Genomic DNA, 55950 nt, shown 5'->3' with positions numbered 1-55950 from the left:
ACGGTCGCGTTGGCCCAGCGGGCGGAGCAACTAGGCTACCGGCGTTTCTGGGTGGCGGAGCATCACGGCTCGCCCAGCCTGGCGAGTTCGGCGCCGGAGATCGTGGTCTCGCATATCCTCGCCAAGACCTCCAGGATCCGAGTCGGATCGGGCGGCGTGATGCTGCAGCACTACAGCCCGTTCAAGGTGGCCGAGACCTTCAAGGTGCTGGCGGCGCTGGCGCCGGGGCGCGTGGACCTGGGCATCGGCAAGGCGCCCGGCGGACTGCCGTTGACCACCAAGGCACTGCAGTGGTTCCACGACAAGGCCCGCAAACCTGGCTTCGCCGGGCAGCTTGCCGAAGTGGACGCCTTCCTGAAGTGGGGCGTAGCCGAGGACCATCCTCTGGCGGGCGCCATCGCCACGCCCGTCCCCCCTGAATTGCCACAGCGCATCCTTCTTGGCGGAAGCCCGGAAAGCGCCGCGCTGGCCGCGCAGCACGGATGGGACTATTGCTACGCGGGACACTTCAACGGCGATCCGACCAATATCGAGCGTTCGATCGAGACGTACGAGAGCGCGACCGGCCGCGTGCCATCGCTGGCACTCTATGCCTTCGCCGCCGAGACCCAGGAGAAGGCCGAGCAACTGGTGGGCGCGCTGCGTATCTTCAAGCTGCGCCTGGCCTCGGGCCAGAGCTTCAACCTGCCGAGCCAGCAGGCAGCCGCAGAGTTCGCCCGTCAGACGGGCGAGGCGGATTACCGTATCGACGAGCAACGTCCGCATGTCGTCGCCGGAACACCCGAGGTGGTTCGCGGTGAACTCGACAGACTCAGCCGGCGCTACGGCATCCGCGAGTTCGTCATCGATATTCCGGTAGCCAGCTACCCCGAGCGTTTCTACTCGGTCGATCTTCTGGCCGGGGCTTACCAGCCCGCCAGGGTCTGACCCCGACGTCCCGCCTTTTCCGCGCATCTCCGCGCATCTGAAGAGAGCACATTGCCATGAGCAAGCGAAACATCCCGTTCGGCGTCATGCTGCAGGGGGCCGGTGGCCACATGAATTCGTGGAAGCACCCCAGCGGCCCGGCCGATGCGAGCGTCAATCTCGATTTTTTCATCCGGACCGCACAGAAAGCCGAGGCCAATGGCATTGCCTTCGCCTTCGTTGCCGATGGCCTGTATATCAACGAGAAGTCGATTCCGCATTTTCTCAACCGTTTCGAGCCGATTTCGATCCTGTCCGCCCTGGCGACGGTGACCTCCAGGATCGGGCTGGCCGGCACGGTGTCGACCTCCTATAGCGACCCCTTCACCGTCGCCCGCCAGTTCGCCTCGCTGGATCTGATCAGCGCAGGGCGCGCCGGCTGGAACGTGGTGACGTCGCCGCTCGAAGGCTCGGCAAGGAATTACAGCCGCGCCCATCCGGAGCACGCGTTGCGGTATGAGATCGCCGATGAGTACCTGAGCGTCACGCAAGGCCTGTGGGATAGCTGGGATGACGATGCCTTTGTACGCGACCGGGCGACCGGACAGTTCTTTGACCGGGACAAGCTGCATACGCTGGATCACAAAGGCCGTTTTTTCGAGGTCGCCGGGCCGCTCAATATCGGCCGCTCGCCGCAAGGCCAGCCGGTGATCTTCCAGGCGGGATCGTCGGAATCCGGGGTCGGGCTGGCCGGCAAATATGCCGACGCGGTGTTTACGCATTCCCCATCGCTGGAGCGCGCGCGCGCATTCCTGGAGCAGGTGAAGTCCAGCGCCGTCGCCCATGGCCGCCAGGCGGCGGACGTGAAGATATTTCCCGGTATCGGCCCCATCGTCGGGGCCACCGCGCAGGAGGCCGAGGCCAAGTACCGCGCGATCCGCGAACTGGTCACCATCGAGGAAGCGCTGGCCTATCTGGGCCGCTATTTCGACCATCACGACTTCAGCCTGTATCCGCTCGACGAGCCCTTCCCGGAACTGGGCGAGATCGGCAGGAACAGCTTTCGCTCCACCACTGACGGCATCAAGGCCGACGCACGCGCCAGGGGCCTGACGCTGCGTCAGGTCGCGCTGGAAGCCGTCACGCCGAGAACGCAGTTCGTCGGCACCGGCGAGCAGGTCGCGGACGAGATCATCCGCTGGGTCGACGAGGGCGCGGCGGACGGTTTCATCCTCGGCTTCCCGGTGATTGCGCAGGGGTTGGACGATTTCATCACGCATGTGGTTCCGGCGCTGGAAGCGCGCGGCAGGTACCAGCGCACGTTGCCGCAGCAGACGCTGCGTGCCCACCTTGGCCTGCCGCGCAAGGAAAGCCGTTACGCAACCGCGGGCGTGGACACCGTCGCGCCGCGACGAAAGCTAGCCTGACCGGCACGCACCGGTCACCGCAACAGGAGAGATAGCCATGCATGCCTCCACCGAGATCGAGAGCCTGGCGTTGCCGCCAGCCGCCAGGACAGCGAAGGGCGACTATGCCCGCTATCGGATCGTACCCGCCCGCTATCCGGCAAGAGCCGCCGGCACCGTGCTTGCCGGCATACTGATCGTCGCCATCTTCAATTCGGTGCTCGGCAATCCCCGCTGGGGCTGGCATGTCTTCGCGGCGTGGTTCTTGGCGGAGCCGGTGCTGCAGGGACTGGGCCGCACCTTGCTGCTGACGGCGCTGGGCGGTTTCCTTGGATTTGCGCTGGGCACGGTGATCGCCCTGGGCCGCGTGTCGCGCTCGCCGCTGCTGGCCGGCAGCGCATGGGCCTTTATCTGGCTCTTCCGCTCCATCCCGCTGATTGTGCTGCTGCTGATCCTGAACAACCTCGGCTATCTCTACGAGACGGTGTGGCTGGGCGTGCCGTTCACGGACATCACTTTTTTCAGCGCGCCGACCACCCAGCTCATCAGTCCCCTCCTGGCCGCCGTGCTCGGGCTGACCCTGAACCAGGCGGCATTCTCTGCGGAAACCATACGCGGCGGCATTCTCTCGGTGGACCAGGGGCAGCTCGAGGCCGCCGCGGCGCTCGGCCTGCCGCGCCGCCGGCAGGCGTTCCGCATCGTACTGCCACAGGCGATGCGCTCGATCCTGCCTGCGGCATTCAACGAGATCATCGCCCTCGCCAAGGGTACGTCGATGGTCTACGTGCTGGCGATGCCGGAGCTGTTCTACACCATCCAGGTCATTTACCGCCGCAACCTGGAAGTCATCCCGCTGCTGATGGTGGCCACCGTCTGGTACCTGATCATCCTGACCGTGCTCTCGGCCATCCAGGTGCATATCGAGCGGTACTACTCGCGCGGCGCGCTGCGAAATCCCCGGGCATCGTGGGTGGCGTCCTTGATGTCCCGCTACGCCAGCCGGTTCCGCCCGGGATCGCGCAGGCCGGGCTTCGCGCCGGCAGATACGGCTACGCCGTCACCCGTGGCAAACCGCTGGGCATGCGACCGCCGCGCCGGGGGCGAAGTCGCGATTCATGGCATATCCAAGAGCTATGGGCAACTCAAGGTATTGGACAATGTATCGCTCACCGTTCGCGGCGGCAGCGTCACGGTCATCCTCGGCCAGTCCGGCTCGGGCAAATCCACGCTGCTGCGGACCATCAACCACCTGGAGCGGGTGGACGACGGCTTTATCGATATCGACGGCGAGCTGATCGGCTACCGGCAGGAGGGCGAAATTCTCTACGAGCTGAAAGAGAAGGAAGTACTGCGCCGCCGGGCCGACGTGGGCATGGTGTTCCAGAACTTCAACCTGTTCCCGCACCTGAGCGTCCTGGAAAACATTATCGAGGCGCCGCTGGCCGTGCAGGGGATCGCCCGGCCGGACGCCGAGCAACTCGCGCGCGAACTGCTGGCGCGCGTAGGGCTTGCCGGGAAAGCCGATGCCTACCCGCGGCAATTGTCCGGCGGACAGCAGCAGCGCGTGGCCATAGCCCGCGCCCTTGCGCTCAGGCCCAAGGTACTGCTGTTCGATGAGCCCACCTCGGCGCTGGATCCGGAACTGGTCAATGAAGTGCTGGATGTGATCAAGGAACTGGCGCAGTCCGGCACCACGCTCATCATCGTCACCCACGAAATCGGCTTTGCCCGCGAGGTCGCCGACACCATCGTGTTCATGGAGCATGGCCGCATCCTGGAAGCGGGGACGCCCGCCAAGGTGCTGAACGCACCCGAGCACCCGCGCACCCGCGAATTCCTCTCGAAGGTCCTGTGATCTTCCGGGCGGTCTGCCCGGGGGCGCTGGCTTCTTCGCTCGTTTCTTCGCTTACGCCACACAAACCAGACGCTACAAGCATGATCACTCGCCGCAAGTTGATTGCCGTTGCCCTGCTGTCCTTCGCCTCGCTTGGCTTTGCGGGTGGTACAGGCCATGCCGCGGAACGGTTCGATTTCACGCCACAGCAGACTGGCCGCGTTCGGGCCGGGAAGAATCCGGAGGCGGTCAAGGCCGTCGGAGCCAACTTCAGGTTCGTCAAGCAAGGCGTATTCACCGTCGGTATCGTGCCTTTCGCGCCGCCGATCGCCACCTATGCCACCGATGCCAGGACAGTCATCGGCTCCGATGCCGATTACGCGCAACTGGTGGCCGACGCGCTCGGCCTGCAGTTGGCACTCGTGCCAATTGCCTGGCCCGACTGGCCGCTGGGGCTGGCTTCCGGCAAATACGACGCCGTGATCTCCAATGTCGGCGTGACGGAGCAGCGCAAGGAGAAGTTCGACTTCACGTCCTATCGGCTGGGGCTGCACGGTTTCTATGCCAAGGCCGATAGCGCCATCAGGCGGATCTCCGAGCCGAAGGACATCGCGGGGCTGCGCGTCATCACGGGTTCGGGCACGATCCAGGAGAAGATCGTCCTGGAGTGGAACAGGCAGAATGTGGCCAAGGGGCTGAAACCCATCGAAATCCAGTATTACGACGACGATGCCGCCATTACCGTTGCGCTGCTGTCCGGCCGTGCCGATGTCAACTTCAACCCGAACGCGCCGCAGGCGTTCCAGGCCGCGAAAGACGGGAAGATAAGGCTGGTGGGCACCGTGAACGCGGGCTGGCCCCTGAAGGCCGACGTAGGCATTGCAACCCGCAGAGGAAGCGGCCTTGCCGAGGCGTTGACGATCGCCACCAACGGCTTGATCAAGAGTGGAAAGTACACCCAGGCGCTCGCCCGCTGGAGCCTGCAGGCGGAAGCCGTACCTCTGTCTGAAACCAACCCGCGCGGCTTGCCGAACTTCTGAGCATGGCCATTACCCACATCGGTTTTCTCACGCCAGGCAACCATCCGGAGGACGACCCCTTCCCAGGGCTGGAACAGAGCCTCCAGTTGTTCCGCTTTGGAGAAGACCTCGGCTATGACAGTGCCTGGGTGCGCCAGAGGCACCTGGAGCGTGCCGTGTCTTCCGCGGCCACGTTCCTTGCCGCCGCGAGCCAACGCACCAGCCGCATTGGCCTTGGCACGGCGGTGATCCAGATGGGCTATGAAAACCCGTTCCGGCTGGCGGAGGACCTGGCCACGGTCGACGTACTATCGCGCGGGCGCCTCCACGTGGGGCTTAGCGCGGGCGCGCCGCTCCATGGCGCGCTGCTGGGGGACCGGCTCTTCGACGGCGATCCCAAGGGCATCGATTTCTCCCATGCCCGTGTGGCGCGCCTGCGCGCCAACCTGGCGGGCGAACTGCTCGGGGACGACGACAAGTTCATCGAATCCCCCGCGGGGCGTGGCCGGCCGCGCCTGAACCCGCCTGCGCCCGGCCTGACGGATCGCCTGTGGTACGGCGGCGGCTCGCTGCGTTCCGCCGAATGGGCAGGCCGCAACGGCTTCAATCTCTTGCTCGGCAACCTCAACGCCGGCGAAAAGACGGACGACTTCTACGCTGCCCAGCTTAGCCAGTTGGATCTGTTCCTGTCGAACTGGTCCGAGGCGAGGCCACCCAGGGTGGCGCTCGGCCGCGTGATCGTGCCGACCGACGGCGCCGATGCCCGGAGCCGCCAGCGCTATCGCGATTTCGCCGCCGGCCGCATCGAGCGCACCCGCAAGCCTCAGGGGGAGCGGCGCACCTTGTTCGCGCCGGATCTGGTGGCGACATCCGACGAGATACTGGAGCGCCTGCGCAAGGATGCCGTCGTCGGGCGCGTCAATGAGCTGCGCCTGGAGTTGCCTTACGATTTCGCGCAGGAGGAGTATGAGCAGATCCTGGCGGACTTCAGCCGCCATATTGCGCCACGGCTGGGGTGGAGGCCGGCGGTGACGACGATCGCATAGTGCCCCTCGGGGTGTTACTCGCCGGGATCGGCGAGCCGATCAGGAGGTAGACGAAAGACTGGCCGCGGCGAGCCGGCGCGGCCATCCCCCTTACTGCGGCCCCAGCTTCCTGATCAGCGCATCCAGCTGCGCCAGTTCCTGCTCGTCCAGATCGGTCAGCGGCGCGCGGACCGGGCCGGCGTCGTGGCCGACCAGCCTGGCGCCGGCCTTCACAATGCTGACCGCGTAGCCTGCGCGGCGGTTGCGGATGTCGAGATAGGGCAGGAAGAAGTCGTCGATCAGCCGGTTGGTGGTTTCATGGTCGTCGGCGGCGATCGCACGGTAGAAGTCCATCGCCGTCTTGGGGATGAAATTGAACACGGCGGAGGAGTACACCGGCACGCCCAGCGCCTTGTAGGCGGCGGCATAGACTTCGGCGGTGGGCAGGCCACCCAGGTAGGACAGGCGGTCGCCCAGCTTGCGGCGGATGCGCACCATGTTCTCGATCTCGCCCACGCCGTCCTTGAAGCCGATCAGGTTGGGGCAGCGGTCGGCCAGCCGTTCGAGCATTTCGGCGTTGATGCGGGAATTGGCGCGGTTATACACGATCACGCCGATACTGACCGACTTGCAGACCTCTTCGATATGGCTGGCAATGCCTTCCTGGCAGGCTTCGGTCAGGTAGTGCGGCAGCAGCAGGATGCCCTTGGCGCCCAGGCGCTGAGCCTCCCTGGCATAGGCGATGGCCATGCGGGTCGGGCCGCCCGCGCCGGCCAGGATGGGCACCTTGCCGGCGCAGGTTTCCACCGCGGTGCGGATCACGTTGGCGTAGTCGTCCGGCGTCAACGAGAAGAACTCGCCCGTGCCGCCGGCGGCGAAGAGCGCAGTGGCGCCATAGGGCGCAAGCCATTCGAGGCGCTCTACATAGGTCTCGGGACAGAAGTTGCCTTGCACGTCGAAGTCGGTCACGGGAAAGGACAGCAGGCCTTCCGAGACGATCTGCTTGAGTTCTTGTGGTGTGGTCATGATGGCTGGTTCTGAGCGCCGCAAGGGCAGGGGTTAGGTCGGTGGCTCTGGTGCTTTCCGAAGATCTGCACGCTCTTGAGATACGTTATCGTACAACTAGGTTTTGCATTAGGCAAGCGGATTTCGTAGGCAGAGGGTGGCGCACCGGGCTAACGAGCAGGCACGCGGCTCCTGCCAGCACCGGAGCATCGCGCCATGGCTTGTCCGCGAAAAATCGAATCCACTGAAAGCAGCCTGAAAGCTTGATTTCATCGGTCGCCATCTCGCGGGTGACAGATATGGTGTGTGCGAGACAGCCCGGGGTCCGTCAGCACCACTCCCCGGGTAAACACTTAATGTTGCGCAGGAAACCGGATGCTTATAATCTTAGTCATACGACAACATATCACAAAGCAGTAGAGGGCCGAATGACCGGCAGCCGGAGAAAGGGCACCGTTCCAAGTCGCGCCAGCCAGTGCCGGAGACCCCAATGAACCTCAGCAACACGCTCAGCGTGCCCAGCCAGGCCACCCGCCGCAGCCATGTGCGCTACTGGATCCTCCTGATGATCTTCGTGGTGACCACGGTGAATTACGCCGACCGCGCCACGCTTTCCATCACCGGCCCCGCCATGCGGCAGGAGTTTGGCTTCGACGCCGTACAGATGGGTTTTATCTTCTCGGCCTTCAGCTGGGCCTATGTCATGGCGCAGATCCCGGGCGGCTGGCTGCTCGACCGCTTCGGCGCGCGCCGCATCTATGCCTGCAGCATCTTCCTGTGGTCGCTGTTCACACTGCTGCAGGGCTATATCGGCGTGTTCGCCACCGCTGGCGCGGCCGTCACCACCTTGTTCGTGCTGCGCTTTGCCGTGGGCCTGGCCGAGTCGCCTGCCTTCCCGGCCAATGCCAAGGTCGTGGCGAGCTGGTTTCCCACGGCCGAGCGAGGTACTGCTTCGGCCATCTTCAATTCCGCCCAGTATTTCGCCGCGGTGCTGTTTACGCCCCTGATGGCCTGGCTGACCCATGCTCTCGGCTGGCACCACGTCTATATGTGGATGGGCGCGCTGGGCATGGTGCTGGCGGGCCTGTGGCTCAAGGTGGTGCGCAGCCCGGCCACCCATCCCCAGGTCAACCGCGCCGAGCTGGAGTATATCGAGCAGGGCGGGGGCCTGATCCAGATGAGCGGCGAGGCGGGCAAGAAGGAAAAGGCGCCTGCCGGAACGCGCTGGTTCTATGTGCGCCAGCTACTGTCCAACCGCATGCTGCTCGGCGTGTACCTGGGCCAGTACTGCATCAATGTGCTGACGTATTTCTTCCTGACCTGGTTTCCGGTCTACCTGGTGCAGGCACGCGGCATGTCGATCCTGAAGGCCGGCTTCGTCGCGTCGCTGCCGGCCATCTGCGGTTTCCTGGGCGGTGTGCTGGGCGGCGTGATTTCGGACGGTTTCCTGCGCCGCGGCTATTCGCTGACGGTAGCCCGCAAGGTGCCGATCGTCGCGGGGATGCTGCTGTCGGTCAGCATGATCGCCTGCAACTATGTGGACAGCGAGTGGCTGGTGGTGGGCTTCATGGCGCTGGCCTTCTTCGGCAAGGGCATCGGCGCGCTGGGCTGGGCCGTGCTGGCGGATACGGCACCGAAGGAAGCGATCGGCCTGGCCGGCAGTATTTTCAATATGTTCGGCAATATCGCGGGCATCGTCACGCCGATCGTGATCGGTTATATCCTTGGCACCACCGGTTCCTTCAACGGCGCGCTGGTGTTCGTCGGCGTCAATGCGCTGGTGACGGTGATCAGCTACCTGGTGATCGTCAAGGATATCAAGCGCGTCGAACTCAAGCATCCTTAAGGTCCGTGACGCCGGCTGCGCTTCGCAGCCCGGGCAGTCCGCAGCAAGTGTTTCGCAAGGAAGAAAAACATGTCGGTGATCGATATCAGAGTAGAACGGCCAGCCGGTGCGCAGCCGGGCGGGCAGGTGCAGGGGATGCCGCTGTACATCCGCATTCATGAACTGGATAACGTGGCCATCGTCGCCAACGACGGTGGCCTGCCCGAGGGAACCGTGTTTCCTTGCGGCCTGACCTTGCGCGAGCGCGTCCCGCAGGGCCATAAGGTGGCGCTGGCCGACCTGGCGGCGGGCGACCCGGTGGTGCGCTACAACGTGGTGATCGGCTACGCGCTGCGCGACCTGCCCAGGGGCAGCTGGGTCAACGAGCGCGTGATCGAGATGCCGGTGGCGCCCGGGCTGGACGACCTGCCCATCGGCACTCGCGTGACGGCGCCGCCGCCGCCGCTGGAGGGCTATACCTTCGAAGGCTACCGCAATCCGGATGGCTCGGTCGGCACCCGCAATATCCTTGCCATCACCACCACCGTGCAGTGCGTATCGGGTGTGGTGGAGCATGCGGTGCGGCGCATCAAGGCCGAACTGCTGCCCCAGTACCCCAACGTGGATGATGTGGTGGGGCTGGAGCACACCTACGGCTGCGGCGTGGCCATCGATGCGCCGGACGCCATCGTGCCGATCCGCACCTTGCGCAACATTGCCCTCAACCCCAACTTCGGCGGCACCGCGATGATGGTGAGCCTGGGTTGCGAGAAGTTGCAGCCGGAGCGCCTGATGCCGCCTGGCACCATGCCCGTGCAGACCGGCGCGGGCAGCGTCGAGGTTGGCGTGGTGTGCCTGCAGGACGAACAGCATGTGGGTTTCGAGAGCATGATCGACTCCATCATGGCCATGGCGCAAACGCACCTCGCCAGGCTTGACCAGCGCCGCCGCGAGACCTGCCCGGCCTCGGAGCTGGTGGTCGGCGTGCAGTGCGGCGGCAGCGACGCTTTTTCCGGCGTGACCGCCAATCCGGCGGTGGGGTTCGCTACCGACTTGCTGGTGCGTGCCGGCGCCACCGTGATGTTCTCGGAAGTGACCGAGGTGCGCGACGGCATCGACCAGCTCACCGCGCGCGCCGCCACGCCCGAAGTGGCGCAGGCGATGATCCGCGAGATGGACTGGTACGACCGCTACCTGGAGAAGGGCCGGGTCGACCGCAGCGCCAATACCACGCCCGGCAACAAGAAGGGCGGCTTGTCCAATATCGTCGAGAAGGCCATGGGCTCGATCGTCAAGTCGGGCAGCACCGCGATCACCGGCGTGCTGTCGCCCGGCGAAAAGCTCAGGCAGAAGGGTTTGATCTACGCGGCTACGCCCGCCAGCGATTTCATCTGCGGCACCTTGCAGCTGGCCGCGGGCATGAACCTGCATGTGTTCACCACTGGCCGCGGCACGCCTTACGGTCTTGCGGAAGTGCCCGTGATCAAGGTGGCCACGCGCAGTGACCTGGCGCGCCGCTGGCACGACCTCATGGATGTGAACGCCGGCCGCATCGCCACCGGTGAGGCCACCATCGAGGAGGTGGGCTGGGAGCTGTTCCGGCTGATGCTGGAGGTGGCGAGCGGCCGCAAGAAGACCTGGGCCGAGCACCACAAGCTGCACAATTCGCTGGCGCTGTTCAATCCGGCGCCGGTGACCTGAGCCGCGGCCGGCGCAGGGCTTCCGGGATGTCCCGGAAGCTGCCCGGGGCGTTCCGCCCCGGACGCTTTACATTCCCACAGGGCCAACCTTAAATGAGGAAGGATTCGGCCCCCCTCCCTCCCAGTCCGCAAGCCGGCCCCACCGCCGTTTTCCCCACCCATGTTCGTCATGCCGCCTTCCCTTGGGACATGAGGGCGGAGACGGAGCAAGCCTGGCTTCGCGGCACCTTGCCGGCAGCGCGACCGAACCCGTATCCGGGATTTCTGTCGCGAGGTGCATCATGTCTGATCTGTCGAGTGAACTGGTCGAAGGGTTGAAGTCGAAGCTGAGAGGCCAGGTGCTGCTGCCCGGCGAAGCGGGTTATGAGCAGGCCCGCCACATCTGGAATGCCATGATCGACCGGCACCCCGCGCTGATCGTCAAAAGCGCTGGCGCGGCCGATGTGATCGATACGGTTACGTTCGCGCGGGACAATGGCTTGCTGTTGTCGGTGCGCGCGGGCGGCCACAATATCGGCGGTCTTGCGATGTGCGAGGGCGGCGTCACGCTGGACCTGTCCGCGATGAAGTCCGTGCGGGTCGATCCGGCTGCGCTGCGCGCCTATGTGGAACCGGGCGCGACACTTGCCGACTTTGACCATGAAGCGCAGGCGTTCGGCCTCGCCACGCCGCTGGGCATCAATTCGACCACCGGGGTGGCCGGCCTGACCCTGGGCGGCGGCTTTGGCTGGATCAGCCGGAAGTACGGCACGTCGGTCGACAACCTGGTCAGCGCGCAGGTGGTCACGGCCGACGGCAAGCTGTTGCGCGCCAGCGCCACCGAGCATCCCGACCTGTTCTGGGCCATCCGCGGCGGTGGCGGCAATTTTGGCGTGGTGACGATGTTCGAGTTCCAGCTCCATCCGGTCGGTCCGGAGATCTTCGGCGGGCTGATCGTCTATCCCCTGGAACAGGCAGACAAGGTGCTGCCCGCATTTCGCGACCTGTTCGAGAGCATGCCCGACGACCTGACCGTCTGGGTGGTGATGCGCCAGGCGCCGCCGTTGCCGTTCCTGCCGCCGGACGCGCATGGCAAGCCCATCATGGCGCTGGCCATCTGCTATATCGGGCCGGTAGCGAACGGCCCGCAACTGGTCGAACCCTTGCGCCACCTGGGCACGCCCTATGGCGAGCACGTCGGGCCCATGCCCTTCACCGCATGGCAGCAGGCGTTCGATCCCTTGCTCACGCCCGGTGCGCGCAACTACTGGAAATCCCACAACTTCGCCGGTCTCGACGATGGCTTGCTGGAAGCGCTCACAGGCTACGTCAGCCAGCTGCCGTCGCCGCAATGCGAGATCTTCATCGGCGCCATGGGAGGCCAGACCAACCGGGTGGCGCCGGGCGCCACCGCGTATGCCAATCGCGATGCGAAATTCATCATGAACGTGCATGGCCGCTGGAGCGAAGCGGCCGACGACGACGCCTGCGTCGCCTGGTCGCGCGCCGTGTTCAGGACGGCGGAACCCTATGCGCTGGGCTCGGTGTACGTCAACTTCATGACGCAGGAAGAGGGGGATCGCGTCGGTGCCGCCTACGGGCCGAACTATGCCCGGCTGGCCGAAGTCAAGCGCCAGTACGATCCGGGCAACCTGTTCCGGCATAACCAGAACATCAGGCCTGCGTAGCCTTCGCCTTGGCATCAGGCATCAGGCATCAGGCATCAGGTGGTGGCAAGACCGGGGGCGTTCAAATCAGCCGCGCTCCCGGCCACGCCCCCGACATCACGATATTGCGCACCGACTGCCGCACCGTCTGCATGATGTCCCATAGCTCCGGCACCGGCGTGCGGTTGCGCGCCGTGGCAAGCGCCACCTGCCGCGTGACCACCGGATCCACCAGCCGGGCCGAGTGCAGCCGGCCCTGCGCCACGCGGTCGGCCACCGCGGCAAAGGGCAGCAGGGTGGCGCCACAGCCATCCTCCACCAGCCGCATCGATACGGTGTTGGACGCGTCGCATTCCAGCGCCAGCTGCAGGCTGGTACCGGTGCGGGCCGCCAGCGACTCGGCCAGCAGGCGCAGGCCGTGCCCGGTGCTGGGCAGGATCAGCGGTACCTCGCCAAGCCGGCGCACGGGAAAGGTGGGTCCCAGGTGGCTCCACGAGGTGGGCGTGACCAGGGTCAGGTCCTCCTCCAGCAGGATGTCGACCTTCAGCGCGCCTTGCTGCTCCGGCAGGTAGAGCAGCGCGACGTCGATCTCGCCGGCAGCCAGCCAGGCCAGCACGGGGCTGGCCAGCCCTTCCACGAAACGGACCCGGGTGGCGGGAAAGCGCTGCTTGAGCGCGGTGCCGATGCTGGCGAAGGCGGTGTTGGCGATGGTCGGCTGCGCCGCGATCACAAGCTGCGCCGGCCCCTGCGCCGACGACGCGCGGATGGCCTCGCGCGCCTCCGCCAGCGTGGCGGCTACCTGCCGGGCGTAGACGATCAGCGTCTGGCCGGCTTCGGTCAGCACCACGCCGCGCCCGCTGCGGTGGAACAGGCGGGTGTCCAGCGCCGCCTCCAGCCGGGCGATCTGCCGGCTCACGGTGGACTGGTCGGCGCCCAGTTCCAGCGCCGCGCGCGAGATGCTTTGGGTGTTGGCCACGCAGACGAAGCAGGCCAGGTCCTCAGAGTTCATCGCGCTCATGTCATGGTACCTGTGCGGCGCTCACGACAAGCGACATCAGGCCTTGCCGGGAGGCTTGTCGCCGATGGCGTGGCCGGACATATGCTCGAGCGCGCGCACCAGGCCGGAGTGATCCCACCTGGCGCCGCCCAGCGCGCCGCACACGTTGAACAGCTGCTGGCACGAGGCGGTATTGGGCAGGCTTACGCCCAGCTTGTGCGCGGTCGACAGCGCCAGGTTGAGATCCTTCTGGTGCAGGTCGATGCGAAAGCCAGGGTCGAACGTGCGCTTGATCATCCGCTCGCCATGCACTTCCAGGATGCGCGAGCTGGCAAAGCCGCCCATCAGGGCCTCGCGCACGCGGGCAGGATCGGCGCCCGCCTTGGCGGCCAGCACCAGCGCCTCGCCCACCGCCTCGATGGTCAGCGCCACGATGACCTGGTTGGCCACCTTGGCCACCTGGCCGTCGCCCACGCCGCCCACCAGCGTGATGTTCTTGCCCATCAGCTGCAGCAGCGGCAGCACGCGGTCGAAGACTTCCTGCCTGCCGCCCGCCATGATCGACAGCGTGGCGGCCTTGGCGCCGACTTCGCCGCCGGAGACGGGGCCGTCCACGTAGTCGCAGCCCAGCGCCGCGATCCTTTCGGCGAAGGCGCGGGTCTCGATGGGGGAGATCGAACTCATGTCCACCACTGTCTTGCCCTGGGAAAGGCCTTCGGCGACACCGTGCTCGCCGAACAGCACACGCTCCACATCGGGCGTGTCGGGCAGCATCAGGAAGATCACCTCGCTTTGCCGCGCCACCCCGGCGGCATCGGCGCAGGCCTGCGCGCCCGCATCGAGCAGGGCCTTGGGCGGGCCGCTGCGCGAATGCACGTAGAGCGTATGGCCGCCCGCCAGCAGGTGTTGCGCCATGGGCGTGCCCATCACGCCCAGTCCGATAAACCCGATCTTGCTCATGTCAGTTCCCCTGGTCTCAATGTGATACGGCGCTCAGCTCGCGAATCTGTCGCGTAGCGCCTGCGTGGCGCTGCGCAGGACATTCTGATCCAGCCCGACCGCCACGAAGGCCGCGCCCATGTCCAGGTAGCGGCGCGCGTCGGCTTCCACCGGCGTCAGGGTGCCCACCGCCTTGCCGGCGCGATTGGCGGCCTCGAAGATACGCGCCACCCGGGCCTGCACCTCGGGATGGTTGGGGTTGCCGAGATGGCCGCAAGCGGCCGCCAGGTCGGACGGTCCGATGAAAATGCCGTCCACGCCATCCACCGCGCAGATCGCGTCGGCCGCGTCCACGCCTTTCTGGCTTTCGATCTGCACCAGCACGCAGATATTGTCGTTGATCTGGCTGAAATACTCCGGCACCGTGCCATAGCGGTTGCTGCGCTGGACCATCGACACGCCGCGCACGCCGGCCGGCGGATAGCGGGTGGCGCCGACCGCGCGCTCAGCCTGCTCGGCACTTTCGACAAAGGGAATCAGGAAGTTATAGAAGCCGATATCCAGCAGGCGCTTCATCACCACCGGGTCGTTCACGGGCGGCCGCACCACCGGTGCGCTGACGCTGCCTTGCAGCGCCATCAGTTGCGGGATAAAGCTCAGCACATCGTTGGGCGAGTGCTCGCCGTCCAGCAGCAGCCAGTCGAAGCCCGCCAGGCCGAGGATTTCGGTGGTGTTGGGATTGCCCAGCGAGCACCAGCAGCCGATCAGGCGCTTGCGTGCCAGGATGTCGGCGCGGAAACGGTTGGGCAAAGGCGAGGGCAGATACGAATTGGGCAACGACGACATGGCCAGGGTTTTCCTTTTTCATGCTGCAAGCGCGGCGCCGGGACGGCGCGCAATGGACGGGGGTGGCCGTTTCGGCCGGTAATGGCGATCTGCCGCGAACCGCATGTGCGGTCCGCGGCCTTGCTCAGCGCTGGCCGCTGACGATCTGCTTGGCGTAGCTGGCGCGCTCCATCTCCACGACCTCCACGCTGACCTGCACATTGTCCTCGGCCCCGCCGGGCCGCACGGCTTCGGCGATGACCTCGCAGATGGCCTTGCCCAGCGCCTGGCGCACCGCCAGCTCGCGGCCGTCGAGGATGCTCAGGCGCGCATGGACAAAGGCGCGTTCCCGCGCCTCGGTGCCCTGGCGGAAGGAGGTGAGCGTGATGCAACGGGACTTGATGTCCGCCTCGCCGAACTGGCCGGAGGCGAGCAGGGCGGCATTGGCTTCGTCCAGCAGTTCTTCCTGCGAGCAGGCCAGGCGGGTATTTTCGGTGATTTCGATGGTCAGGTGAGGCATGGTGATTCCGGCACTGGGCCGTTGGTTATCGGTTGGCTGCGCTGGGCAGCAGAACTCAGTCGGCCGCCAGCCGCGACAGCGGGCCGGGCGATTTGCCGCGCGCCACCTGTACGCGTGCCGCGGCATCGTCGAGCTGGGCCAGCGTGCCGCTGTCCACCGGGATCCACTCCGCGCGGGCCTTGCGCCAGGCGCGCTCGGGCTCGCCGGGCAGGCGGATGGCATCGCTGCCGGCCTGCAGCTGCGAGGAGCGGAGCCAGTCGACGAAGGCCTGCACTTCATGGCCGAAGGTGGTGCTGCTGCCCAGCCGCGCCGGATCGAACACGATGGCCAGCATATTGTTCCAGACCGCGTGCTCGTGGGTCAGGGTCTCCGGGCGGATGGTGTGGCCGCCCGTGACGGCAGCGCCCAGCAGTTCGCACATCACCGCCAGCACGTAACCCTTGTGCTCGCCGAAGGCGCGCAGCGCGCCCTGCGCCTCGCCGGCGGGCGGGAACATCACGGCGGGGTCGTCGGTGGGCTGGCCGCCGGCATCCAGCAGGCAGCCCGGGGGCACCGGCACGCCCTTGTTGTTGGCGACCCGGACCTTGCCCAGCGCAATCGCGCTGGTGGCGAAATCCATCACCAGCGGCTCGGCGCCATCCACCGGCACGGCGATGGTGAAGGGGTTGGTGCCGTAGCGCGCCTCAAAGCCGCCATGCGGCGCCACGATGGGCTTGGACAGCACGTTGACGAAGTGGATGGAGATCATGCCGGCGGCGGCGGCCTGCTCGGCCCAGTGGCCGACCCGGCCAAGATGGTGCGAGCGGCGCAGGCCCAGCACGCACACGCCGTGCTCGCGCGCCCGTTCGATCGCCAGGTCCATGGCCTCTTCGGTCACCGCCTGGCCCATGCCGCGATTGCCGTCCAGGCTCAGAATACCGCCGGCCTCATGCACCACGCTGACGCGCTGGTTGAGCTGGAGCTGCTCGCCGAGCCAGGACAGCACGTATTTCGGGATCATGCCGACGCCATGGGAATCGTGGCCGGACAGGTTGGCGCCGACCAGGTGGTCGGCGGTCAGGCGGGCTTCGCGGGCATCGGAGCCGGCGGCGAGCCAGAGATCGACCACCCATTGATGGAGGGCGGCGCTCGGGATACGGTGTTCACTCATGGAGTCGGGTACCGGGAGGAGAGTGGGGAGACTAGGCGGTCCTCATGATAAGCCGCCGGGCCCCGCTTGGGTACCCGGCAAACCACACCAGCCATGCGCTGGCGTCATTCCGGCCTGATATTCGCGGTCTTGATCAGCTGCGCCCATCTGGCCACCTCGCTTTTCTGGAAGGCGGCCAGCTCGGCCGGGCCGGCGCCGGACGGATCGATGCCCAGCGATGCAAGGCGGGCACGCATGTCCGGCTCCTGGATGATCTTGCCGATGTCGGCTGCAAGCCGGTTGACGATCGGGGCCGGCGTGCCGGCAGGGGCGAACACGGCCTGCCACGAGACGATCTCGTAGCCGGCCAGCTTCGGACCACCGGCCTCGGCCACGGTCGGCACGTCGGGCAATTCGCGCGCACGCCTGGCTGCAGTGGTGGCCAGCGCGCGGAACTTGCCGGACTGGATCATGGGCATGGCCGCCACACTGTTCTCGAACAGCACGTCCACCTGGCCGCCCATCAGGGCCTGCACGGCCGGGCTGCTGCCCTTGAACGGCACATGGAGCAGCTTGACGCCCGCCATGACGGCGAACAGCTCGCCGGCCAGGTGTTGCGAGGTCCCGTTGCCGGCCGAGCCGAAGGAGACCGCGCCGGGCCTGGCCCTGGCGGCGGCGATCACGTCCTGCACGCTCTTCCACGGGCTGTTGGCGTTGACCACCAGCAGGTTGGGCAGGGTGCCGATCAGCGCCACCGGCTGGAAGTTCTTGACCGGGTCGTACGGCATCTTGGGGTACAGGCTGACATTGATCGCGTGCGAGCTGATGGTGCCGCCGACCAGGGTGTAGCCGTCCGGCGCGGCCTTGGCCACATAGTCGGAGCCGATATTGCCGCCCGCGCCGGCGCGATTCTCCACCACCACCGGCTGGCCGATCATCTGCGACAGGCGCTGGCCGATCAGGCGGCCCAGCACGTCGGTGGTGCCTCCCGCGGCAAAAGGAACCACATAACTGACCGGCTTGGCCGGCCAGGCCTCCTGGGCATGGGCCGGCAGCAAACCGGACGCGCCCAGGCCGGCCAGTGCGCAGACCCAGAGGCCGATGGCGCGGCGACGGGGGGATGGCTGGAGGGAACGCAAGTGCATCGGCATGTCATGGTCTCCTGTGTGTTCTTGTCGTGGCCATCCTTCCTTTCCACTGCCTCGCGCCAGCGCGATGACCTGCTGGCGGCGCATGGGGCAGGGCGGGATCGCCTGGCAACAATCTACACGCGTCGCGGAGCGGTCAGCCTTGCGTTTTACGCATAGCAGAAATGCGTCCGCTGCCGGGTGCCAAGGGCCTGCGCGCCATAACAATCGCAGCATTCCGGGGGCTTCCAACCCATCCCGGGCCAATCGCACTGCACCATCCGATACTCGTCATGATCACCGCATCCACTGCCGCCACATCGTCCTCTTCACCGCTTCCCGCGCCGGCGGCCCGCTCCGGCGGCCGCGTGCTGGTGGACGCCTTGCGTATCCACGGCGCCGAGCGCATTTTTTGCGTGCCCGGCGAGAGCTTTCTCGATGTGCTGGACGCCCTGCACGACCAGCCCGCCATCGACCTGGTCGTGTGCAAGCACGAGGGCGCGGCGGCCAATATGGCCGAGGCCGACGGCAAGCTCACCGGCCGTCCGGGCATCTGCTTTGTCACCCGCGGCCCGGGCGCCACCCATGCCAGCATCGGCGTGCATATCGCGGCGCAGGACTCCACCCCGATGCTGCTCTTCGTCGGCCAGATCGCGCGTGGCCACAAAGGCCGGGAAGCCTTCCAGGAGGTTGACTATGGCGCCATGTTCGGTGCCATCGCCAAGTGGGTGGTGGAGATCGAGGATCCGGCGCGCATCCCCGAACTGGTGGCGCGCGCCTTCCAGTGCGCCACCTCCGGCCGGCCGGGTCCGGTGGTGATCTCGCTGCCGGAGGATGTGCTGGACGGCACGTGCGAGGTGGCCGACACCGCGCGCTATCACCCGGTGGTGGCCTCACCGCGCGCGGCCGACGCCGAAGCGCTGGCCGCCGCGCTGGCGGCTGCCGAGCGCCCGCTGGTGATTGCCGGCGGCGCCAACTGGGGTGTGCAGGCCGCGGCCGATTTCACGGGGTTCGTGCAGCGCTGGAACCTGCCCGTGGCATGCGCCTTCCGCCGCCAGGACGTTTTCGACAACCGCGACCCGCATTACGTAGGCCACCTCAGCCTCGGGGTCAGTCCCGCGCTGGCGGAGCAGGTGCGCAATGCCGACCTGATCCTGGCCTTCGGCACGCGCCTGGGCGACATCGCCACCGACGGCTACACCTTGCTGGAGGCGCCGTGCCCGCGCCAGCGCCTGATTCACGTACATGCCGACAGCGCCGAACTGGGCCGCGTGTACCAGCCTGAACTCGCCATCCATGCCGGCATCGAACCGGGCGCCGCCATGCTGGCGGCGCTCGCGCCCCCGGCCCGCGTGCGCTGGGGCGAGTGGACCAGCGCCGCCCGTGCGGCCCACACGGCGTTCGCCACGCCGGCAATGCCGCACCCGCGACTCAGCGGCGTGGACATGGGCGCGGCGATCGCCCACCTGGACCGTGTCTTGCCCGATGACGCCGTGCTCAGCAATGGCGCCGGCAATTACACCGTCTGGCTGCATCGCTTCTATGCCTACCGCCAGCCGCGCACCGAACTGGCGCCAACCTGCGGCGCCATGGGCTACGGCCTGCCGGCGGCGATCGCCGCCAAGCTGCGCGAGCCGCGGCGCACGGTGGTGTGCCTTGCCGGTGACGGCTGCTTCCTGATGTACCCGCAGGAACTGGCTACTGCTGCGCAATATGGCGCGAACCTGATCGTGGTGGTGGTCAACAACGGCATGTACGGCACCATCCGCATGCACCAGGAGAAGCGCTATCCCGGGCGCGTCAGCGGCACGGATATCCCGAGCCCGGATTTCGTGGCGATGGCGCAGTCGTGCGGGGCCTGGGCGGAGCGCGTGACGCGCACGGAGGACTTTGCCGCGGCCTTTGCCCGGGCCCAGGCAGCGGGCAAGCCCGCGGTGCTGGAACTGGTCACGGACCCGCGCCAGATCACCCCGACGATGCGGATCGCGGACTGAAAAACAAAAAGCAAAATACAAAACAGGAGACACCCCATGACCGATGCCACGCTGGCCGACCTGCGCAGCCGGTTTGCCGGCCGCTTGCTGAGCGCACCCGAAGATACCGCGCCGTTTCTCACCGACTGGCGCCGCAGCTGGACCGGCCGCGCGCTGGCGGTGGCCCAGCCCGATACCACGGCCGACGTGGCGGCCGTGGTGCGCTGGTGCGCGGCGCGCCAGGTGCCGCTGGTGCCGCAGGGCGGCAATACCGGCATGGTGGGCGGCGCCATCCCCGACGACGGCGGCCGCGCGCTGGTGCTGTCCACGGCGCGGCTGAACCGCATCCGCGAGATCGATCCGATCAACAACACGCTCACCGCCGAGGCGGGCTGCATCCTGGCCACCGTCCAGCAGGCGGCGCAGGAAGCGGGGCGCTTGTACCCGCTGTCGCTCGGCGCGGAGGGCAGCTGCACCATCGGCGGCAATCTCGCCAGCAATGCGGGCGGGGTGCAGGTGCTGCGCTACGGCAATACGCGCGAGCTGTGCCTGGGGCTGGAAGTGGTGACGCCGGATGGCGAGATCTGGGACGGCCTGCGCGGCCTGCGCAAGGACAACACCGGCTACGACCTCAAACAGCTCTTTATCGGCGCGGAGGGTACGCTGGGCGTGATCACCGCCGCCACCCTCAAGCTGTTTCCGCGCCCGGCCGCGCGCATGACCGCGCTGGCGGCGGTGAGCGATCCGCACGCGGCACTGCGCCTGCTGGAACTGGCCCAGCGCCGGCTGGCCGCCACGCTGACGGCGTTCGAGCTGATGAGCGGCGTGTGCGTGGCCCTGGTGGCGCGACATTTCCCGGACTGCCGCGCGCCCTTCGAACGAACGCATCCCTGGTATGTCCTGCTGGAAAGCAGCGACCCGCACAGCGAGGCGCGCGCCACGCTGGCTTTCAGCGAACTGATGGAAGAGGCGTTCGAGGCTGGCATTGTGGCGGACGCCGCCATTGCCGCCTCGCTCGCGCAGTCCGATGGCCTGTGGCGGATCCGCCATCACCTGCCTGAAGCCCAGTCGCTGGAGGGCGACAACCTCAAGCACGATATCTCGGTGCCGATCTCCGCGATCGGCGAGTTCATTGAGCACACCAGCGCCGCCATCGTGGCCGCCAACCCCGGCGCACGCGTGCTGGCCTTTGGCCATCTGGGCGACGGCAACCTCCACTACAACGTCAGCGCGCCGTACGGCGTGCCGCAGCCGGCGTTCGTGCGGGCCAACGGCGCGGCCATCAGCGCGCTGGTGTACGAGGCCGTGCACCGCGTGCGCGGCTCGATCTCGGCCGAGCATGGCATCGGCCAGTTGAAGGTCGACAAGAACGCGCACTACAAATCCGGCGTGGAAATGGCGCTGATGCAAAAGATCAAGCAGGCGCTGGACCCGCACGGCCTGATGAACCCGGGCCGGCTGCTGCCGGGCGCATCGCACCGAGCGCACTGAGTACCGCACACCACGCACCACGCACCACAACAAGAACCCCAAAGGAGACACCCATGCATCAACGCTACAAGCCGTCGCGCCGCTCGCTGCTGGCCGTCCTGGCAGCCACCGCCGCATGCGTGGCGTTGCCCGTGCAGGCGGATACCTATCCGTCCAAGCCGATCCGAGTGGTGGTGCCGTTTGCCGCCGGCGGCAATACGGATATCGTGGCGCGGCTGATCGGGCGCGACCTGCAGAAGGCGCTGGGCCAGCCGGTGGTGGTGGAAAACCGCCCGGGGGCCTCGGGCAATATCGGCGCGGACATCGTCGCCAAGTCGGCGCCGGACGGCTACACCTTCCTGATGGGCACGGTTGGCACCAATGCGATCAACGCCAGCTTCTATCGCAAGATGCCCTACGATACGACCAAGGATTTCACCGCCGTGGCGATGGTCGCCTCGGTGCCGAATATCCTGGTGGTCAATCCGGCCGTGCCGGCGAAGAACGTCAAGGAGCTCACGCAGTTCGTGAAGAGCAAAAACGGCAAGGCCACCTTTGCCTCGTCGGGCGCGGGCAGCTCGATTCACCTGTCTGGCGAGTTATACAAGGTCATGACCGGAACCCAGATGGTGCACGTGCCGTACAAGGGCAGCGCGCTGGCGGTGACGGACCTGATGGGCGGGCAGGTGCAGATCATGTTCGATAACGCGCCGACCTCGCTGCCATTCGTCAAATCCGGCAAGCTCAAGGCGCTCGCCGTGACCGGCACCCAGCGCATGAGCGCGCTGCCCAATGTGCCGACCATGGAAGAGGCCGGCCTGCCGGGCTTTGTGACCGGCTCGTGGTTCGGGCTGTTTGCCCCCGCCGGCACGCCGCGCGAGATCGTGTCCAAGGTGAGCGATGCGGTGATGGCAGCCATGCGCAGGCCCGAGTTCCGCGAGCAACTGGTCAATGCCGGCGCCGAGCCCGACCCGAAGCCCGCTGCGGAATTCCAGACCTTCGCGCTGGCCGAGAAGGCGCGCTGGGAAAAGGTCGTCAAGGCAGCCGGCGTATCGGTCAACGAGTAAAACCCTGGGCGCGCCGGTCGCGCCCGACCTGACGGAGCCACCATGCAAAGCCATACTCCCGCCACCCAGCGTTTCGACGCCGCCGCGCTGCGCGGCATGGCACAGGCCATGTTCGAACGCGCGGGCATGCCGTCCGACCGGGCCGCCGACGTGGCGGACATCCTGGTCGAAGGCGACCTGATGGGCCACGATACGCACGGCCTGCAACTGCTGCCCACCTACCTGGTCGAGATCGAGAGCGGTGGCATGGCGGTCAAGGAGGACTACGCCGTGCTGTCCAACCGCCCCGCGGTCGCTACCTGGGACGGCAAGCGCCTGCCCGGGCCATGGCTGACGCTGCGGGCAATGGAAAGCGCGATGGCGCGGGCGCGCGACTATGGCACCGGTACCGTCACCATCCGGCGCGCCCACCACATTGCCTGCCTGGCGGCCTACCTGGAGCGGGCTACCCAGGCCGGTTTCGTCATGCTGCTGTTTTCCTCGGCGCCGGCGGCGGCCACGGTGGCGCCGTTCGGCGGTACGCGCCCGATGTTCTCGCCCAGCCCGCTTGCCGTAGGATTTCCCACGCCGGAAGGGCCTGTGCTGATCGACGTCTCGACCTCGATCACCACCAACGGCCTCACGGGGCGGCTCTACAAGGAAGGCAAGCGGCTGCCGCACCCGTGGCTGATCGACGAGCACGGCAACCCCAGCGACGACCCGGCCGTCCTGTTCCCGCCGCACGCCGGCTCGATCCTGCCGCTGGGCGGGCTGGACGCCGGGCACAAGGGATTCGCGCTGGCGCTGATGGTGGAGGCGCTGACGGCCGGCCTGAGCGGCCATGGCCGGGACGACCCGGGCAGGCGCTGGGGCAATACCGTGTTCCTGCAGATACTGGACCCCGCGGCGTTTGCCGGCGAGGAAGCCTTTGCCGGCCAGATGGGCTGGGTGGCGCGCGCCTGCGCGGAGAATCCGCCGCGGCCCGGCGTGGACCGCGTGCGGCTGCCGGGGCAGGGCGCGCTGGAACGCAAGGCGCGCCAGCTGCGCGACGGCGTGGCGCTCAATCCGGCAATCCTGCCGCAATTGGCACCATGGCTGGAAAAATTCGGCATGCCGGCGCCTTCGCCATTGCCGTGAAGTGCGCCCCGGCACCGTCAATCCTGCCAGAAGCCCGCATGCGCCTGTGCCATGCCGCCTGGCCGGCACCAGCGGACGGCGGGCCGGGCCGGAACTGGTTCAGTGGTCCCGCGAGCCCAGTGCAGCCTCGATGCCGCGAATGCTTTCGAGCAGGCGCGGGCGCACCGTTTCCAGCAGCAGCCCGGCCGGCACGATGGCGGTGGGGCCGCTGCAGGACAGCGTCATCGGCGGCAGCGCCGGGCCCGGGCGGAAGGCGGCGGCTATCGAGTTGATGTCCGGCAGCCAGTCGCCGAAGGAAGTGGTGCAACCCAGCCGCCGCACTTCCGCGCGGCTGTGCTCGACAATCGCTTCCGCCGCGGCGGCGTCCACGCCGTCCTTGCTGCGGAAGGCCGACAGCGCCTGGCGCAGTTCAGCCGGTGGCAGGGCCTCAAGATAGGCGCGCCCTGCAGCCGTGGTCAGCCCGGAAATGCGCGTGCCGACGGCCACCCGCAGGGTCAGGTAAGACTCCGACTGGCAGTTCTCGTAGATCAGCATCTGCGAGCGATCGCGCACGATCAGCGAGGTCACGCCCTGGGACAGGTCGGCCAGCTCCTGCATGAAAGGCTGCACCACGGACAGTACGTCGACCCCGCGCTGCGCGGCGGGTGCCAGCGCCAGCGCCGAACTGCCGAGCTGGTACTTGGCCTGCTCCGGGTCCATGCGCAGGTAGCCCAGCTCGGTCAGCGTATGAGTGAGGCGCGACACGGTCGACTTGGGCAGGCCGCAGCGCTGCGCCAGCTCGGCGTTGCCAAGCCGCGTCTCGAAGCTGCGGAAGCAGGCCAGCACGTCGAGCCCCCGCGCCAGCGCGGTCACGAAGTGCCGGTCTTCCTTGTGGTGGGGCACATCTGCGGTGTGCGGATCCGGCATGGTGCGGCCTGGGTCGGGATGCGTGCGGTCCATGTTCTCAGCCAGCGCCAGCCAGCAGTTCGCGCAGCCTGGCCTTGAGAATCTTGCCCGACGGCGCGGCCGGCAGGTGGGCCACGACGCGAACCTCCGCCGGGATCTTGTACGGCGACAGCCGCTCGCGCAGGAAGGCCCGCAGCGCGGCCTGGTCCACTTCCATGCCGTCTCGCACTTCGACAAAGGCAATCACTTCCTCGTTGCCTTCCACCGCGCGCCCGACCACCGCCGACTGCAGCACGGCCGGGTAGGCGTTGATCGATTGCTCGACCTCCTCCGGGTACACGTTGAAGCCGGAATGGATGATGATTTCCTTCGAGCGTCCCACGATGGACACCGCGCCGTCGGGGTCGATGCGCGCCAGGTCGCCGGTATGCAGCCAGCCGCCGGCGCCGATCACCTGCGCGGTCAGGTCGGGGCGATGGTAGTAGCCCTTCATCACATTGGGGCCGCGCACCAGCAACTCGCCGCTGCCGTCGGGCTGGGGCTCGCCCAGGCGGATCTCCACCTCGGGAACGGCCGGGCCCACCGAGCAGTCCGTGCGCGGCGCGTCCACCCGCGTCTGGCAGACAGTGGGAGAGGTCTCGGTCATGCCGTAGCCATTGTGCAGCACAAGCCCGAAGCCGGCTTCGAAGGCAGCCTTGAGCGAGGCCGTCAGCGGTGCGCCGCCCGATTGCGCCATGCGCAGTGCCGGGGCCTTGAGCGGGCTGGGCTGGGTCCGGTTCCATTCGATCAGCTTGGCATACATGGCGGGCACGCCGTGCAGCACGGTGAGTTCTTGCTCGATGAGCGCGTGCGCCAGCTTTTCCGGGCGGAAACGCGGTTCGTAGAAGACCGTGGCCCCATTCGACAGTGGCCCGACCAGCAGCACGGACAGGCCATAGACATGCGAGATCGGCAGCACGCCGTAGACGCGGTCGCCCGGTTGCACGCGCGCCTGCAGGCGATTGGAGCGGCCGATGAACATCAGGTTGGCATGCGTGAGCATCACGCCCTTGGCGGCGCCGGTGGTGCCAGTGGTGTAGATGAGCGCGGCAACCTGGTCGCGCGCCTCGGCTTGCACCGGTTCCGCCACGGCTGCCGGGTCGGGCGCGCCGGTCAGCAGGCGGCCCACATGCGGCCACTCGACCGCCTGCGCGCCACGCGCCAGGCCATGCTCGCGGGCTTCCGGATAGGCGCTGTCGAGATAGAGCGCGATGCGCGCGCCAGCGTGCCCGACGATATTGTCGATCTCGCGGGAGGACAAGCGGGCGTTGACCGGCACGGCCCAGGCATCGAGCGAGCTCAGGGCCAGGATCAGCACCGCGCAGCCTACGCTGTTCTCGGTCACCAGCACCACGCGATCGCCGCCGCGCACGCCCAGGCCCGCCAGCGCGCGGGCGGTTTCGGCGATGGCGCCGTCCAGCTCGCCGTAGCGCAACGATCGCTCGGCATCCATCAGGGCTACGCGCTCGGGATGGCTGCGGACCCAGGGGGCGATGGTCTGGTGCAGGCGGGTGAATGCGGCGGGCGGGGAGGCGAGGGCGGCAGCCGGCGCATGCGCGCCGGGCGCAAGGGTACTACGCATTACGGTCTCCAGGTAAGGCTTCCGGCGTAGGCCGCCGGATTTTTCGATGCGGAATAGTCCCACCGATCGCCTTGCGCGTCAACCGCACCGTGGAACCACTGTTCTGCTATGCAGAACAGTGGCGCTGGCAATGGAAATTCGGCCGCTTCCCTGCCGCCAGCGTCTTCAAAACTGAAAACGCGCCACCCCGGCCGTCAGGCCCGCGGCCTGCTGGTCCAGGCTGGCCGCCTGGGCCGTGACGGCTTCGACCAGCTCGGCGTTCTGCCGGCTGGTCCGATCGAGCTGGGTAACCGCGTCGCCGACCGAACGGATGCCGCGCGCTTGTTCATCGGCCACGCCGCACAGCCGCTCCGCCAGTGCATGGCTCTGCCCGACCGCTTGCTCGATGCCGCCCATGGCGCTCACCACCTGTCCGCTCAGGCGCGCACTGCGCGCAATCTCGGCGCTGGCCTGGCCGATGGTGGCGCGGATCTCGCGCGCCGAGTTCGCGCTGCGCTGCGCCAGTCCGCGCACCTCCTGGGCTACCACGGCAAAACCGCGGCCCGCCTCGCCGGCGCGCGCCGCCTCGACGGCCGCGTTCAGCGCCAGGATATTGGTCTGGAACGCGATGCCCTCGATCACCGAGACCATTTCCGCGACGTTGCGCGAGTGGTCGTGCACGGCCGCCATGGCGCCGCTCATCTCGCTGACCACCGCCATGCCGGCTTCGGTGGCTTCGCGCGCCTGGCGCGCCATTTCACTGGATTCGGTAGCCTGCTCGCGGGCTTGCCCGACCAGCGAGGTCAGGCTGTCCACACTGGCCGCGGCGGCGGACAAGGCCGCGCCCTGCAGCGCGGTCCGGCTGGACAGGTCGTGGTTGCCGGCGGCAATGCTTGCGCTGGCCGCGACGATTTCCGCGGCCGAGACCTGGATGCCTTCCAGCACGCCGGCCAGTTGGTCGCGCATGCGGGCAAGCAGGCACATCAGGCTGCGGTCGTCACCGCGGCGCAACGCGATCGCCTGCCGCAGGTCGCCCGAAGCGATGCGGTTGGCCACCTTGGCCGCATCCGCCGGCTCCCCGCCCAGCTGCGACAGCAGCCAGCGCGAGGCAAACCAGGCCAGCGCCGCCGCGGCCGCCAGGCTGGCCACCAGCATCCCCACCATCAGGGCCTGGGCGCGCAACTGGCTGGCTGCCACCGTGGCAACCGTATCCGCGGCCTGCCGTTCCTGCTGCTTGCGCGTGACTTCCACCAGGTCCGCCAGCTTCTGCAACTGCTCGCCAAGAAAATGGCCATCGACGGAGACCGCGCTGTCGAACTGCAAGGCATCCAGCGGCTGCTTGCGCAGCAGGGAGACATAGTCACGCAGCATCGCCGCGGCGGCGTCCCGTTCACGCCGCAATGCCGGCGCCTGGGCAGGGGTGGCCGTGTGGACGATGGCCAAGGCATGGTCGAGCCGGGCGAGCGCACTGTCGATATCGGTTACCGCCTCGTCGCGCTCGCTGCCGCTGGTGGCCATGGTCAGTGCCAGTTGGGCACGCCCCAGCCGCGCCAGCGCCGATTGCGCGCGCTCGGCGGCGATCGCGCCCTGCATGTCGCGCTGATAGAGCGTGTCTGTCATATCCTTGACCGAGACCAGGCTGAAGATGCCGGTCAGTCCGACAACGGCGCCAAACACGTAGACCAGCGCGAACGCCAGGCACATGCGCGCGGCGAGCGGAAGCCGTCCCAGCCAGGCTGGCATGCGCCACTCCGCGCGGCGGGGAAGACCTGGCTTGATGGTTTGCAACACGGTGATACTCCGATGGACCGGGCGGCCCACTTGCTGACCCTGGGGAGCCATCATCCCCGGCGCCGGGTGCCTTGCGCATTGAGCGTTGTGGCCTGGCGCTGCTTGCTTCGGCATCGGGTGACGGCATGACTGGTTGTGAGGCGCATGCTGGCGATCAATTGTGACGAAACCATGACATCCCAGCCGGGCGCGGGGGTAATCGCTCTTGTCATCCGCTTGACACATTAATGACATGAAATAGACGCCAAGTCACATCGACCCACCAGCATTGCGCGCCTGGCGCCGCGCTTCTCCCTGTCACGTTCACTCCGTCCATGCAGACTGCCTCTCCTTCGGCCGGCGTGCCCGTGCCGCGGCTGCGCTTGCCGCCGCTACACGCCGTATTCCAGCCCATCGTTGCCTTCGGCAGCGGCGAGGTGCTGGGCTACGAGGCGCTGGTGCGCGGGCCAGCCGATTCGCCGCTGGCCATGCCGGATGCGCTGTTCCGGCTGGCCGGTAATGAGGAGGAGACCGTAGAGATCGAATTGCAGGCAGCGCGCATTGCCTTGTCCACCTGCGTGGCGCGTGGGTTGGGCGGCAAGCTGTTCCTCAATTTCAGCACGATGGCGCTGCGCCATCTGCTTGCCGACGGCGGCCACGCGATGGCGGCACTGGCCGCGAACACCATCGCGCCCGAGCGGGTGGTGATCGAGGTGACAGAACAGACGCCGATCGAGGACGCGGAGCGCTTCGGCCAGGCCATGGCCGTGCTGCAGGAACTGGGCATGCAGTATGCGCTGGACGATTTCGGTACCGGCCATGCCAATCTTGACCGGCTGCTCCACCTGGCACCGCACTACATCAAGCTGGACAAGTCGCTGGTGCGCGGCATCGGCACTTGCTCGCGCCGGCTCGAGGTGGTACGCACCGTGCTCGCCATGGTAGATGCGCTTGGCGGCACGGTGATCGCGGAAGGTATCGAGGATGCCGGCGAACTGGCGGTGCTGCGCGACCTCGGCGTGCCCTTCGGGCAGGGCTACTACCTGGGCCGGCCAGACTCGCTGCCGGTTGTGGAAGTCGCACCGCAAGTCAGGCAGGCGCTGGTATCCAGCCAGATCGCCGTGTTTCCGCAGGCGGTGCGCTCGGCCCGCCCCGGCGTGCTGGCGGGCCAGCTGTTGCGGCCCGGCCCGACTGTCGGCCCCGCCACCAGCAACAACGAACTGCTGGCGCTGTTCCATGCGCACCCGCAACTGCACGCGGTCGCCGTGGTGGGCGACGACAGGCAGCCGCTAGCCATCATCAACCGGCACTACTTTATCGACCGCTTCGCGGTGCCCTTCCACCGGGAGCTATATGGCAGGAAGGCCTGCATCGCCATGGCCAACCAAGCGCCATTGTGCTTCGACAAGGGCGCAAGCATCGAGGAAATGGCGCAGGCGCTGTCGGGCGAAGACCAGCGCCCGCTGGCCGATGGCTTCATCGTCACCGAAGGCGGACGCTACGCGGGCCTCGGCACCGGCGCCGACCTGATCCGCGCGGTGACGGAGATCCGCATGGAAGCCGCGCGCTACGCCAACCCGCTGACGTTCCTGCCGGGCAATATGCCGCTCAACCGGCATATCGACCGCCTGCTGGAGGCAGGAGCGGAGTTTCACGCCTGTTATGTCGACCTCAATCATTTCAAGCCCTACAACGACCAGTACGGCTACTGGAAGGGCGACGAAATGCTGAAGGGCGCGGCTGCCATCCTGACGCAAGCCTGCGACCCGGCGCGCGATTTCCTGGGCCACGTGGGGGGCGACGACTTCCTCGTGCTCTACCAGAGCCGGGACTGGGAGGAACGGGCCCGCACGGCGATCGCGCGCTTCAATCGCGCGGCGCGCGAGATGTATGCCGAGGCCGACCTCGCGGCCGGGGGCATCCGCGGCGAGGACCGCGCAGGCCGGACGGTGTTTTTCCCCACGGTGACGATGGCGGCCGGCGCCGTACGCGTCAGGCCGTGGGGCCCGGAAGGCATCGCCGGCCTGCGCCGCCTGGGCAGCAGCCATATCGGCGCGGCCGCTGCGGCGGCCAAGCGCGAGGCCAAGAAGGCTACCAGCGGCTTTGTCGTGATCGACCTGCGGGAGCTGGCGCGAAGCGGGCGGCTCTCGGCTTGAGCAGCGCTCAGCCGGCGCCAGGCGGCGGCAGCCGCTCCATCTCCAGGCCGACTTCGTCGAGCCGGTAGCCCTGGCCATAGACCCCGGAAATGACCACGCCGTGGCGCGGCTTCAGGGCAAGTGCCCTGCGCAGGCGCGACACCAGGCTGGCCAGCGAGCGCGACATCGGCGGCAGCGGACAGCCCCACACCGCGCGTTCGATATGGGCATGCGACATGACATGGCCCACGTTGCCGAACAGCAGCACGGCGAGCTCGAACTCCTTGGAGGTGAGCGCTACCGGCCTGCCCTCGAAGGTTGCCTGATGCGACAAGCAGTCCAGCGCATAAGGCCCGACCGTGACAGCCGGATGCCACGCTCGCGGGTGCGGGGCAGTGCGGCGCCGCAGGGCATGCAGCCGGGCCACCAGTTCGCGCGAGCGCAGGGGCCGGATCATGTAGTCGTCGGCGCCCGCGTGCAGGGTGTCGACGACCGAGTCTTCGTCGCGCTTCTCCGAGAGCACCATGACCGGCGTCTCGCAACGGTACACGCCGCGCACCGCGCGCACGGCTTCCACGGCGGGCATGTCCGCCAGTTCGTGGTCGATCAGCAGCACGTCGTAGCCGGAGCGGTCGATACCATGGAACAGCTCCCTGCTCGCATGATAGGTATGGCAGGACACGCCGGCGCGGGACAGGGAGTCCGCGATGGCCTTGGCCTGGACCGATCGGTCCGCTAGCAATGCGATCTTCATCAGGATTTCCAACTGGCGTTCGGGCAAATGGCGGGCAGGGCGGGCAGGCGCATGCATCTGCCGCCCGGCCAGACGGGCTGCCAATGCGGTTGAGCCGGGGCTCCCGGCCTGCCACGGGCAGCATAGCCGCAGGGGCGCATCGCTGACGTTCGGACGCGTCTGCAATCACTTGCAGACGTTTCCCAACGCAGATCCGGTCGGTGGCGAGGGCGTACGCGCCAGCGCCCGGATTGCTGCGCCGCACGCACACTTTTTGTCCAGAATTGACGAATCGCGTTATCCACAGCTTTTGTGGATAACCGTGCCATGCGTTCCGCGTTTGGCCAATGGTGGCCGTTCTGTATCGGACTGCCTATTTTTTGCACAGCCGGGCGGCTGGCTTCGCCGGTGCCTCGCTTCGCGCGGCAAGATGGCCGGGCCGTGCAGCGATGGCGCCGCGTAGAATGGGGGCGCCCAGCCGGTCGGGACCGGGCCCGAAGAGCGGGCCCGGCACTCGCCGTCGCGGTGGATCGTTCTGATCTGGGCTTGCCTCCCCGCGCGACGGATGGATCGGGGGCCAGTGGTTCCTCAGAAAACCGGCCTTCCGGTCAATGGATAATTCGGGTCGCTGTACCCATGCGTGGAAGCATGTCCGGGCCGCACCAGCGCATCCACCATGGTCTCCTCCTCAGCGGAAACGGCCACGCCGACAGCACCGAAATAATCCTCGAACTGCGCCAGCGTACGCGGCCCGGCAATCACGGAACTCACGATCGGATTGGCCAGCACCCAAGCGGTGGCAAACTGCCCGAGCTTGAGCCCGCGCGCCTCGGCATGCCGCTTGAGCGTCTGCGCGATGACCAGCGATTCCTCGCGGAACTCGGTCTCCATCATGCGCCGGTCCGCACGGCCGGCACGGGACTCCTGCGGGGGTTGCTGGCCCGGCAGGTATTTGCCGGTGAGCACGCCGCGGGCGATTGGGCTGTATGGCACCACGCCAAGCCCGAAGTGCTGGCACGCGGGAAGAATCTCCACCTCGGGCATGCGGTTGAGCAGGTTGTAGTAGGGCTGGCAGACCACCGGCCGCGGCGTGCCCAACTGATCGCACAGCCGTGCGATTTCGGCGATGCGCCAGCCGCGGAAGTTCGACACCGCCCAATAGCGGATCTTGCCCGCGCGCACCAGGTCGCCCATGGCACGCACGGGCTCCTCGAGGTTTTCGCCGGGGAAGTCGCGGTGCAGATAGAGAATGTCGAGATAATCGGTGTCCAGGCGGCGCAGGCTTTCCTCCAGCTCGCGCAGGATCCATACGCGCGAGTAGTGCGAGTGGTTGGGCGTCGGCTGCATCGGGTTGCCCAGCTTGCTGGCCAGGATCCAGTCGTGACGGTCGGCAGCCAGCAGCTTGCCGACCATGCGCTCGGCGCCGCCCTTGCTGTAGACGTCCGCGGTGTCGATGAAATTGACGCCGTGCGCGCGAGCGCTGCCGATAATGCGGCCGGCCTCGGCTTCGTCGGTCTGGTCGGCAAACATCATCGTGCCCAGGCACAGGGCCGATACCTTCAGGTTGCTGGCGCCCAGGCGCCGGTATTCCATCTTGAACTCTGACATTGCGATCATCCTTGGTAAGCCGGGCAGGCGCATCCGGGCATGCGCGTACAAGCCCGAGACGTCTGGACACGTTCCGGTGCGAAAGCCTGAAAGCTTACCGCTTGCGGGGAAATTCCGCTGGCCCGGGCACAGATCAATGCCCCTGGACCGCGCCTATGCCAGAATGCTAGCCATTGTGGTCCGGCGCCGCCTGGCGAAATCTTACGATCATGCTCAGCCTATCCCTAGTCGCGGCGATCGTGCTGGTGTTCCATCTGCTCGGCGTCGTCGCCGCGCTGCACGCGGTGATGACCGTGCGTACCGCCCCCGGCGCCATTGCCTGGGCAGGCTCGCTGGTGATGATGCCGTATTTCACGCTGATTCCGTACCTGATCCTGGGCAGCAGCAGCTTCGCCGGCTATGTCAACGCGCGCCGCTTCAACAACGACCGCCTGCGCGAGGTGACCCACGTCATGGATGCCGGCGAGCGCGCGGCACGTGATGCCAGCGTGGTGCATGCGCCCACCCAGGCCTGCCTGCGCGCCTTGCCCCGGCTTACCGGCATGCCGTGCCTGACCAACAACGCAGTGCGGCTGCTGGTCAATGGCGAGGCTACCTTTGCCGCGATCTTCGCCGCCATCGCCGCCGCGCGGCAGATGGTGATCGTGCAGTTCTTCATCGTCCACGACGACGATCTCGGCAGGCAACTGGAACGCTTGCTGTGCGAGCGCGCCGCCGCCGGGGTGAAGGTCTATTTCCTCTACGACAGCATCGGCTCGCATGCGCTGCCGGGCGATTATGTGAAGCGCCTGCTGGCCGGTGGCGTGGAGGCCCGGGCTTTTGCCACGCGGCGCGGCTTCGTCAATCGTTTCCAGCTGAACTTCCGCAACCACCGCAAGCTGGTGGTGGTGGACGGCGAATGCGCATTTACCGGCGGCCACAACGTGGGCAACGAATACATGGGCCGCAAGCCGCCGCTGGCGCCGTGGCGCGACACCCATATCGAGATCCGCGGCAGCGCCGTGCTGGACTTGCAGATGGTCTTCGCCGAGGACTGGTTCTGGGCCGCGCGCGAGGTGCCGGCGCTGTTGCCGCCACCGGCCGCGCCGGCCGGCGGCATGACCTGCCAGGTAGTGCCGTCCGGTCCCGCCGACGCGCAGGAGACCTGTTCGCTGTTCTTCGTCGAGGCGATCCAGGCAGCGCGCTGGCGGGTGTGGATCACCAGCCCGTACTTCGTGCCGGACGAGGCCGTGTCCGCGGTACTCCGGCTGGCGGTGCTGCGTGGGGTGGATGTGCGCATCCTGTTGCCGGCGCGGCCCGATCATCTCGTGGTGTTCGCAGCCTCCACGCTGTATGCGTATCAGGCCATCTGCGCCGGCGTACAGATCTATCGCTACCAGCCGGGCTTCCTGCACCAGAAAGTCATCCTGATCGACGATGAAGCCGCTGCGGTGGGCAGCGCCAATCTCGACAACCGTTCGTTCCGGCTCAACTTCGAGCTGATGGTGATGACCGCGGACCGCGGCTTCGCCGCCAGCGTGACGCACATGCTGGAGCAGGACTTCGCGCAGGCCCGGCTGATCGAGCGTAACGAATACCTGGGGGCGCCAAGATTGCGCAAGGTGGCGATGCACGTGGCCACGCTGTTTGCGCCCATCCTATAGCTCTGCCTGCTCCGCCTGCTTCGACGGGGCTGTCTGCCAGTCACGCCGCATGATGATGTAGGTGAAAGAGGTCGACCAGCCGATCAGGATCAGGCCCACCAGCGGTTCGATGCTGGCGATCAGGCGCGTGGCGCCGACCGGGAAGATGTCGCCCAGGGACTGGGTAGTGTAGGTTTCCAGCGAAAAATAGACATAGGTGATGGGCAGGACTGTGTGCGTGCCGCTCAAATCGCCCAGTTTCAGCACATGAGCCGCGAACCAGTAGCCGAAGGCGAACACGATGGCTTCAAGGCAATGGGCAAGGATAATGCAGACGATCAGTACGCCCACGTTGACGCGCCCGGTCCAGCGGCGCGGATTCATACCGGACAACAGCCGCAGCGCCTCGTAGTGGATGGCAACGACAGTCACCGTGAGGATGCTGGCGCAGGCCAGTGCCAGCAGATCGTGCGCGGTGACTTCCATCGGTATTCTCGCTCCAGTCGGGATGGTTGCCGCTGCGTGCGGCATGGCGATAGTGACCGCCCCGGCAGCCCGGATGTTCCCGCGAAGCCCAGGCGCACGCGGTAACAAACTGCTTGGAATGTAACGGGGGATCACGGGGGACGCCAGGCCGCCGCCAGGTGCGAGGCAAGGCGAGCGGGGACCGGGCTAGCGGAGCTGATTCCAATGCAATGTGGCACCCCCGTGATCATCGGCACGCTGGTGTGGGCTGCCATGCACCTGGACAGCTTGGCTTCCCTTCGGCACAAAGTGAAAGTGCCATACCACCAAGGCCCGGACTGGTCTCAATCGAACTCGACGTAGATCTCGCCCCGCGGCCCGTCATACCCGAGCCGGGGAATCTTGCCGTGTTCGCGGCTGCTGCGCGCAAGGGCGCGGAGTTCGGCCTGACGGGCCGGCTCGCGCAGGTTACGGCGTGCCCTGGTGTTGATCTCGCTGGGCCCGCATTCTGGATTGTCGCAGCCGTACAGTACCCACTGACCATAGCTGCCCCGACGGGTCCTGGTTTCCGCCGGTGCGCCACAAAGGGGACAGGTATCTGTTTTTTCCTTCATTGCAGGAATTTGTCGCAAACTGGGCCGCGCGGCCGGAATGACGAGCATGGCCCGCAACCGCCGCCAATCATCCCGATTTCGCCGAAAATGGCCGGCTGGCAAGGCCGCGTGCGCGTCACCCGACATGCCATACCCCAGTCTGCGCAGTTCGCGGCCACGCTGCTTCCCCTCTTGAGAGGGGGGTAGTGGCAATAAAAAAGACATGATCTCCATCCTGGCTGCTACATAGGCAATATCGATGCCACCAGCAGCATTTCCAGCACTTTCGCCATCGGCGGCGTGCCGTCGCCAAGCCGCCAGGCCGGATTGCCAAGCCGCACAGGCGCGGCCATACTGGCTCTTCCGCAGAGTCATGTGCCCGAACGCCACCCAACGCCGATGCGCCAAGACCCTCCCGACCCGTCAGTCAATCGGCAGCCGCAGGAACCCCATTCGGTTCATGGCCATGCCGACGACCATCATCACGATCACGGCCATGACCACGGCGGCAGCACGCTGTCCGAAATGGACTTGCGCGTGCGCGCGCTGGAGTCCCTGCTGGTGGAGAAAGGCTATGTCGACCCCGCCGCGCTGGACCTGCTGATCGAGACCTACGAGCAGCACATCGGTCCGCGCAACGGTGCCCGCGTGGTGGCCAAGGCCTGGACCGACCCGGCCTACAAGGCCTGGCTGCTGGCCGACGCCACCGCGGCGATCGCCTCGCTGGGCTTCACCGGCCGCCAGGGGGAGCACATGCTCGTGCTCGAGAACACGCCTGCCGTCCACAATATGGTGGTGTGCACGTTGTGCTCCTGCTATCCGTGGCCGGTGCTCGGCCTGCCGCCGGTCTGGTACAAATCGGCGCCGTACCGCGCCCGCGCGGTGATCGACCCGCGCGGCGTGCTGCAGGATTTCGGTTTCACGCTGCCCGGGGAGGTGCGGATACAGGTGTGGGACTCCACCGCGGAGCTGCGCTACCTGGTGCTGCCGAGACGCCCGGCCGGCACCGAGGGCTGGAGCGAGGCAGCGCTGGCGGCGCTGGTCACGCGCGACGCCATGATCGGCACCGGCCTGTTGCCCGACGTGGCGGCGGCCACTAGCGCGAAGGAGCCGCAATGAACGGCGCCCAAGACCTTGGCGGCATGCAGGGCTTCGGCCCGGTACGCCCTGAACCCGGCGAAGCGCCGTTCCACGCCGAATGGGAGCGCCGCGTGCTGGCGCTGACGCTGGCCATGGGCGCGGTGGGCAAATGGAATATCGATACCTCGCGCGCCGCCCGCGAAAGCCTGCCGCCGGCGCAGTACCTGGGCAGCAGCTACTACGAGATCTGGTTCGAGGGGCTCAAGGCCCTGCTGCTCAAGAGCGGCCTGGCCAGCGCGGAAGAAATCGCTGGCGGCCGGTCCGCCACGGCACCGGTGGCGCTGGCCCGGGTGCTGGCGGCGGAGCAGGTCGGCCCCGCGCTGGCACGCGGCACGCCCAGCGCCCGGCCGGCGCCCGGCGAGGCGCGCTTCCGGGTAGGCGACCCTGTGCGCACCCGCCAGATGCACCCTGCCGGCCACACCCGGCTGCCGCGCTATTGCCGTGGCCGGCAAGGCGAGATCGTGGCCGTCCACGGCGCCCATGTGTTCCCGGATGCAAGCGCGGCCGGCGCGGGAGAGCAGCCGCAATGGCTCTATACCGTGCGCTTTGCCGCCACGGAATTGTGGGGCGCGGATACCACGGCGGATTCGGTCAACGTGGATTGCTGGGAGCCCTACCTGGAGAATCCCGAGGACCGTGCCGGCAAACCGCCGGCGGAGGCTGCCCATGACTGAACCGGCAATCGCGGCGACCACGCCGGAAAACCTGCGGGCCATGCGCTCGGCGCTGCCGGCCCTGCCTTGCGACAGCACCGGCCCGGTCTTCCGCGAGCCCTGGGAAGCCCAGGCTTTTGCCCTGGCGCTGGCGCTGCATGAGCGGGGCGCCTTTACCTGGCCCGAATGGGCTGCCAGCCTTTCCCAGGTCATCCGCGACGCCCAGGCAGCGGGAGACCCCGACAACGGCGAGCATTACTATCACTTCTGGCTGACCGCGCTGGAGCGGATCAGCGCCGCCAAGGGCCTGGTGGACAAGGCCGCGCTGCTGGACCGGCGCGGTGCCTGGGAGGCCGCTGCCCGGCGCACGCCGCACGGTCAGCCCATCGAACTGGGCTGACGCCGGCGCGGCGCCATGCAGGATCAATCCTGAGCATCGCGCCACGCAAAACAGTGTTGCAGCCACGGCGCTTGTGGCGTGCCAGAAGATCCACTTAGCATCTCGTTGCGCAGTGCACATGGCCGATTTCCAGGGCCGGACCTCAGGGTTCGGAGCAGGCGGCGGCGCAAGCCCGCATGTGCGTTGCCTGCGATACGCGCCCGCTCGTGCTACCTTAGCGGGCTAGGCGCTGCCAAGCGCCCGATGCCGTGCCGGTTGGCCGGCGCAAATATCCGACTGACATGAATGACACAGAAATCCAGCTGATCGGCTCGGCCCGCCTGCCGACCCGCTTTGGCAACTTTACCGCCCACGCTTTCAAAGGCGCCGTTTCGGGCATCGAACACCTTGCGCTCAGCGTTGGCGATATCACCGGCGAAGCGGTGCTGACCCGCCTGCACTCCGAGTGCCTGACCGGCGATGTCTTCGGCTCGTGCCGATGCGACTGCGGCGAGCAGCTCGACCTTGCCATGAAGAAGATTGCCGAAGAAGGCCGCGGCATCCTGCTCTACCTGCGCGGGCACGAAGGGCGCGGCATCGGCCTGGGCCACAAGATCCGCGCCTACGCGCTGCAGGACGAGGGGCTGGACACGGTCGACGCCAACCTGGCGCTGGGCCAGGAGATCGACGCCCGCAACTATGCCTTCGCCGCCGACCTGTTGCACCAGTGGGGCGTCAAGTCGATCCGGCTGATGAGCAACAATCCCAAGAAGAAGCAGGCGCTGGAAGCGGCCGGCATCAAGGTGGTGGAACAGATGCGCCACATCGTCCCGTCCAACGCGGAAAACGAGAAATACCTTGCAACCAAGCGGTCGAGGATGGGGCATTTGCTGGATTGAGACGCGACGGCTGCGGCTCGGATAGTCCAGGGTGCGACGTGTCCGGGCATCCGCCCGGGGTGGGAAATATAAGGGATGAACTTGGTGCGCGATGCTCTTCGGGTGCAGTACGAGATGCGCATGAGATGCTAGAAGCGCACAATTTGGCAATGCAAACTGCGTTCCCGGGATACACTTTCAGGTCAAAGCCACTCATTCAGCCGCTTTCCGACATGCTTGCCCAGATCCGACGCAGTTGCGGTGACAGTTTTGCGCACCTCCGCCGTGTGCTCGCCAAGGAGATTCATCTGGATGTGCGCCAGCCGGCGCAGGTAAAGCGCATCCACCTGATGGGATGGCTCGCCTTCATCGGCTATCCGCTGTTCTATGTCATCTGGAAATACTGGTTTCCGCAGCCTTACGAGAGCCTGACACTCCGGCTGCTCGCCATGGTGATCTTCGCGCCGCTGATCCTGACTGGGAATCTGCGCGACCGTAAATGGCTGCCAGCCTATTTCTTCATCACGCTGACGTATGGGCTATCCTTCCTGTTCGTCTATCTGTACCTGATGAATCACGGCAATCTGGTATGGTCCCAGTCGCTGGTAATCGCCGTCTTCATCCTGTTCAATTTCAGTGGCTGGGTAACTGGTGCCGCGTCGCTCGCACTGGGAACCGCGGTGGCCTGGCTGGTCTACCGCTATGTCACACCGACACAAGCCTCGCCACTTGAGGTGAACTGGCTGATGGAATTGCCTATCATCGGGTTCACCATCTGTACTGTCGCAGTGCTCAAGATCGACAGGCACATCCTGATCCAGGAGAAACTGGATGGCATGACGATCGCCCTGTGTACCGTAGCACACGAGTTGCGCACGCCGATTCGCAGCATTGGTGCCACGGCGCTGGGAATGGGACGTTATTTGCCGGCACTGATCCGCTTCTACGAGGAAAACGAAACACGCGCAAACACCCTGAATCTGCCTCCCGGGCATTTCGCCTTGCTTAAAGATGCACTGCCGCGTATCCAGCTTGAGGTCGACCGCATGAATCACGGCATCGACGTGCTGCTGGTGAACGCACGCGTTGGTGCGGCTCAGGCGCCAGCCGACGAATTTCCGCTAGCCAACGCCGTGAGTGAGGCACTGGCGCGCTACCCCTTCGAGGCGGGTCAGCGCGAGCGCGTCCACGCCGAGATGACCGAGGATTTTGCGATCCGAGCCGATCAGAAGCTGCTGGTGATGGTATTGTTCAACCTGCTCAAGAATGCCTTGCATGCGATAGCCCGCGCCGGCCATGGCGAGATCCGGCTGCGCACCGAACGGGGCAGCCGGCGCAATCGCCTGGTGTTCCGCGATACCGGCACGGGGATCCCCCAGCGGGAGCTGGCATCCATCTTCAAGCGCTTTCACACCTACCCGCGCAACGAGGGCACCGGAATCGGCCTGGCCTTCTGCAAGGAAACGCTGGAAGCCTGGGGGGGCCGTATCCACTGCCATTCGGTCGAGCACGAATACACCGAGTTCGTGCTCGAGTTCCCGCCGGTCATGGCCGCCGCGCCGGCCCAGGATGGCGCCGGCGCGGCAGGCTGAGAGGCAGCTACCGGTCAGACGGTACCGTGCGCGGCTTCCAGGCTGTCATGGCGCACTACGGGCGGCCTGGCCGTGGCTGGTTTGGCACGGGGCGCCCTGCGCAAGCACCGCGTCGAACGCCAGTTCGCCAGTCCCACTTCATCACGGATCTCAGCGCAGACCTGAATCAGCCGCTCGATTTCCACCGCCGTCAGGCAGGCATTCATGGTCAGCCGCATCAAGGCCCGGTCGCGCGCCGTAGCAGGCGCGCAGAACACGGCGCCGAAGATGCCGCGCGACTGGAGCGCATTGCGCAGCACCATGGTCTGCTGCTCGGTGCCTGACTCCAACGCAATGATCTGCTCCGAACCCGCCGATACGTTATAGCCCAGACCGGCGAGCGCTTCCCGCGCTTCGGCTGAAACAGTACGCAACTGAGCGCGGCGCTCGTCGGCTGCGGCAATAAAGTCAGCAGCCGCATTGAACCAGGCCAATTCATGATGCAGCAGCCCTGAGCTGAAGATTGCGGGACGGGATTCCATAGCGAAATAGCCCTTGAACGAAGACGGGCACGTGATTAGCCCGGCGCGCCCGCCGAAGGCCTTGGCCAGGCTGGCCGTCTGGAAGTGGACCCGGCGCGAGAGCCCAAGCTGAGCCACCAGGCCAGCACCGCCAGGACCGTGAGTACCTAATGAGTGGGATTCGTCGACCACCAGCACGCTGCCGGTGCGTTCGGCCACCTCCACGAATTCGGCCAGCGGGCAGAGACTGCCGTTCGTGCTGTAGACCGCGTCAACCACGATGATCCCGGGGCCGTCCTTGCGAATCTGGCGCTCCGCATGCTCGGCGTCGTTGTGCATGAATGGAATCGCACGGGCGTGCGCTGCATGCGCGCCTTCCCATAGTGACATGTGCGCCAGCATGTCCAGATAGACGGGTGTGCGTTCATTGGCGATGCTTTGCAGAAGGCCCACATTGGCTACCCACCCGGATTGACAAAGGATGCTGTCCTCGGCACCGGTGAACGCCGCCAGCTTGCGCTCGAGCTGACTGGCGGGATTGTCCCCGTGCAAGAAAATTGCCGACATCAGCAACTCGCTCTCCGGGCGGCGCATCGCCGTGCTCTGTGCCATCACCAGTGCCTGCTCGCCGAGCAGGCAAAGATAGTCGTTGCTCGAAAAATGAACCGCGTCGGGTCCAGGTTGCCGGCCGTGCAGCAAATGGCTGCCACCCCATCGCTTCTGTACCCGATCCAACGTGTGCCCCGCCACTCGAGCCGTGACGAAGTCCGGCCACGCTGCAGCCATCTGTAAGGCACTACCCGTTTGACGATAACCGGCGCCCGTATTATTCATTATTTTCCCCTTGGATATACTTCCGACAAAGAGCCGGCCGCGAACCGGCCGGCGATGGCTCGCCGCAACGCAGACGCGGCCCGCACCATTGTTTGCAATGTCTGGTCCGGGGTGGACATGGGTGCCTGCGTGACGTTGCGCCAACAGGCTATTCTGCCGCGTGCCGGCGTTCCTGCCATGTCAACTCAGTAGCGCGGGGGGAGCGCCGCCATACCACGGCTATTTGCGCGCGCGGCCTGCGGTGGACGTGTCGATAGGGACGGGGGCTGCGGCACGCGCGACGACAGCTGGGCACGAGCCAGCCACGGCCACCTCCATCTGCAGATATTCCGTCGGAGCATGGCCCAGCACGCGACGGAACATCGTCGAAAAAGCAGCCGGACTGTCGTAGCCGAAATCGAGCGCAATACGGGTAACGGCTTCGCCGGCCGCCAGCCGGGACAGCGCAAGGACCACGCAGGCGCGTTGGCGCCATTCGGAGAACGCCATGCCGGTCTGTTCGCGGAAGAACCGGCTGAAGGTCCGCGTGCTCATATGCAGTTCCCGCGCCCAGCGCTGTGGGGAGTCGTGGGTGTCGGGCTGCCCGAGAAAAGCCTGGCATAGCGGCAGAAGCCGCGCGTCGGCGGGTAACGGAATGTGCAGGGGCAATACCGTCATGCGCGCAATTTCATGCAGAAGCAGGGCGATCAGCGCCCCGTCCCGGCCATCCGGATCGTATTCCGCCCGCATCTCCACGGCGCCAATCAACAACTGCCGCACCAGAGGCGACACCCCGACCACCTGGCAGGCGTCGCCCGGCCACGGCAGGGCGCCGGGCTCGATATACAGGCTGCGTGTGCTGACCCCGACCATCCGGACTTCATGCAGCATCCCCGGAGGAATCCACACCGCCCGCTGCGGCGGGACGATCCAGTTCCCCTCCCGCGTCGCGACATGCATCACGCCGGTCGCGCCATAGAGCAACTGCGCGCGGCGATGGGTGTGCCAGGGCAGCAGGTAGCCTTTCGGGTAGTCGGTCCCGATGGCAACGACGGGGCGGGGCACCTGATCGAAATCGTCGATGCGGACGTTGAGCATGGATCGCGTGGATCGCGTGGATCGTGGATTGGCCGAAACGCAAATATTATTGACCAATCATCGAAAGCTGGCCATGACCAGACACCGTATCGTGACCGTTTCCCCAACGAGTCCCTGCGGTGTGATGCTTTATCTCCTCTTTGTACTATTTGGCTGCCTGACCGGTGTCAGCACGGTGTTGTTTGGTTTTGGCGGGGGATTCGTGGTCGTTCCCTTGCTTTACCGCACGCTCGCCAACGCTGATGGCCCGGGCCCGGCGGCAATGCATGTAGCCGTGGCCACGTCGACGGCGGTGATGATCGTGAATGCCTGGCTCGCCACCCGCAAACACCGTCTGGCAGGCAATATCCTTTCGCCCTACATCTGGCCGCTGGCAGGCTTTATCGGCCTGGGCGCCGTAGTGGGAGCCGGGGCCGCCGTCCTGGCCAGCGAGGATATCGTCCGCTTTGCCTTTGTTGCCTATCTTGCCGCCACCCTGGCGGATTGCCTGCTGCGCCGGGGTTTCCTCTCGCATGCGCCGGGAAGTGCTCCGCGGCCTCTCGGCCACGCGCAGACGGTGGCAGGCGGCGTGGTGATCGGCGTGGTCGCCACCTTTCTTGGCGTGGGCGGCAGCGTCATGACAGTGCCGCTGCTGCGCCGCCGCGGCCTGAGCATGACGCAAGCCACGGCCATGGCGAATCCCCTGAGCCTGCCGGTTGCCGTGCTGGGAACGCTGACCTATGCCGCCATGGCCTGGCACCAGCCGCTCACACAGGGGCCCAGGTATCTCGGCAATATCGACCTTGCCGCGTTCGCGCTGCTTTCGCTCGGTTCCCTGGCCGGCATCCGCCTGGCGGGGCGGTGGGTCGGACGCATACCCGACCGGATCCATGCGCGCGTCTACATCGCGCTGCTGGCCCTGGTGATGGCCAGCATGATGATCAAGTGAAAGCCGCAAGGCACGCCGCTCGCGCACCATGGGCATCCGCCGGCAACGGCTCGGGCCGTCTCCCTACAGCCGTGGGAGCAGCGCTTGCTTGGATTGGCATCTCGCCACAAAGCGCTCTAAGATCAAGGGACCTTCATCGTTTCAGGACAGGGTCATGAGCAAGCCTGCCGCGCCGACCAAGCCAGCGTCACCCACCGCACCGCCGAAAACGGCACCGGCGCGGGGGGACAAGGACAGTCATGTGGAAGACGAACTGGACGAAGCCCTCGGCGAAACTTTCCCCGCGAGCGATCCGATCGCCGTGCACCCGCCGCGCTCCGCTCCCCGGCAGAAATAGCCCGGGAGCAAGGGCGGCTGGGCGCCCCGCCTAGACCAGTTGCCGTAGCTGCGCCACCACCTTCATCAATTGCCCATGCGCGACGATGACGCCGGATTCGTCCTGCAGGGCTTGCTGGTAACGGTCGCGAAAGCTCGGCTCGCTGTCCGGGCCAAACAGCTTCTCGGTGGCCGCCGCGACGGCGCGGCAGGTTTGATCGTGGTGTTCCGGTGCCTCCAGTTCCTCGTCGATCTCGATGATCAGCCGCGAGAGCGGGTCGAGCCAGCGGAAATAGGTCTCCTCGGTCACAACCTGCACGAACAGCCCGGCCGGGATCGGGCCGTGCAGGCGTTCATATTCGGCGCGGTTCAGCGCGATCACTTCCTTGTGCACCTTCAGCAGCGCGGCGCGCAGGGCGCGCAATCCGCTGCGGCGATCTTCCTGCTTGGCGAGGAACTGTTCGTGTGGCATATCCCTTCTCCTATTCTCGGCGGCCTGGAGTACAGGGGCCGGCATTCGGCCCGCCTGCCAGTATAGATAGGCCGGCCCTGCAGCGGAATGCCGGGCAACCCGGGGGATCAGGGCTGGCAGCGCTGCGCTTTTGCGGGGTATATCGCGCGGATGTCAGCAGCGCAGCCGCGCCTGCTGCTCGCGCAAGGCGCGCTGGCGCTGGCGGTAGCCCTCCTGTTCTTCCTTCGGCAGGCGTGCCCGCCGCCTCATGCCATAGTCGGCTTCCAGCTGCCGCAGCTGACTGCCCAGCCAATTGCACTGCTTGTACTCGGCCCGCGCCGCGTCGGCCTGTTCACGCGTGATGCGCGCCTGGTATTCGCGTTCCTCGGCCTCGCGGCTCTGCAGGAACTGCCGGTTGGCTTCATCGGTAGCCGGCTCGGGGCTGATCCGCGACAGGTTGCCGCCCAGCGCCGCCCCCTGCCAGCCCGGCGGGCAGGCCGTATCGGTATAGAGCGTCTTGCTGCCGCTGACGCATTTGCCCGCTTGGGCGAAACCCATGCACGCGCAGAGCATGAACAAGACAAGGCAATGCCGCATGGCGGTCTCCCGTGGATGCCGCGAACGGCGATCGTCCTGGAATCGTCGACACGCCGCTACGCGGCAGATCGCGGCATGCGCGCCGGCCAGGGCATTCACCCAGCGCCAGGCGATTCCGGCCCGGCCCACATTCTTATTCGCCGGGCACGGCTTGTCCAGCCGCCGCGGGAGTACGGCAATAGTGCGGCCACGTTCAGCGCGGTTTCGCGCTACCGGATTCCGCTCGTCCGTCATCGTCTGCCAGTTCGCCCATCAGGTCGGCTGCCGTCGAGCGCCGTGCGTCGGCCGCACGGAAGTAGCGCACCAGCGTAGCCACGCTGGTGTGTCCGGTCATGGCCATGGTTTCGGCCAGCGGCACCTGCCGCGCGGCGGCCTCGGTCACGAAGCCGGAGCGCAGCGAATGCGCCGAGAAGTCTCCATCCAGCCCAGCCGCCTCGCAGCGCTGCTTGACGATCTTGCGCACGGCCGCATCCGACAGCGCCTCCCCAACATGGCCGCCGCGGCGAATGCGCCGGAAGATGGCGCCGTCACGGATTGCCGATGCGTGCAACCACGCCTCCAGCGCGGCGCCGGCGGCACCAATGACCGGCTTGGCGTTGTCAGGCAAATCCGCCCCGGCCTGGTTGGTCTTCGACCAGCCCAGTTGATAGACGAACTCGCCCGGCCCCATGCGCGTGAGGGCGGCTAGCGTGGCGCCCGCCACCTCGGAGCGCCGCCGGCCACCGCTGGACCAGGCGAACAGCAGCAAGGCCCGGTCTCGCAAGCCGATCAGCGAATCGTCGCAGGTCTCCAGCAGGCGGGCCAAGGGCTCGCGCGTGAGCGCAGCCTTGCGTGCCGGACGCTCGCCCCGCTTTGCATAGGCGCGGCGCGTGCGCGCCACCAGTTCGCGCACGGCGGGATCGGCGCAGGGATTGGCTGCGTTTTCCAGTTGGTGGGCTTTGGCAATCACCGCCAAGCGATGCATCAGCGTGGCCAGCGCGGGCGGCCCGGTGCGCGCCTTGAGTCCGCGGGCAACCAGCGCGGTGTCGATGGCCGGTGGCAGTTCGCTGACCGGCCCCTGCGGCGTAGTGCGCGTGGCGTGGTCGACCACGAACTGGATGACGACCGCCGGCGCCAAGGGCAGGGCGATCGGCTGGCCGTAGCGCAGCGCGAACCAGCCCGCCCAGTAGCGCAGGGCGGACCGGTAGCTGGTCACCGTGTTGGCGGATTCCCCTTCGCGGTACAGCGCCTCGGCGGCCGCGCGCCCCATCGGATCAAGTTCGGACGGATGGAGCGGCGCGGGCAGATCGGCCTGTGCTGGCGCCACGAGGGATGCGCCGGCATGCTTTGGGGGGCATTCTGCCGTTTCCTCCGGGTCTGCCGAGAAATTCCGATATTTCATAATAAATATGATGTATGCTGTATTAAATTATACAACATCAATGGATAAGGCATGATAACTATTCCTTATCGTGCCTTATCCGGGTGGCCAGCCTGCATGCCACCAGAAAACTTGCCAGAACCATGCAAAACGCCAATCTTTCCGCCGCTACGCGCTCCCGCGCCATCACCCGCCAAGACGTCTGGCAAGCCGCCGACGCCTTGCTGCTGGCCGGCCAGCGCCCGACCATCGAACGGATCCGGCTGCATCTGGGGCGGGGCTCGCCAAATACGGTCAGTCCGCACCTGGACGCCTGGTTCGCCGGCCTTGGCGCGCGCCTGCAGGATCCGCAGGCTTTTGCCGCGCCGGCCGATTTGCCCGAACCGGTGAACCAGGCGGCCCGCTACCTGTGGGAAGCGGCGCAGGCGGAGGCCAGGGCTGCCGTGACCGCCAGCTATGCCGGGCGGGAGGCCGCGCTGCAGCAGGCACAGGAGGAACTGGAAGCCGGGCAGGCCGCCTTGGCGCAGGAGCGCGCCGTGCTGGAAGCCAAGCTGGAAGCCGCTGACAGGGCACTGGCCGAACTGGCGCGCGCCCGGGACGAAGCCGGCGAACGCGCGGCCCGTGCCGAAGCGCAGTTGCTCGCCGGGCAGGAGGACAACGACGCGCTACGCGCCACACTGGCCCGCGCGCAGGTAGAGAAAGATGCGCTGCTGCGCGATACCGCGAGCCAGCGCGCGGCCTGGGACAAGGAACGCGAGATCATCACCGAGCGCTCGAGCGCCAACGAACGGCGCATGGCGCTGGAACTGGACGCCGCGCGTGTGGCGGCAAGGGAAGGGCAGCGACTGCTGGACAACGAGCGGAAGGCCGGTCAGCAGAAGCTGGCGGAAGCCGCAGAGACCGCGGGGCGGCTCGCTGAGGAAGTTTCCAGGCTTGGGAATGCGTTGGCCGTACTGGACGAACGGGTCAGGCAGCAAGACAGCTTGCTGGCAGAGTACCGGCAGTTGCTGGAGAGCCGCGGCAGCGCGGAGCCTGAAGCCGTTCGGGCAAGACGCTCGCCGGCGCGGCAGGGCGCTGGCCGTGCCAGGCCGATCCGCCCGGTGCGGCGGACGCGGCTTGGCGCCTGACGCGAGAGGAATCCGCAGCCGCGACTTACTGGGGAAATCGTAAGTAAAACAGTAGGAATATCAAGTAACTATATGATTAAAAGGATATTTACAGGGAAAAATCGAGGCAACGCGTTATCACATTCAAACGCAATGGCTGGCATGGCAAGATGCTAATGTGATCCGTTCACCTTCTGCCACAAACTATTGATATATATGGATTTTGTCCAGATCCGCCCCTAGCAAAGCTCTCTTGTTCGCCTGATACACGAGATATCGAGCATATCTATCTGATCCATAAGGAATGCTGCAGGGGCACACGCCCCACCCGCTCACGCCACCCGCAGCAAATGCTTCTGAATCTTCCCGCTGGTGGTTTTCGGCAACGCATCCACGAAGTGATAGCGGCGCGGACGCTTGTAGGCTGCCAGCCGGTCTCCGTGCACGAGGAATCCATCAAGCACCTCCGCATTGGCCTCGGCCCCGGCCTTGCCCACCACGTAGGCGCAGACCACCTGCCCCCAGGTCGCATCCGCCTCGCCGATCACGGCGACTTCCAGCACGGCCGGATGTTCGATCAGGGCGTCCTCGACCTCGCGCGGATACACGTTTTCGGCGCCGGAGTTGATCATGTAGTCGATCCGGTCGCGGATCCACAGGTAGCCATCGGCGTCCAGGCTGCCGAGGTCGCCGGTGTGGTACCAGCCGTGGGCAAGGGCGCGGGCGTTGGCGTCCGGGCGGTTCAGGTAGCCGGCCATCATGCACGGGCCGCGCACCAGGATTTCACCGACCTCGCCGGGCGCGCAGCGCTCGGCGGGGTCGGTAGGCTCGCCGTCGTCGCGCAGGGCGGCCACGACCAGGTCATGGTTGAGCGAGGGCAGGCCGGCCGAGCCGGCGTGGCTGAGCTGCTCGTGCGGATACAGCACCGACATGCACGGCCCCATCTCGGTGGTGCCATAAACCTGCACCAGCCCCGCGCCTACGGTGCGATCCCACTCGCGGATCAGGTGCGGCGCCATCGATGCGCCGCCGTACTCGACCAGCCGCAGCGACGACAAGTCGCGTCGCTGCGCATCGGGGTGGTTGAGCAGCATGCTCACCATGGTCGGCGCGGCAAAGAAGTGCGTGACCTTCTCCGCTTCCACCAGTTGCCAGGCCTCGCCGGCGTCGAAGCGGCGCTGCAATACCTGCGTGGCGCCCAGTTGCAGGCGCGGCAGGAAGCTGGTGTGCAGCTCGGCCGTGTGGTTGAGCGGGGCGATCGACAGGCCCACGTCCTCGCGCGAGAGCGTCATGGCCTGATGCATCATGGCGTTGTGCGCGAGCTTGCTTCGATGGGTGTGCAGCACGCCCTTGGGCCGGCCGGTGGTGCCGCTGGTGTACATCAGGATGCAGGGATCGTCCTCGCCGACGGCGATCTGCGGCGCATGGCTGGACTGGCCCCCGGCCAGCGCGGCCAGTGCGTGGGTGGCGAAAGCTGGCGCGGCGCCGTCGTCGGCGTAGATCCAGCGCGCCGTGCCGGGCGCCAGCTCCACCGCCTTTTCCACCACGGCAGCACCTTCCTGCTCGAACAGCAGCGCGGCAGCCTTGCCATCGGACAGGATGAAGGCCAGTTCCTGCGCCGCCAGCCGGTAATTGACCGGGTTGAAGACCGCGCCGATACGGGCCGCCGCCAGCAGGCTGAACACGAAGGCTGGCGTGTTGTAGAGGAAGGCTGCCACCACGTCGCCGGGCCCCACGCCGGTCGACAGCAGCCCATGGGCATGCCGGTTGACCTCGGCATCGAGTTCGGCGTAGGTCCAGGTACGGCGCGACGCGCCCGTGCCGGCCACCAGGGCGGTTTTGCGCGGCAGGTAGCGCGCCGGCCAGGAAAGGGTGTCGCCCAGCGTAAGGACGTGCGTCAAGGTAAGGCTCCGGCTGCGATGGGGGAGGACGGCCTCGCTGGGCCATCCGGCGAAAGCGGACGAATATAAAGTGAGCGCCACAAATTTGGAAATAACGATTAGCACTGTGCATATATGGATCGGTGGTGGTATGCCTGCGGGCTCGTCCTGGCGGACGGAACGCGCTACAGTTTTGGCCATGCACGCCGGCGCTCCCGGCGCCGGCAACCGTTGCAGCTGAACGAAAGGATCCCATGATGACCCCGGCCACCGAGCCCGCTACCCAGCAAAAGCCCGTCCTCGATGCGGCGCAACTGCGCAACTTCGTCGAGCGCAAATGGAACGACGAAATCGTGCCGGCGCTGACCGACTACATCGCGGTACCGGCCAAGAGCCCCGCCTTCGATCCCGACTGGGCGCGCCACGGCTTTATCGAACGCGTGGTGACCGAGGCGGCGACATGGGCGGAGCGGCAGCCGGTGCGTGGCCTCAGGCTGGAAATCGTCAGACTGCCCGGCCGCACGCCGGTGATCTTCTTCGAATCGGCCGCCACGCGTTCCGGCAGTACGGAAACCATCGTGTTGTACGGCCACCTGGACAAGCAGCCCGAATTCTCGGGCTGGCGCAATGACCTGGGGCCCTGGACCCCGAAACTCGAGAACGGCAAGCTGTATGGCCGCGGCGGCGCCGACGATGGCTATGCCATCTACGCCAGCCTGACCGCGCTGGCGGCGCTGGACGCACAGGGCATCGAACGCCCGCGCTGTGTGGGCCTGATCGAAACCTGCGAGGAATCAGGCAGTTACGACCTGCTGCCCTATGTCGATGCGCTGCGCGAGCGGCTCGGCAAGGTGTCGCTGGTGGTCTGCCTGGACTCCGGCGCGGGCAACTACGACCAGCTCTGGCTGACCACATCGCTGCGCGGCCTCGTGGCAGGCGACCTGGAGGTGGAAGTGCTGGACGAAGGTATCCATTCCGGCTCCAACGGCGGCATCGCGCCGTCGAGCTTCCGCATCATGCGCCAGTTGTTCGAGCGACTGGAGGACGCCGCCACCGGCAACCTGCTGCCCGCCGCCTTTCATTGCCCGATTCCGCCGCAGCGCCTGCGCGAAGCCGAGGCCACCGCGCGCGTCCTGGGCGACGAGGTCTGGAAGAGCCTGCCATGGGCCTGCGGCCAGGATGGACGGCCGGTGCTACCCGTCACCGGAGACGCGCGCGAGGTACTGCTGAACTCCACCTGGCGGCCCTCGCTGTCGGTGACCGGTGCGGCCGGACTGCCGGCGCTGGCCGATGCCGGCAATGTGCTGCGCCCGCGCACGGCGTTCAAGCTGTCGCTGCGGCTGCCGCCGCTGGTGGAAGCAAGCCAGGCCGTGGCCGATCTCAAGGCCCTGCTCGAATTCGACCCGCCTTATAACGCCCGCGTGACCTTCCGCCCCGATGCCGGGGCGGCCAGCGGCTGGAGCGCGCCGGAGCTGGCGCCGTGGCTGGCATCGGCCCTCAACGGCGTATCGCGCGAGCACTATGGTGCGGATTGCGGCTACATCGGCCAGGGTGGCACCATCCCGCTCATGAACACCTTGAAGGCAGGCTTTCCCCACGCCCAGTTCATGGTCTGTGGCGTGCTGGGCCCGAAATCGAATGCCCATGGCCCCAACGAGTTCCTGCATGTGCCCTATGCCAAGAAGCTCACCGCGGCCGTGGCAGGGGTGATTGCCGCCGCGCCCTGAGCGCTTCGGCGCGGCCGGGAGCAGCCCGGCAGCAAGAGCCAATTGACACAAGACACGCCGGCCCGGCGCCGCTATCGTGGCTGCGTCGGGTTGGCTGGCGTGTGCGTTCCGCCAGACCTCAGCCCAGACCAACCACGCAATGGACGGATTGGACGGATCGGACGGAACCATGAACGGAAAGACTCGGCAGGGCAGGGAAGACGTGCGCATCGGCGGCGCTTCGGGCTTCTGGGGCGACAGCGCGATCGGCCCCGTGCAACTGGTGGAGAAAGGGAAGGTCGACTACCTCGTATTCGACTACCTTGCCGAACTCACCATGTCGCTGCTGGCCGCCGCGCGGCTGAAAAACCCGGAGGCCGGCTATGCGCTGGACTTCGTCACCGGTGCCCTGCGGGCTGTGCTCAAGCCAGCCATGGCGCAAGGGATCCGTATCGTCAGCAACGCCGGCGGCGTCAATCCGCGCGCCTGCGCGGCGGCGGTGCGCAAGCTGGCGGAGGAACTGGGCGTGCCGGCGCGGGTGGCGGTGGTAGAGGGCGATGACCTGATGCCGCAACTGGAGGCGCTGCGCGCGTCCGGGGTGCGGGACATGCAGAGCGGCGCCGCCATGCCCGCGCGCGTCCTGACCGCCAACGCCTATCTGGGCGCCTTGCCGATCCAGGCGGCGCTGGACGCCGGCGCCGATATCGTGATCACCGGCCGCTGCGTGGATAGCGCGGTGACGCTGGGCGTGCTGATGCACGAGTTCGGCTGGAACCCGACCGACTATGATCTGCTGGCCGCGGGCAGCCTGGCGGGGCACATCATCGAGTGCGGCTGCCAGGCCACCGGCGGCCTGCACACGGACTGGGAACAGGTGCCGGACTGGGCCAATATCGGCTACCCGGTGGTGGCCTGCCGGGCCGACGGCAGCTTCCTGGTCGGCAAGCCGCCCGGTACCGGCGGGCTGGTCAGCCCCGCCACCGTCGGCGAGCAGATGCTGTACGAAATCGGCGATCCCGCCGCCTACCTGCTGCCCGACGTAGTCTGCGACTTCACTGGCGTGACCCTGCGCCAGGCCGGCGCGGACCTGGTGGAAGTGCAGGGCGCCAGGGGCCGCGCACCCACCCCGAGCTACAAGGTGTCGGCCACCTATGCCGACGGCTACCGTTGCTCGGCCCAGCTGACCATCGTCGGTTTCGATGCCGTGCGCAAGGCCCGCCGCAGCGGCGAGGCCTTCCTGGAGCGCACCCGCGCGCTGCTGGCCCGGGCCGGCATGCCGGATTTCACGGAAACCCGGCTGGACGTGCTTGGCACGGCCGCATCCTTTGGACCGCATGTGCCACAGCCGACGCTCTTCGAGGCGGTGATGTGGCTGGCCGTGACCCACCCGGACAAACGCGCGCTGGAACTGTTTGCCCGCGAAATCGCGCCGGCCGGCACCTCCTGGTCGCCCGGCACGACGGGCGTGGGCGGCAGGCCGTCGGTCAGCCTGGCGATCAAGCAGTTTCCTTTCCTGGTGCCGAAAGAGCGGGTGCAGCCAGCGGTCTGGCTCGACGATCAGCCGGTGCCGTTGCCGGCGGCTTGCGCCGCAGGGGCCGACACAACGGAGGCAGACCCGGTCATGGATGGACCACGTTCCGCATCCGGCGCGCAGGTACCTGGCGCAGACTGGATCGAGGTGCCACTGATCCGGCTCGCCTACGGACGCAGCGGCGACAAGGGCGACTTCTCCAACATCGGCATCATCCCGCGCGACCCCGCCTACATGCCGCTGATCGCGGCGCAGCTCACCGAGGCCGCGGTGGCGGCCTTCCTGGCCCATAACGTCAAGGGCAGGATAACGCGTTACTTCCTGCCCGGCATCGGCGCCTTCAACTTCCTCTGCGAACAGGCGCTCGGCGGCGGCGGCATGGCCTCGCTGCGCAACGATCCGCTCGGCAAGGGCATGGGACAGGTCCTGCTGGCGATGCCGGTGCGGGTGCCGCCGGAACTGGCCCGGGCGCGGGGCGCATAAGCCGGGGCGCAAGCCGTGCGAGCATCGGGATAAACCCCCATCCGCCGGCTGCTCGGCTGCCATCGCTGGCATGATGCTGGAGGCCTGCAGGCCTCCGGGCGCGATTTGCGATCATTCGCGATGCGTGCCCGGCGCTTGCCCCTTCTTGCCGAACCAGGTGCCTGCCCGCGCGATAGCGCGCACCGTGAACAGTGTGAGACCGAGATGCTGCCAACGTTGGAATCCCTGCGAGACGCGACGGCCCGCTCCGGTGACCGGCCGAGCGGAAGCTTTATGTGGCTGGACCCCGATCGCGTCCTGTACGTCGGGCTGCTTGGCGCGCCGTCGGTGCGCGCCATCGGCGCCATCCTGCTGTACGTGGCGCTGGACGCGCCGTTTCGCCTGAGCGTGGCGGATGGCGCCTGGGAGACGGCCGAGATCGCCATGGTGCCGCCGTACGCGCCGCACCGCATTGTGTCCGACTGCCGCACCCTCTGCGGCTTCCTGATCGAACCCGAAACCGTGGACATGTCGCGGCTGCCGCCGCTCTTGCGCGGCCCCGGCGGCGCGCTGGCGGCCCCGCGGCAGGCGCAGCATGCGCGCGACCTGATCGCCCAGCTGCGCGGCATGCGGCGTCCGGCGCTGGATCCCTGCCTGCTGGACACGTTGATGCTTGGCGGGCCGCTGGCCCCGCGCACGCTCGATCCGCGCATCGATGCGGCCGTGCGCCAGATCAAGGGCGAACCGGGCGGCCGCAGCGCCGCCACCGACCATGCACGCGAGGCCAATTTGTCGTTTTCGCGCTTCCTCCACTTGTTCAAGGCGGAAATTGGGACGCCATTCCGCACCTTCCGCACCTGGAAACGCGCCCGCAGCCTGCTGCACTACGTCACCCAGGAGGCCAACCTGGCGGATGTCGCGCTGGACACCGGCTATCCGGATTCCACCCATTTCAGCCACTCCATCCGCCGCGTGTACGGGCTCAAGCCGCGGGATATCTTTGCCGGGTCGCGCAGGCTGGCACTGCACGGCATGCCGCGCACGGCGGCTTACCAGGCTGCCTAGGCCCGGAACGCGCCGGAGAGCAGGGCGCGGCAACCACTTTTCACAAGACCACGGGCGTGCCGCGCGCCAGAATCGAACCTGCCGCCGGCAATGGCAATATGGCCAAGCGCGGTGAACGACAACGAGCCATCCCCCTGCAAGAGCAAGAACCAGCCGGATACCAGACCATGAAAGACACCTGCCAGGACCTGCTGGCCGAATACAGCGAACTGGGCGCGCTCGCCGCCACGCTCACGCCCGCGCAATGGCGCCAGCCCAGCGCCTTCTACGGCTGGAGCGCGTGGGACGAGATCGCCCACCTGTGCTACTTCGACCAGACCGCGCTGCAGGCCGCCACCGACCCGGAGGGCTTCCTGCGCGACGCGCAGGCGCTCAACACGCTGATGGCGGCGGGTGGGCATATCAGCGCGGTGGCGCGCGAGGTGTACGGCCATCTCGACGGCCCGGCGCTGCTGGCGCACTGGCAGCCCCTGTACCGGCGCCTGGTACAGACCCTCTGCGCGCTGGATCCCAAGGCGCGCCTGCCCTGGTACGGGCCGCCCATGAGCGCGCGCAGCTTCGCCACCGCGCGGCTGATGGAGACGTGGGCGCATGGGCAGGATGTCTGGGATACGGTCGGGCGGGTGCGCGCGCCGACTGCCCGCCTCAGGCATATCGCGCATATTGGCGCCACCACCTATGGCTGGACCTTCGTCAACCGCGGCGAGCCGGTGCCCGGGCCCGCGCCCTATGTGGAGCTGAGCGCGCCCGATGGCGGGCAATGGACGTGGAACGAGCCGCAGGCGGACAACTTCGTGCGCGGCAGCGCCGAAGACTTCTGCCTGCTGGTCACGCAGCGCCGCCACCTGGACGATACCCGGCTGCAATACAGCCCCGGCCCGGCGCAGCAATGGCTGGCGCAGGCCCAGTGCTTCGCCGGACCGCCTGCCACCGGGCCCGCTGCCGGCACGCGCGTCGTGCGAACGGCGACGGCAGGGTGAACGCCCCCGAAGCCGCGTTGCGCATGGCGGCCGGCGTGCCACTTTCGCCGGCGCTGGCTGCCGGGATCGACCGGGCCTTGCGCGCGCTCAACGCGGACCCGGGCGAGACCTGCCTGTCCGAGCACGCCTTCGCCAACCTGTTCCTGTTCAGGCAGGCGCACGCCTACCGTTACGTCGGCGGCGACTATCCTCATGTCAGCGGCCTGACTTACGACGGCGCCCGCCACGCGCTACCGCTGTTCACGCTGGAGACAACACCGCTGCCGGTCGTGCGCGCGCTGCTGCGCGAGCACGATTGCCTTTATCCGCTCTCCACGAACCAGGTGGCTCGGCTCGACTCGGGCATCTTCACCTGGAGCGAAGCGCGGGCCGATGCGGATTACCTCTATCCGGCGGCCAACTTTGCCGCCTATCGCGGCACCACCCTGGCCAAGAAGCGCAACCTGGTAAAACAGCTTCTGGCCGCGCATACGGTAACCGCCCGTCCTTACCACACGGGCCTGGCCGGCGAGGCCATGGCCGTGCATGCGGGCTGGATGCAGGCCAAGCGCAAGGCCGACGGCGAAGCCGACGACGCGCCGTGCTGCGAGGCGCTGCAACTGGCCGATGCGCTCGGCCTGGAAGGCTTCCTGTACGAGGTGGCCGGCCAGCCGGCGGGCTTCGTGCTGGCGCAGGAGATCCGCCCGGCGGTCTTCGCCATGCGCTTTGCCAAGGGGCTGGATACCTGCAAGGGCATCTACCAGTACATGTTCCAGCATTTCTGCACAGCCTTCGCCCGGCCGGTCGCATGGCTGAATTTCGAGCAGGACATGGGGTTGGACAACTTCCGGCAGACCAAGATTTCGTATGCGCCGAGCGCCTTGCTGCCGAAGTACCGGGTGAGGCTGCGGGTGGACTGAGCGCGTTGTCCCCAAAGGGCGATTCGACGCTCAGGACGCTGCTGGCCGTGTTGAAGACCATTGGCATGCGGCTTTCCGTTGAGCCTGAGCATCACGCTACGGCTTAAATGGCTGCTGTTTAAAGGTTAAGCGATGTGGTTGGCGTGGTCGGATCGGGATTTTTTTGGGTATTATTTAGGGTTGCAGGGCCTAAAGGCGGAGTGGCGTCGGGCTCTTGGGACTGGGTGGGTTGAGACAGGTCTGCAGGGCCTAAAGGCGGAGTGGTGTCAGGCTCTTGGGCCTGGGTGGGTTGAGACAGGCCTGCAGGGCCTAAAGGCGGAGTGGTGTCAGGCTCTTGGGCACATGGAGGTGTCACTTTTCTTTACTCGTAAAGAAAAGTAACCAAAAGAAAGCGATCCTTGCAGGAGGCTGGCTTATCGGGATTGGTGGCTTTGCGGATTCGTGGTGGGCGCGGCGGTTCTAATAAACTGCTGGCGCTACCGGCGCGAACGGCATTGCCGCTGCGAATGACGGTGGTTTCATTGTATGACCCCTGAATGACGATCTCGCTTGCCCATTCAAGCATCTGCCGTTACCAGTTTATATGGCCACTCAATCGTGAGCGGCACTGGTTTCGTCGTGGGCGCGGTGGCTCCAGATTTTGGGTATTCGCCCCAAGCCGGGGCCACCGCGCCCAC

General features: G+C 67.0%; 48 protein-coding genes (1 of these 48 only partly in view). 27 read left to right on the top strand and 21 right to left on the bottom strand.

The annotated features are described in order from the left end of the window. From AC3FOF_RS22160 to AC3FOF_RS22140, 5 genes are all read left to right on the top strand, one after another. A protein-coding gene (locus tag AC3FOF_RS22160) for an LLM class flavin-dependent oxidoreductase (protein WP_276264941.1) crosses the window boundary here: on the top strand, window positions 1–927 show its 3' portion. 75 nt of this gene lie to the left of the window's left edge; the window shows 927 of its 1002 coding nt (coding positions 76–1002); its start codon lies beyond the left edge, outside the window; the stop codon is at window positions 925–927. Window positions 928–983: 56 nt separating this feature from the next. Next, window positions 984–2333 (top strand): LLM class flavin-dependent oxidoreductase, encoded by a 1350-nt coding sequence (locus AC3FOF_RS22155; RefSeq protein ID WP_488727800.1) that lies wholly within the window; start codon window positions 984–986, stop codon window positions 2331–2333. Window positions 2334–2370: 37 nt separating this feature from the next. Next, the gene (locus AC3FOF_RS22150) at window positions 2371–4167 is read left to right on the top strand and encodes an amino acid ABC transporter permease/ATP-binding protein (protein ID WP_276269578.1); all 1797 of its coding nucleotides are present in this window, start codon (window positions 2371–2373) and stop codon (window positions 4165–4167) included. 80 nt (window positions 4168–4247) lie between these two features. Beyond that, complete coding sequence (locus AC3FOF_RS22145) at window positions 4248–5186, top strand: ABC transporter substrate-binding protein (RefSeq protein WP_488727847.1); 939 nt, start codon at window positions 4248–4250, stop codon at window positions 5184–5186. Window positions 5187–5188: 2 nt separating this feature from the next. Further along, window positions 5189–6211: an LLM class flavin-dependent oxidoreductase gene (locus AC3FOF_RS22140; protein WP_488727799.1), complete on the top strand. Its 1023-nt coding sequence runs from the start codon at window positions 5189–5191 to the stop codon at window positions 6209–6211. A 90-nt stretch (window positions 6212–6301) separates the two neighbouring features. Here the strand turns inward: AC3FOF_RS22140 and kdgD are convergent, their stop codons facing one another. Beyond that, window positions 6302–7216: a 5-dehydro-4-deoxyglucarate dehydratase gene (kdgD, locus tag AC3FOF_RS22135; protein WP_488727798.1), complete on the bottom strand. Its 915-nt coding sequence runs from the start codon at window positions 7214–7216 to the stop codon at window positions 6302–6304. 469 nt (window positions 7217–7685) lie between these two features. Between kdgD and AC3FOF_RS22130 the strand changes: the two genes are divergently transcribed. The 3 genes from AC3FOF_RS22130 (at window position 7686) to AC3FOF_RS22120 (ending at window position 12387) form a co-directional block, all read left to right on the top strand. Continuing rightward, a complete protein-coding gene (locus tag AC3FOF_RS22130; RefSeq protein WP_488727797.1) occupies window positions 7686–9041 on the top strand; it encodes an MFS transporter in 1356 nt (451 codons plus the stop codon). A 126-nt stretch (window positions 9042–9167) separates the two neighbouring features. After that, window positions 9168–10721: a galactarate dehydratase gene (gene garD / locus AC3FOF_RS22125; RefSeq protein WP_276269579.1), complete on the top strand. Its 1554-nt coding sequence runs from the start codon at window positions 9168–9170 to the stop codon at window positions 10719–10721. A 280-nt stretch (window positions 10722–11001) separates the two neighbouring features. Further along, window positions 11002–12387 carry an FAD-binding oxidoreductase gene (locus AC3FOF_RS22120; protein ID WP_488727796.1) on the top strand — a complete coding sequence of 462 codons (1386 nt, stop codon included), beginning with the start codon at window positions 11002–11004 and terminating at the stop codon, window positions 12385–12387. Between the two features lie 61 nt (window positions 12388–12448). On the opposite strand, the gene AC3FOF_RS22115 is transcribed toward AC3FOF_RS22120, so the two are convergent. The 6 genes from AC3FOF_RS22115 to AC3FOF_RS22090 all read right to left on the bottom strand — a co-directional run bounded on the left by AC3FOF_RS22115 (window position 12449) and on the right by AC3FOF_RS22090 (window position 17921). Then, window positions 12449–13384 carry a LysR family transcriptional regulator gene (locus AC3FOF_RS22115; protein ID WP_276268153.1) on the bottom strand — a complete coding sequence of 312 codons (936 nt, stop codon included), beginning with the start codon at window positions 13382–13384 and terminating at the stop codon, window positions 12449–12451. A 36-nt stretch (window positions 13385–13420) separates the two neighbouring features. Then, window positions 13421–14323, bottom strand: a complete 903-nt coding sequence (locus AC3FOF_RS22110) for a 2-hydroxy-3-oxopropionate reductase (RefSeq protein WP_276268152.1) — start codon at window positions 14321–14323, stop codon at window positions 13421–13423. Between the two features lie 33 nt (window positions 14324–14356). After that, complete coding sequence (gene garL / locus AC3FOF_RS22105) at window positions 14357–15148, bottom strand: 2-dehydro-3-deoxyglucarate aldolase (RefSeq protein WP_017230864.1); 792 nt, start codon at window positions 15146–15148, stop codon at window positions 14357–14359. Between the two features lie 124 nt (window positions 15149–15272). Continuing rightward, entirely contained in the window at window positions 15273–15647 is a 375-nt protein-coding gene (locus AC3FOF_RS22100) for a 5-carboxymethyl-2-hydroxymuconate Delta-isomerase (RefSeq protein WP_017230865.1), read from the bottom strand. Between the two features lie 55 nt (window positions 15648–15702). Beyond that, window positions 15703–16797 (bottom strand): malate/lactate/ureidoglycolate dehydrogenase, encoded by a 1095-nt coding sequence (locus AC3FOF_RS22095; protein WP_488727795.1) that lies wholly within the window; start codon window positions 16795–16797, stop codon window positions 15703–15705. A gap of 104 nt (window positions 16798–16901) precedes the next feature. After that, window positions 16902–17921 carry a Bug family tripartite tricarboxylate transporter substrate binding protein gene (locus AC3FOF_RS22090; protein WP_488727846.1) on the bottom strand — a complete coding sequence of 340 codons (1020 nt, stop codon included), beginning with the start codon at window positions 17919–17921 and terminating at the stop codon, window positions 16902–16904. A gap of 275 nt (window positions 17922–18196) precedes the next feature. Here AC3FOF_RS22090 and AC3FOF_RS22085 point away from each other — a divergent pair, with 275 nt between their 5' ends. The 4 genes from AC3FOF_RS22085 to AC3FOF_RS22070 are packed head-to-tail and all read left to right on the top strand — an operon-like array spanning window position 18197 to window position 23529. Beyond that, the gene (locus tag AC3FOF_RS22085; protein ID WP_488727794.1) at window positions 18197–19897 is read left to right on the top strand and encodes a thiamine pyrophosphate-binding protein; all 1701 of its coding nucleotides are present in this window, start codon (window positions 18197–18199) and stop codon (window positions 19895–19897) included. Window positions 19898–19933: 36 nt separating this feature from the next. Then, a complete protein-coding gene (locus AC3FOF_RS22080) occupies window positions 19934–21367 on the top strand; it encodes an FAD-binding oxidoreductase (protein ID WP_488727793.1) in 1434 nt (477 codons plus the stop codon). A 53-nt stretch (window positions 21368–21420) separates the two neighbouring features. Then, window positions 21421–22413 (top strand): Bug family tripartite tricarboxylate transporter substrate binding protein, encoded by a 993-nt coding sequence (locus AC3FOF_RS22075; RefSeq protein WP_488727792.1) that lies wholly within the window; start codon window positions 21421–21423, stop codon window positions 22411–22413. Between the two features lie 42 nt (window positions 22414–22455). Then, a complete protein-coding gene (locus AC3FOF_RS22070) occupies window positions 22456–23529 on the top strand; it encodes an Ldh family oxidoreductase (RefSeq protein WP_488727791.1) in 1074 nt (357 codons plus the stop codon). A 99-nt stretch (window positions 23530–23628) separates the two neighbouring features. On the opposite strand, the gene AC3FOF_RS22065 is transcribed toward AC3FOF_RS22070, so the two are convergent. From AC3FOF_RS22065 to AC3FOF_RS22055, 3 genes are all read right to left on the bottom strand, one after another. Beyond that, window positions 23629–24468 (bottom strand): IclR family transcriptional regulator, encoded by an 840-nt coding sequence (locus AC3FOF_RS22065; protein WP_430869680.1) that lies wholly within the window; start codon window positions 24466–24468, stop codon window positions 23629–23631. Window positions 24469–24472: 4 nt separating this feature from the next. Then, window positions 24473–26035, bottom strand: coding sequence for a class I adenylate-forming enzyme family protein (locus AC3FOF_RS22060; protein ID WP_488727790.1), 1563 nt, complete (start codon window positions 26033–26035; stop codon window positions 24473–24475). 165 nt (window positions 26036–26200) lie between these two features. Next, window positions 26201–27757 carry a methyl-accepting chemotaxis protein gene (locus tag AC3FOF_RS22055; RefSeq protein ID WP_488727789.1) on the bottom strand — a complete coding sequence of 519 codons (1557 nt, stop codon included), beginning with the start codon at window positions 27755–27757 and terminating at the stop codon, window positions 26201–26203. 362 nt (window positions 27758–28119) lie between these two features. On the opposite strand from AC3FOF_RS22055, the gene AC3FOF_RS22050 reads away from it, so the two are divergent. After that, window positions 28120–29940, top strand: coding sequence for a phosphodiesterase (locus AC3FOF_RS22050; RefSeq protein WP_488727788.1), 1821 nt, complete (start codon window positions 28120–28122; stop codon window positions 29938–29940). A 7-nt stretch (window positions 29941–29947) separates the two neighbouring features. On the opposite strand, the gene AC3FOF_RS22045 is transcribed toward AC3FOF_RS22050, so the two are convergent. Together AC3FOF_RS22045 and AC3FOF_RS22040 are read right to left on the bottom strand one after the other, a co-directional pair. Then, a complete protein-coding gene (locus AC3FOF_RS22045) occupies window positions 29948–30673 on the bottom strand; it encodes a response regulator transcription factor (RefSeq protein ID WP_488727787.1) in 726 nt (241 codons plus the stop codon). A 567-nt stretch (window positions 30674–31240) separates the two neighbouring features. Beyond that, a complete protein-coding gene (locus AC3FOF_RS22040; protein ID WP_276268880.1) occupies window positions 31241–32260 on the bottom strand; it encodes an aldo/keto reductase in 1020 nt (339 codons plus the stop codon). A 209-nt stretch (window positions 32261–32469) separates the two neighbouring features. On the opposite strand from AC3FOF_RS22040, the gene cls reads away from it, so the two are divergent. Beyond that, on the top strand, window positions 32470–33903 hold the full coding sequence (gene cls / locus AC3FOF_RS22035; protein ID WP_430869707.1) for a cardiolipin synthase: 1434 nt from the start codon (window positions 32470–32472) through the stop codon (window positions 33901–33903). Here the strand turns inward: cls and AC3FOF_RS22030 are convergent. Together AC3FOF_RS22030 and AC3FOF_RS22025 are read right to left on the bottom strand one after the other, a co-directional pair. Continuing rightward, window positions 33898–34368, bottom strand: coding sequence for an ion channel (locus AC3FOF_RS22030; protein WP_017230940.1), 471 nt, complete (start codon window positions 34366–34368; stop codon window positions 33898–33900). The genes cls and AC3FOF_RS22030 overlap by 6 nt on opposite strands. 323 nt (window positions 34369–34691) lie before the next feature. Next, window positions 34692–35315 carry an Ogr/Delta-like zinc finger protein gene (locus AC3FOF_RS22025; RefSeq protein WP_488727786.1) on the bottom strand — a complete coding sequence of 208 codons (624 nt, stop codon included), beginning with the start codon at window positions 35313–35315 and terminating at the stop codon, window positions 34692–34694. Between the two features lie 24 nt (window positions 35316–35339). Here AC3FOF_RS22025 and nthA point away from each other — a divergent pair, with 24 nt between their 5' ends. The 5 genes from nthA to AC3FOF_RS22000 all read left to right on the top strand — a co-directional run bounded on the left by nthA (window position 35340) and on the right by AC3FOF_RS22000 (window position 39582). Then, complete coding sequence (gene nthA, locus AC3FOF_RS22020) at window positions 35340–36059, top strand: nitrile hydratase subunit alpha (RefSeq protein WP_488727785.1); 720 nt, start codon at window positions 35340–35342, stop codon at window positions 36057–36059. Further along, window positions 36056–36754: a nitrile hydratase subunit beta gene (gene nthB / locus AC3FOF_RS22015; protein ID WP_488727784.1), complete on the top strand. Its 699-nt coding sequence runs from the start codon at window positions 36056–36058 to the stop codon at window positions 36752–36754. Before nthA ends, nthB begins: the two co-directional genes overlap by 4 nt. After that, the gene (locus AC3FOF_RS22010; RefSeq protein ID WP_276268876.1) at window positions 36747–37133 is read left to right on the top strand and encodes a nitrile hydratase accessory protein; all 387 of its coding nucleotides are present in this window, start codon (window positions 36747–36749) and stop codon (window positions 37131–37133) included. The genes nthB and AC3FOF_RS22010 overlap by 8 nt, the downstream gene beginning before the upstream one ends. Before the next feature lie 281 nt (window positions 37134–37414). Beyond that, window positions 37415–38011 carry a GTP cyclohydrolase II gene (gene ribA / locus AC3FOF_RS22005; protein WP_017229782.1) on the top strand — a complete coding sequence of 199 codons (597 nt, stop codon included), beginning with the start codon at window positions 37415–37417 and terminating at the stop codon, window positions 38009–38011. 125 nt (window positions 38012–38136) lie between these two features. Next, complete coding sequence (locus AC3FOF_RS22000; protein WP_488727783.1) at window positions 38137–39582, top strand: sensor histidine kinase; 1446 nt, start codon at window positions 38137–38139, stop codon at window positions 39580–39582. 14 nt (window positions 39583–39596) lie between these two features. Here AC3FOF_RS22000 and cqsA read toward each other — a convergent pair whose 3' ends face one another. Further along, window positions 39597–40916, bottom strand: coding sequence for an alpha-hydroxyketone-type quorum-sensing autoinducer synthase (gene cqsA, locus AC3FOF_RS21995; protein ID WP_346430233.1), 1320 nt, complete (start codon window positions 40914–40916; stop codon window positions 39597–39599). A gap of 219 nt (window positions 40917–41135) precedes the next feature. Further along, window positions 41136–41993, bottom strand: a complete 858-nt coding sequence (locus tag AC3FOF_RS21990; protein ID WP_276263801.1) for an AraC family transcriptional regulator — start codon at window positions 41991–41993, stop codon at window positions 41136–41138. A gap of 124 nt (window positions 41994–42117) precedes the next feature. Between AC3FOF_RS21990 and AC3FOF_RS21985 the strand changes: the two genes are divergently transcribed. Together AC3FOF_RS21985 and AC3FOF_RS21980 are read left to right on the top strand one after the other, a co-directional pair. After that, the gene (locus AC3FOF_RS21985) at window positions 42118–42921 is read left to right on the top strand and encodes a sulfite exporter TauE/SafE family protein (protein ID WP_488727845.1); all 804 of its coding nucleotides are present in this window, start codon (window positions 42118–42120) and stop codon (window positions 42919–42921) included. 154 nt (window positions 42922–43075) lie between these two features. Continuing rightward, window positions 43076–43258 (top strand): hypothetical protein, encoded by a 183-nt coding sequence (locus tag AC3FOF_RS21980; protein WP_017229776.1) that lies wholly within the window; start codon window positions 43076–43078, stop codon window positions 43256–43258. A gap of 30 nt (window positions 43259–43288) precedes the next feature. Here the strand turns inward: AC3FOF_RS21980 and AC3FOF_RS21975 are convergent, their stop codons facing one another. The 3 genes from AC3FOF_RS21975 to AC3FOF_RS21965 all read right to left on the bottom strand — a co-directional run bounded on the left by AC3FOF_RS21975 (window position 43289) and on the right by AC3FOF_RS21965 (window position 45533). Next, window positions 43289–43708: a hypothetical protein gene (locus AC3FOF_RS21975; protein ID WP_488727782.1), complete on the bottom strand. Its 420-nt coding sequence runs from the start codon at window positions 43706–43708 to the stop codon at window positions 43289–43291. 153 nt (window positions 43709–43861) lie between these two features. Next, on the bottom strand, window positions 43862–44245 hold the full coding sequence (locus tag AC3FOF_RS21970) for a hypothetical protein (RefSeq protein ID WP_488727781.1): 384 nt from the start codon (window positions 44243–44245) through the stop codon (window positions 43862–43864). Between the two features lie 232 nt (window positions 44246–44477). Continuing rightward, window positions 44478–45533, bottom strand: coding sequence for a site-specific integrase (locus AC3FOF_RS21965; RefSeq protein ID WP_488727844.1), 1056 nt, complete (start codon window positions 45531–45533; stop codon window positions 44478–44480). Between the two features lie 254 nt (window positions 45534–45787). Here AC3FOF_RS21965 and AC3FOF_RS21960 point away from each other — a divergent pair, with 254 nt between their 5' ends. Beyond that, the gene (locus tag AC3FOF_RS21960; protein WP_488727780.1) at window positions 45788–46771 is read left to right on the top strand and encodes a DNA-binding protein; all 984 of its coding nucleotides are present in this window, start codon (window positions 45788–45790) and stop codon (window positions 46769–46771) included. 311 nt (window positions 46772–47082) lie between these two features. On the opposite strand, the gene AC3FOF_RS21955 is transcribed toward AC3FOF_RS21960, so the two are convergent. Then, window positions 47083–48651, bottom strand: a complete 1569-nt coding sequence (locus AC3FOF_RS21955) for a fatty acid--CoA ligase (RefSeq protein WP_488727779.1) — start codon at window positions 48649–48651, stop codon at window positions 47083–47085. A 236-nt stretch (window positions 48652–48887) separates the two neighbouring features. Between AC3FOF_RS21955 and AC3FOF_RS21950 the strand changes: the two genes are divergently transcribed. The 5 genes from AC3FOF_RS21950 (at window position 48888) to AC3FOF_RS21930 (ending at window position 55273) form a co-directional block, all read left to right on the top strand. After that, complete coding sequence (locus AC3FOF_RS21950) at window positions 48888–50357, top strand: M20/M25/M40 family metallo-hydrolase (RefSeq protein ID WP_488727843.1); 1470 nt, start codon at window positions 48888–48890, stop codon at window positions 50355–50357. A 169-nt stretch (window positions 50358–50526) separates the two neighbouring features. Then, on the top strand, window positions 50527–52350 hold the full coding sequence (locus tag AC3FOF_RS21945) for an acyclic terpene utilization AtuA family protein (RefSeq protein ID WP_488727778.1): 1824 nt from the start codon (window positions 50527–50529) through the stop codon (window positions 52348–52350). 273 nt (window positions 52351–52623) lie between these two features. Next, a complete protein-coding gene (locus AC3FOF_RS21940; RefSeq protein WP_488727777.1) occupies window positions 52624–53394 on the top strand; it encodes an AraC family transcriptional regulator in 771 nt (256 codons plus the stop codon). A 167-nt stretch (window positions 53395–53561) separates the two neighbouring features. Continuing rightward, window positions 53562–54374: a TIGR03084 family metal-binding protein gene (locus tag AC3FOF_RS21935; protein WP_488727776.1), complete on the top strand. Its 813-nt coding sequence runs from the start codon at window positions 53562–53564 to the stop codon at window positions 54372–54374. Beyond that, window positions 54371–55273 carry a phosphatidylglycerol lysyltransferase domain-containing protein gene (locus tag AC3FOF_RS21930; RefSeq protein ID WP_488727775.1) on the top strand — a complete coding sequence of 301 codons (903 nt, stop codon included), beginning with the start codon at window positions 54371–54373 and terminating at the stop codon, window positions 55271–55273. Before AC3FOF_RS21935 ends, AC3FOF_RS21930 begins: the two co-directional genes overlap by 4 nt. Before the next feature lie 361 nt (window positions 55274–55634). Here the strand turns inward: AC3FOF_RS21930 and AC3FOF_RS21925 are convergent, their stop codons facing one another. Further along, a complete protein-coding gene (locus AC3FOF_RS21925) occupies window positions 55635–55838 on the bottom strand; it encodes a hypothetical protein (RefSeq protein WP_488727774.1) in 204 nt (67 codons plus the stop codon). Window positions 55839–55950 lie beyond the last annotated feature (112 nt).

Source organism: Cupriavidus sp. 96C5-1 (assembly GCF_057798855.1).
This window is presented reverse-complemented; position numbering and strand designations above follow the sequence as displayed.

What these genes read in the sequence shown, in the direction of transcription:
- AC3FOF_RS22155 (WP_488727800.1), top strand. Translation starts at nt 984, where the DNA reads ATGAGCAAGCGAAACATCCCGTTCGGCGTCATGCTGCAGGGGGCCGGT.
- AC3FOF_RS22150 (WP_276269578.1), top strand. Translation starts at nt 2,371, where the DNA reads ATGCATGCCTCCACCGAGATCGAGAGCCTGGCGTTGCCGCCAGCCGCC.
- AC3FOF_RS22145 (WP_488727847.1), top strand. Translation starts at nt 4,248, where the DNA reads ATGATCACTCGCCGCAAGTTGATTGCCGTTGCCCTGCTGTCCTTCGCC.
- AC3FOF_RS22140 (WP_488727799.1), top strand. Translation starts at nt 5,189, where the DNA reads ATGGCCATTACCCACATCGGTTTTCTCACGCCAGGCAACCATCCGGAG.
- kdgD (WP_488727798.1), bottom strand. Translation starts at nt 7,216, where the DNA reads ATGACCACACCACAAGAACTCAAGCAGATCGTCTCGGAAGGCCTGCTG.
- AC3FOF_RS22130 (WP_488727797.1), top strand. Translation starts at nt 7,686, where the DNA reads ATGAACCTCAGCAACACGCTCAGCGTGCCCAGCCAGGCCACCCGCCGC.
- AC3FOF_RS22120 (WP_488727796.1), top strand. Translation starts at nt 11,002, where the DNA reads ATGTCTGATCTGTCGAGTGAACTGGTCGAAGGGTTGAAGTCGAAGCTG.
- AC3FOF_RS22115 (WP_276268153.1), bottom strand. Translation starts at nt 13,384, where the DNA reads ATGAGCGCGATGAACTCTGAGGACCTGGCCTGCTTCGTCTGCGTGGCC.
- AC3FOF_RS22110 (WP_276268152.1), bottom strand. Translation starts at nt 14,323, where the DNA reads ATGAGCAAGATCGGGTTTATCGGACTGGGCGTGATGGGCACGCCCATG.
- garL (WP_017230864.1), bottom strand. Translation starts at nt 15,148, where the DNA reads ATGTCGTCGTTGCCCAATTCGTATCTGCCCTCGCCTTTGCCCAACCGT.
- AC3FOF_RS22100 (WP_017230865.1), bottom strand. Translation starts at nt 15,647, where the DNA reads ATGCCTCACCTGACCATCGAAATCACCGAAAATACCCGCCTGGCCTGC.
- AC3FOF_RS22095 (WP_488727795.1), bottom strand. Translation starts at nt 16,797, where the DNA reads ATGAGTGAACACCGTATCCCGAGCGCCGCCCTCCATCAATGGGTGGTC.
- AC3FOF_RS22090 (WP_488727846.1), bottom strand. Translation starts at nt 17,921, where the DNA reads ATGCACTTGCGTTCCCTCCAGCCATCCCCCCGTCGCCGCGCCATCGGC.
- AC3FOF_RS22085 (WP_488727794.1), top strand. Translation starts at nt 18,197, where the DNA reads ATGATCACCGCATCCACTGCCGCCACATCGTCCTCTTCACCGCTTCCC.
- AC3FOF_RS22080 (WP_488727793.1), top strand. Translation starts at nt 19,934, where the DNA reads ATGACCGATGCCACGCTGGCCGACCTGCGCAGCCGGTTTGCCGGCCGC.
- AC3FOF_RS22075 (WP_488727792.1), top strand. Translation starts at nt 21,421, where the DNA reads ATGCATCAACGCTACAAGCCGTCGCGCCGCTCGCTGCTGGCCGTCCTG.
- AC3FOF_RS22070 (WP_488727791.1), top strand. Translation starts at nt 22,456, where the DNA reads ATGCAAAGCCATACTCCCGCCACCCAGCGTTTCGACGCCGCCGCGCTG.
- AC3FOF_RS22065 (WP_430869680.1), bottom strand. Translation starts at nt 24,468, where the DNA reads ATGGACCGCACGCATCCCGACCCAGGCCGCACCATGCCGGATCCGCAC.
- AC3FOF_RS22060 (WP_488727790.1), bottom strand. Translation starts at nt 26,035, where the DNA reads ATGCGTAGTACCCTTGCGCCCGGCGCGCATGCGCCGGCTGCCGCCCTC.
- AC3FOF_RS22055 (WP_488727789.1), bottom strand. Translation starts at nt 27,757, where the DNA reads ATGCCAGCCTGGCTGGGACGGCTTCCGCTCGCCGCGCGCATGTGCCTG.
- AC3FOF_RS22050 (WP_488727788.1), top strand. Translation starts at nt 28,120, where the DNA reads ATGCAGACTGCCTCTCCTTCGGCCGGCGTGCCCGTGCCGCGGCTGCGC.
- AC3FOF_RS22045 (WP_488727787.1), bottom strand. Translation starts at nt 30,673, where the DNA reads ATGAAGATCGCATTGCTAGCGGACCGATCGGTCCAGGCCAAGGCCATC.
- AC3FOF_RS22040 (WP_276268880.1), bottom strand. Translation starts at nt 32,260, where the DNA reads ATGTCAGAGTTCAAGATGGAATACCGGCGCCTGGGCGCCAGCAACCTG.
- cls (WP_430869707.1), top strand. Translation starts at nt 32,470, where the DNA reads ATGCTCAGCCTATCCCTAGTCGCGGCGATCGTGCTGGTGTTCCATCTG.
- AC3FOF_RS22030 (WP_017230940.1), bottom strand. Translation starts at nt 34,368, where the DNA reads ATGGAAGTCACCGCGCACGATCTGCTGGCACTGGCCTGCGCCAGCATC.
- AC3FOF_RS22025 (WP_488727786.1), bottom strand. Translation starts at nt 35,315, where the DNA reads ATGACTCTGCGGAAGAGCCAGTATGGCCGCGCCTGTGCGGCTTGGCAA.
- nthA (WP_488727785.1), top strand. Translation starts at nt 35,340, where the DNA reads ATGCGCCAAGACCCTCCCGACCCGTCAGTCAATCGGCAGCCGCAGGAA.
- nthB (WP_488727784.1), top strand. Translation starts at nt 36,056, where the DNA reads ATGAACGGCGCCCAAGACCTTGGCGGCATGCAGGGCTTCGGCCCGGTA.
- AC3FOF_RS22010 (WP_276268876.1), top strand. Translation starts at nt 36,747, where the DNA reads ATGACTGAACCGGCAATCGCGGCGACCACGCCGGAAAACCTGCGGGCC.
- ribA (WP_017229782.1), top strand. Translation starts at nt 37,415, where the DNA reads ATGAATGACACAGAAATCCAGCTGATCGGCTCGGCCCGCCTGCCGACC.
- AC3FOF_RS22000 (WP_488727783.1), top strand. Translation starts at nt 38,137, where the DNA reads ATGCTAGAAGCGCACAATTTGGCAATGCAAACTGCGTTCCCGGGATAC.
- cqsA (WP_346430233.1), bottom strand. Translation starts at nt 40,916, where the DNA reads ATGAATAATACGGGCGCCGGTTATCGTCAAACGGGTAGTGCCTTACAG.
- AC3FOF_RS21990 (WP_276263801.1), bottom strand. Translation starts at nt 41,993, where the DNA reads ATGCTCAACGTCCGCATCGACGATTTCGATCAGGTGCCCCGCCCCGTC.
- AC3FOF_RS21985 (WP_488727845.1), top strand. Translation starts at nt 42,118, where the DNA reads ATGCTTTATCTCCTCTTTGTACTATTTGGCTGCCTGACCGGTGTCAGC.
- AC3FOF_RS21980 (WP_017229776.1), top strand. Translation starts at nt 43,076, where the DNA reads ATGAGCAAGCCTGCCGCGCCGACCAAGCCAGCGTCACCCACCGCACCG.
- AC3FOF_RS21975 (WP_488727782.1), bottom strand. Translation starts at nt 43,708, where the DNA reads ATGCCACACGAACAGTTCCTCGCCAAGCAGGAAGATCGCCGCAGCGGA.
- AC3FOF_RS21970 (WP_488727781.1), bottom strand. Translation starts at nt 44,245, where the DNA reads ATGGGTTTCGCCCAAGCGGGCAAATGCGTCAGCGGCAGCAAGACGCTC.
- AC3FOF_RS21965 (WP_488727844.1), bottom strand. Translation starts at nt 45,533, where the DNA reads ATGGGGCGCGCGGCCGCCGAGGCGCTGTACCGCGAAGGGGAATCCGCC.
- AC3FOF_RS21960 (WP_488727780.1), top strand. Translation starts at nt 45,788, where the DNA reads ATGCAAAACGCCAATCTTTCCGCCGCTACGCGCTCCCGCGCCATCACC.
- AC3FOF_RS21950 (WP_488727843.1), top strand. Translation starts at nt 48,888, where the DNA reads ATGACCCCGGCCACCGAGCCCGCTACCCAGCAAAAGCCCGTCCTCGAT.
- AC3FOF_RS21945 (WP_488727778.1), top strand. Translation starts at nt 50,527, where the DNA reads ATGAACGGAAAGACTCGGCAGGGCAGGGAAGACGTGCGCATCGGCGGC.
- AC3FOF_RS21940 (WP_488727777.1), top strand. Translation starts at nt 52,624, where the DNA reads ATGTGGCTGGACCCCGATCGCGTCCTGTACGTCGGGCTGCTTGGCGCG.
- AC3FOF_RS21935 (WP_488727776.1), top strand. Translation starts at nt 53,562, where the DNA reads ATGAAAGACACCTGCCAGGACCTGCTGGCCGAATACAGCGAACTGGGC.
- AC3FOF_RS21925 (WP_488727774.1), bottom strand. Translation starts at nt 55,838, where the DNA reads ATGCTTGAATGGGCAAGCGAGATCGTCATTCAGGGGTCATACAATGAA.